The sequence below is a fragment of the Paraburkholderia fynbosensis genome (assembly GCF_902859935.1).
GTDB classification, from domain to species: Bacteria; Pseudomonadota; Gammaproteobacteria; order Burkholderiales; family Burkholderiaceae; genus Paraburkholderia; species Paraburkholderia fynbosensis.
Genome location: NZ_CADIKI010000004.1, coordinates 341,059 through 397,071 on the forward strand (window position 1 = coordinate 341,059; position 56,013 = coordinate 397,071).

Consider the following 56,013-nt stretch of genomic DNA (forward strand, 5'->3'; position numbering starts at 1 on the left):
TTCGGCGTCGCGGCAATTACGGTGCTCGGCTGGGCCATCACCGGACCGCTGTTTCACTTCTCCGATGCTTGGCAACTGGTCATCAATACGGGCACGACCATCATCACGTTTCTGATGGTCTTTCTGATCCAGCAAGGTCAGAACAAGGACAGCGTGGCCGTACATCTGAAGCTGAACGAACTGCTCGCCTCGCATCGCGCCGCGAACAATCAGCTAATCGGCATCGAGGCCGCATCCGAGGACGAGCTTCGACGCCTTGCCGCAGCGTATTTGCAACTGGCGAGCAAGGCCGCTGGCACGCGCACGGAAAGCGTCGATGTGGATGCCTGTGTGGAAAAGAAGCCGGTGCAGGCGAGTGAATGAAAAAAAGTCGATGCGATTATTTGCCTGCTGCGGTTCGCTTCGGCATTCAGGACGCCGATCTTCCGCCTGGTCGGTCGCGAACTGTGACGTGTGCGCACGCGGTGGATAGCTCACGCTGAAGCGCGCTCCGATCGGCATGGGTGAGCGCGCCGCCGCCGTTCCTCTGGCGCGAGGCGTCCGACCGATCGGCCGCCCGGCGGCGCATGTTCAACCTTCGCGCGAAGTCGTGGCGCAATACCACGCATGCGAACTCATTCCCTGCGCATCTGATGTGCGCCAGCGGGATGAGCCAGCCATATCCGCACGTCTGCCAACCCAATGCATCTGCAATGCGCCATGGATCGACCACGGCGCCGATCCGTGCCGCCACGCCAGAACGCCACTCCGCCGCGCAGAAACAGCAACGGCTGATCATGGCGGCGGAGCGGGCTCGCGTGTACGATCATTCTGCGCGGCCTGTCGGAGACAGCGCAGGGACGGTCAATGGAATGGCTTGTGTGACTGACTTGTACCAACGACACACTCAAAAAGGATTAATCCATGGCTTGCAAGACACCGAAGTCGAAGTTGGGTCGCGTGAAGGCTATTCCGGTCGTGCTGGCGTTACTGCTCGCAACGGCTTACCCGGCCATGGCACAGGAGCCGGCTTCAGTGCCACAGGCGGTCGGCGCGGCGGCGCTGGTTCACGTGCAGGCGCGTGTCGTCGCAATCGATGCGGAGTCGAACAGCGTCGCGTTGCGTGGTCCGCGTGGCAACGTCGAGATCGTCGACGTGAATCCGGAACTGGCAGACGTGAAAAAGCTGCACGTGGGCGACATCGTCGACATTGCCTACAAGAAGGCCGTTCTGATCGGCGTTGACAAGGTCGCGACGAGCGGCATCCGTCAGCGTATCGATACCCAGCTTGCACAGCCCGCGTCGGGTGGCGTCGTGACGTCGGCGCGTCGTGTCGAGGTGGTCGCGACCGTGCAGAAAATCGACCGCAAGCGTCACTCGGTCACGCTGCGCGGGCCGACGCGCACCGAAACGCTCGACGTGGCGCCGGACGTTTCATTGGCCGGCGTCAAGGTGGGCGATTCGGTGCGGGCGGTATTCGTCGCCGCTATCGCGGCCTCAGTGTCGCGCGACGGCGCCGAACTCAAATGACGAGCGCATGGCGCGAGTGACGCGTCACATCGCGTACGACGTCCGCGGCAGTGCGATTGCGATTCGAATCGCGCTGCGCCCGAAGTTCGACGCCGTGCCCAGCAACGATCGTCGACGCGCTCCGGCCGTCGCGTGCGAAGGAGCATGGAATGGAACAGAAACCAGTGAAGTCCACCGACGCATCGGCTCGCAGAAAACTCATCCGCAGCAAGGTGCATCTCGGGCTCGCCGCGTTCGGCACGTTGGCGGCGGTCGTGGGAATCGGCGTGGTGATCAAGGGCGGTCTTTACTTCGACCGGACGAAGGTGCTGGTCGGCGTGGGCATCATCATCGTGTCGACCGTCCTGTATGTTTCGATGCTTTTCATCGAATCGGACGAGTAGGCGAGACTTGCCCTTCGTGTGGATGCGGCCGGTGCTCCGTTGACGCGCAAGACGTGAAAGCTCGCGCGGAAGCCCCTTCATAGGAGCACGCGGAGTTCGTTCGTATGTGTCCGTGCAACTGTCGGTGCAACTCCACGCGGGCAGTGCTCATTCATTGGCAAAACACAAATGGACCTGTGGATTCAACCTTGCAGACCGTGCTCCGATCTCTACGGGGAGCCGGCCGCGAGTCCCCCGCACGAAGATCTCAGGTTCGATAGCGTAGGCGCGGTATCGGATACACGAAAGGAGGAGCACTACACCTGCATGCGATGCCGCGCGGTGTTTGCGCGAATACTTGCCGGGCCGCCGACGCAGCAGATCTGGATGCTGTTGAACGCCGGCCAGCATTAAGGCCGCGCCTGCTCGTAGTACCAATATTGACTTATTGTTTTCGTTCCATATTCAGGAGAACGGAAGGCAGAGTGCTTCAGTTGCCTCCAGGCATCGACTCCTCGGGTCAGACCGCAGACCGACGCGGGGCCCCGCTCTTGCGCGAGCCGTTTCAGTCCCTCGATGCATCGCGCAGTACGCACGTGCGGAACACGATTGAGCCGGGCACGCGCGTCCACATCCAGGAAGCGCCTGCTTGCGCCGTGCTACGCCTTGTTCGCGGCCGCCTGCTCCTCACGCGCGTACCGCGTCGGTGGCCGGCCAACGTGTCGGGTGAAGGCGACGCTGAAGGTGCTGGCAGAGCTATAGCCGACGCGCTCCGCGATCTCCGCGATCCGGCCTTCGCTACGGCGCAGCAGATCCTTCGCGAGCGCCATGCGCCAGGTGAGCAGATATTCCATCGGCGCGACGCCGACCGCACGGCTGAAGCGCTCGAAGAAGGTCGAGCGCGACAGCGCGGCTTCCTTAGCGAGCTCGGCGACCGTCCACGCGTGCGCCGGGCGCGCGTGCATCTCGCGAATCGCGGCCGCGAGGCGGCCGTCGGCGAGCCCGCTGACGAGACCCGGTAACGCGTTCGTTCCTCCTGCCGTGGAACGCAGCGCCTCGATGAGCAGCACTTCCAGCAACCGCGAGAGCACGACTTCGCGCGCGGGCCGCTGCTCGTGTGACTCCTCTCGCACGAGTTGCACGAGCGTGGCCAGCCGCTGTTCGCCGCGGACATGCACGAGTTGCGGCAGCAGCGAGACCAGCAGGGGCGCATCCGGCGAACCGAAGCTGCAATGGCCCGCCATCATGCGCGCGTCGATCGGATTGCCCAGGGGGCCGATTCTGAATTCACCGTTGCACAACGCGACGGGCGCCGGCGTGTCCAGTCCCGGCGGCGGCTCGAGGCTGGACATCGAGACGCCATATGCCGCGGGAATCAGGACGAAGTCACCCGACTGGAGTTCGATGGGATCGTGTCCGTCGATGGCGATGAGGCACCCGCCTTCGAGGAGCACGCAATAGAACGGCTGGCCGGCATTCGAGCGACCGGTGCGCCAGGGGCTCGCGCCGTGGACGAGTTTCGAGAACCGGGCACCCGGCTGAAGCAGCGTCACCACTTCGGCCAACGGATCGATCATCGCCGGACTCCTGCAAATGAAATTCGGATCATTGATTGTAGCAAGTACGGTCTCAGAGACCTATCGTAGGGGCTCCCACAAACACCTCACAGGAATGCCCATGCAAACCGTCCTGATCAGCGGCTGCTCTTCCGGTTTCGGCCTCGAGATCGCCCGCTACTTTCTAGCCCGCGACTGGCAGGTCGTCGCCACGATGCGCACGCCGCGCGCCGACATACTGCCGCCGTCGGAACGCCTGCGCGTGCTGGCGCTCGACGTCACGAATCCGCAGAGCATTCGCGAGGCGGTCGAGCTTGCCGGCCCGATCGACGTCCTCGTGAACAACGCGGGCTTCGGCGCGGCATCCCCGGCCGAACTCGTCCCGCTTGCGACGGTGCGCGAGCTCTTCGAGACCAACTGCTTCGGCACGATCGCCTTGACGCAAGCGGTGCTGCCGCAGTTCCGGCAGCGCAAGGCTGGCGTCGTCGTGAACGTGACGTCGAGCGTGACGTTGAAGGCACTGCCGCTGCTCGCCGCGTACCGAGCGAGCAAGATGGCGGTGAATGCCTTCACCGAGTCGATGGCGCTGGAACTCGAGCCGTTCGGCGTGCGGTCGCACCTGGTGCTGCCGGGCCGCGCGCCTGACACCCGCTTCGGCGATAACGCGCGCGCTCACATACACGGCTTTGACCACGAGGCCTACGCCGATCTCGCCAAGACGATCCTCGAACAGCTGGGAGATACGTCTTCTCCGATCACCCATGCAGAGGACGTCGCCGAAGCCGTGTGGCGCGCGGCGACCGACCCGTCATCGCCGATGCGTATCCCGGCCGGCGCCGACGCCGAAGCATGGGCGGCCGAGGTGCGCTGATCGTCATTACCTTGGCAAGTTACGTGCGGCGGAGATAGTGACCTTCGAGTTTCAGCCTGAAAAGGCACTGCTTTCGCACGGCGTCTAGGTCTTTTCTGGTTTAAGGTATGCGGCGGCCGGACGTTCCCAGTACGGTGCGTCGCCGAACTTCTCGGCAAAGAAGTCAATGAACGACCGGACTTTCGAGGAAACAGTCTTCTTTCTTGGGTAGACCGCCCATATAGATGCTTCTTGCGTTGTGGGCTGAATATCCCAGGCGGGGCAGACATGGATCAGGCGGCCGTCGCCAAGCGCCTCATCTGCGAGCCATGTGGGTAAAGCAGCGACGCCAAGACCGCTTTCGGCTGCTGACATCAACGCGTCGATATCGCTCAGCGTAAGCCGTCCTGTTACCGCAGTTTTTTCCCATTTCGCGGATGGCTCACCGAGCGGCCTGCTATACCAGGAATTACCCAAGGACCGCGAGAACAACAGGCACGCGTGAGCATTCAATGCGGCCGGCGTAGTCGGCATCCCGCGGGCATTAATGTATGCGGGCGCGGCACACGCTACATGGCTGTGCGCAGCGAGGCGTCGAGCCATTAATGACGAGTCTCGCAGTTCGCCTATCCGAATCCCCAGATCGATCTGGGACTCGATAAGATTGACGACATCGTCAGTGAATGTCGCATCCACGTCGATATTGCGAAACCGGTCCATAAATTCGCCGAGGTAAGGCATGATATGTTTGCGGCCGAATGACACGGGCATCGTCACTCGCAACACGCCTGACGGGCTCAGGTTAAGTGAAGAAGTCGCCTCTCTCGCGTCGTTCAATTGCGCCAATACGTCTGAAACTCTGGCGTAGAAAACTTTGCCGCCCTCGGTTAGCGACAAACCTCTCGTTGACCTGTTGAACAACGCAATTCGAAGATCTGCCTCGAGTTCGCTAAGGTGTCGCGACACGGTCGAGGTCTTGATGGATAGTTCCTGGGCGGCTCGGGTGAGACTGCCCAACTCTGCTGCACGAACGAATGTCCGAACCGCTGCGAAATAATCCATTGTATAAATCCGAGGTAAGGGGGCGCGTGCAAGCGTCACCTGGACTGCATCCAGACGATATTACGATGAGGGCATAGCGCCCAGTGATAGTTGGTGTCCCGTCCGATGACCAAGGTTCGCCTGAATTCTCCTCTTAATTCCTCCCATGCGACAAGGCCTGCCGCAGCTTAAGAGCTCGGGCAGGCCTCGATGACCAGCTACAACAAGTTGCAGAAAGAGTGAGCCGTCTTACTTCGCGAAGCGGATATCCAGCGCACGAAGGTAGGTTTGCAGGCCCGCATCCTGGATCGGAATCAGTCTTGCGTCTTCGGCCGATTCGTTAAAGTGAGCGTGCCAATAACCGGGTGGCGTGACGAACGCCAGGCCCGGCGTCCAGTCAACGCGCGTTGCATCGGCGATATTGCCTTCCTCATCCAGCTCTGTGCCGACGAGCGTGTAGCACCCCTTCGGACAGTCGACGATGAAATCGAGCGCGATTGACTGATGGCGATGCGGCTTCTGAATCGAATGCCGGGGCAGCAGACCGAACATGGCCCACAGGACGTGCGTCACGGTTCGGGTCTGGGGAAAATTAACGTTGCCGAGCAATACGGAGATACGGCTGCGAAGACCCGCATTCGTTTCGTTGGCAATTTTCTGAAGCTCCGCTTCGGCTCGGTCTGCCGGATACAAAGTCGGCTTGAATCGGGGAGAAACGGAGTCCACGCCCAGATAGGTCAATAGGGGTGCGTCATTCACGTAGTACATTGCCACATCCTCGTCGGCGGTGATGACGGAGTGAAGACCACCGGGCAAGGAGAAAAAGGCAGCTTTTGTAAACGGAATTTCGTGATCGCCCTGTACAGCCGTTCCCGACCCGCGGATGACATAGAAGATCTGCGAGCTTGCCAAGGGAGCGAGACGGAGGGACTCACCCGCGACGATGCGCACAAAGTTTGCAACAAGGCCGGGGCCCGTCGCAGGGGCAGGGCAGTCCAACTCGCCTGAGAGGTCCAGCGGGATAACGCGCGTCGGACCGTCGGCGTAGAGTTCGGCCGGGAATGTCTTGAACGGGACGCGCGAAATGAGTTTTGCGCCAATCGGATTCGCGGCTTTTGTGTATTCAAAGTATTGCGCGTCGGCTGTGACATCTGCGTCGTTCGTCAGGGTGGCCGCATCAGTACGATCTAGCATGTGGTGTGCTCCTTGGAAAGGGTATTGCTTCGTTTCACCGTTTTGCCTATGTCACGAAACGGTGGCTGAAATTTACTTTTCGAGCCGCGACCGCGGTAGCCCCGTTGGCGCAAATCAGTTTTCGTGTTTCGGGGCTTTCGCCTCAGCCAATGGCAGTCCGCCCGGCAGTCGCCGCAATCCGGAAGCTGAGCCGCAGCGAATCTGACTGCCCACGTTCCTGGGTCGGTAACTGGCTGAGGCCCCCCGCCTGATGCCACAGATGAAAAACCTCGCGACCAACAAACGCGAGCGGTGGTCCCAGGCTGAAAAACGTCGCGGGAATTATTCACAACTGCGGAAAATTGTCCGGCTCTACACTGACGCATAGGCCAAGGAGGGAAACATCATGCGGCGAGTCATCGTCCGGAAATCGCCGGTGCACGGCAAGGGTGTGTTTGCAATGCGCCCGCTCGCAGCAGGCGAGCGCGTGCTCGAGTACAAGGGCGAAATCACAGCCTGGCGGGACGCGCTCCGCCGGCACCGACGCGAAGGCATCGCGGGCCACACCTTTCTGTTTGGTCTGTCGGACGGGCGCGTCATCGATGGCAGCCGAGGCGGCAACAGCGCTCGCTGGCTGAACCACGCCTGTACGCCGAATTGCGAGACCATCGAGGATGACGGTCGCATCTTCATCTACACGCTCCGGCCGGTCGACTCCGGCGAGGAACTGTTCATCGACTATCTGCTGGCTATCGACGATGCCGAGGACGAAGAGGCTCGGGCTCAATATGGATGTGCTTGTGCCTCTCCTCGCTGTCGTCGGTCGATGCTGGCCGTTGCCGCGTAATGGCAACCAGCGAGGCAATGTCGACAGCGACGCCTGTCAGGAAGCAGCTCCGGATCGTTGGATCGCAGGCCGGTATGAGTGACGCTTCACGCACGTACCAAGCACCTGATGGTAGGTGAACCGTTTTGCACGGTCATTGCGGGTATTCCCGTGATGGCGGACGAAACGTCGACCAGATGGAGAAGTTGAATCGCAGGATGTGTGAGTCCAGCTTTGCCGGGACGAATGCTGGCTGGGCAGCGATTTAATTTCACGGGTCGGTCTCTTGCTGCTGCAATTGCACCTTGCCGATTATCACGCCTGCATAATTACTCGCACAACGTTGCATCAAAGCCTCTTTTTTTCACTTTGCCACGAGTTGAGGTATTGTTGCTATCGGACGCATCAGACTTCCTTCAGTGGTTTCGGTTGCTTGCGTCTGCATATCGCTCCACGCAGTGTCGCAATATCGTTCTATCCAGAGTTGGCTTGACAACCTTAACGGTGCAGCGTTCCCTATTTTGGACCGTTGACAATTTCGACAGCAGGAGAAAATGCATGAACGCAATTCGCACAATCAAGACCGCAGGCGCAGCACTTCTCATCGTGAGTTCGGTCCATGCCTACGCGCAGTCGAGCGAGGCCGCCCCTGCGACCCCCGCAAGTACAACGGCCGGCGCACGGCAGCATTACAAATCGATGAAAGCGGCGAACCGGGCGCTACAGCGCCAGGTTCGTTCGGCATTGGTGAAGGATAGAGGAATCGCGATGTCCAACGTCACGATCCGCGCTCGCGACGGTGCCGTCACGTTGCAAGGCAGCGTACCTCTTCAAGCGCAAAGCGACCGGGCAACCGAGGTGGCCAAGGGTGTTCCGGGCGTGGTCTCGGTAAGAAACGCACTGTCAATCCGTCCGGTTGGGACCTGACGCTGCATCAGCAGAGGCGGCGCTTTTGCGACGGTCGATGTTCTGTAGCTGTATTCCGTCGAGGGCATCAGGCCGGCCGGCATTCGGCGCCACTGCACCAATGTAAGGCGGGCGAGCGAGGGCATAGAGCCCCGTTCGCTCAACTTGCCCGTGGCGCTTCTGCATACCGTCCGCAAGCCTTGCTCGATCCGCATCGCCAATTGACTATGCGCGACAAGTGCGTATAGCGACGGAAAGGTATGCGTCGTCTCAGTCATTGCGCATGACGAGACGGCCCGAAGTTGATCGCGCAGCTGTCCTGTGTGGCATATACGCTTCTTGCGCGATGGATCGACGAACGGGTAAATATCAAACTGGTGCGGAGAACCTGCTGGTCGATCCAGAAGGTGCGAGTAGAATTTCTCAGGAAGACTATGCAATTACTTTGTTGGACGAGGTGGAACACCCAAAACATCGCGGAACGCGCATTACGGTTCCGCGCATGTCCCACCTTCCAACGGATGCGACCGGTCGACCGGGAGGCGGAGGTACGACGCCCGCGCCGGGTATCGGTCAGCTTGGCGTGATGGCGGGCGTACGGCATAGTTTTTGAGTCCATTTCGCTCTTCGCAACAACACAAACCGGTGTCAGTTTCGCGTCGGCAAATTGCTCGCACAACAAACTTATCTGCACACCAGAGTTGCCCATTCAGCTTCGCAATGGCTTCAAAATTGCCTTCATGGACCTCATCTTCATCCGCACACGCTCCAGTCCCTGGCTTGGATCGATCCATCCGAAATGCCGAAGCAGGAACAGCGGCATAAACCGTGCCATAGCCGCGCGTGAGAGGAAACCGCGGTCGACTTCGATCATTAGGGCAGGCGTTAGCGAGACACCTTTGCCGCAGAGAGACCAATGATGAAAGGAAAGACGAAACTTACCCGTCATGACGCCGAGCGTCTTTTCGAGGGGCTGCCCGACGCGAAGGCGAGAGTATCGAGCCGGCCCGAGAACCCGTTCGAAGCAGGGGCATTCGACGCGGTCGAGCGCGTCGATGACGAAACCAAACTCTGGAAGGACAACCTCATTACGCTTCCGATGGCGATCGAGTTGCCGCATGGCTACGAGTCGGTATCTCGCATGCGCGAGGCGATCGCGCGGGCATGGCGCGTGAAGTGGGTGAGGGAGGGTAAAAACGAGGTTGTCGCCGAGTTTCCGGAAGGATGGACTGCCGTCCGCCCGGAAAACGGCCCGATAGAGTTGCGGGATCCGTCCGGCATGGTCCGCGCCTTATACGGATGGGCCAAGGATGCTGAACTCAGGATCCTGCCACGGTATCTGGTTGAGTCGCAAGCGAACAGTTCAAGCGGACTGGGCAGCTTGCTTGTCCGTGATCGCGGGAACGGTCAGATTCTTGAGAGGTCGTCGACCTGGTCTGCTCAAACCGGTACCAACCATCCAGATTGGACCAGACTGTCAGCGTGGCTCGACTTGCGCTATCCACAACATCGCGACCCGCTGAGGTACTGGGAAGATTGCGAGGAGAACATCCAGAACTGAGCTGCTTCCGCAGGGCGCAGTCTTTCCGGGTTATCTGGTGGTGTTGCACCGCTGAACGATGTTCCGTATGAAGGTAGAAACTCGTCGTGTTCGGCGACACGTCGCTGAGCCTGCCGGGTATGGCACGCATTTGAACTAGACCCGGAACACGTGGTGCACGGCCACGATCGCTCGCCACATGGATGGGACGTAAATCTTGAACTGGAGCGCCGGCCATGAGCGAACCGTGTGTCATCTCCGTTGCCCTCATTGGCTCAGTTCCGCGCAAGACGGACAACCCGGCTGTGCCGATCACGATCTCCGAGCAGATTGAATGCAAGCACGCACGAAGCGTACGAAGCCGGCGCATCGCTCGTTGATCTGCACGTGCGTGACGGGCACGAGAACTCCAGTTCCGACCGGTCGAGTTTCGCCGCTCTCCACGGGTTGATCAGGGTGGGCTCGCCAGCCGTTCAGCCGACGTCGTCATTTCTCCGGGGCGGCGCAGCATTTTGTCGACTTCGCCCGCGTGCATCTCCTCGACATGAATCATCTGACGGGCGAACTCCTCGAGCGCAACGGAACGGTCCTCGACGAGCGCGAGCAGTTCGCGATAGAGCGCGAGCGCCACGTTCTCGGCTTGCAGCGATTCGCGGAGGATCGACGCGATATCGAATGTATGCGAGTCGAGAAGGGGACCGATCGCAAGCGACGGATAGGCTCCCAGTGTGGTGATCCACTCTCCGACCTGCTGGGCGTGCAATAGCGATTCGTCGGCCTGCTCGCGCAGCCAGGATCTGATCGGGATGCGCCCGAAGCCGAAAACAAGAAACGAGTAGTGCGTATACCGAACGACGCCGGCCAACTCGGATTCGAGAATCCGGTTGAGCACTGCAACGACGTCTTCCTTGTTTATCTCCGCCATTTGCTCTCTCCTTTCATGTCAGCGCGGCAGACACGTTGCGCGATTCGCCGCCGTATCGCGCCATATGAGCTTGACCGATATTGATTAAATGTAGTCCCGCCAGGCGATCTCGCAAGGCGCCAGTTCGAACGTATGCGTTTGCGTCGGGCGGCGGCCGGAGAAAAGTACAGCTGTTGCAGGTGGACGCGGCTTCGTTCCGCGCAGCGCAGCTTGTCGAGAAAGGCATTCTTCCCGAACTGCTGCACGGTGATGCCGACAATGGCGCGCACGAGGTAGCCGGCGTGCACCGGATCGAGTTCGGCGCTCACCGACCGCACCACGCCGGCGTCCTTCAGGCGCTCGAGCCGCTCTACCGTGGCAGGGCACCGACAGCCCGGCGGCAAGAGCCAAGGTCTAGTGGCGCGCGGCCATCTTCCTGCAGCGTCATCAACAGCGCCCAGGCTGTGGCGTCGAGTTGGAGTGTTTCGGTGATGACGCGCCTTTACCTTGAAAAATCGGAGATTAAATCGATTTTCGCTTGGCGTTTCGCCCTGTGCAATCCTTCGACGCCGCCGGATAATTCCCGACACGGATCCGATCTTGCCGACACCCGCCCCGTCCTGTTTGGCCAAACGCGCGGCGTCTGCGTCGCCCTGGGTGATCGTGGCCGGTGTACTGGCGGGCTCGGCGCTCTCATGGTTGATGCTGGCTACCGGTGTGAGCCGGTTGCGCGACCGTTTCGACGAACGTTGGGAACGCACCGTCAACCTGTGCTCAGCCGGCGCTGCTGGTTGGACTCGGGCGGCGGCAGCTTGGCCGCCTCATCACATGACTAACGGAGGATTCACCCATGGCGCACCGATTGCACGCCAGCCACCGGATCATGGTCGACGCCGTGGTCGACCAAGCCTTCATGTTTTTCACGCCGGCCGGCGAGGAGCTGTGGGTTGACGGCTGGAAGCCAACCTATGTCTACCCCCGCGACGGCCGCACGGAGTCCGGCATGGTGTTCACCACCGGTCAGGGCGATGAACTGACCATCTGGACCCTCGTGGACTTCGACCGTCGGGCACACCGATCGCGCTATTGCGTTGCACGCCGGCCTCGCGCACCAGCCTTGTCGAGGTGCGTTGTGTCGCACTCGACGAGGCGCGCACCGAAGCATGCGTGAGCTACGAGCTCACGGCGCTGAACGCTGCGGGCGAACAGGCGCTCCAGGATTTCGAAGGCGAGCGCTTCGCTGCGATGATTGACGACTGGGCACGTAAGATCGCGGCTTGTCGCGAGTTGCTGCTGGCAGCTTCAATCTGCTGAGACGCTCGGCCCGTGGTTGCGGCAGCTTCGCAGCTTCGGCGACGCTGACATCCACCGCCGATTGCGCGAGGTGCCAGTCAAATCTGCGGATTGCGGACATGCTGCAATAGCCGGGCCTTCAGCAGGACTTGATACGATTTAAGCGCCGCTGTATCGCCATTCACCGAACCACCTTTTACCGACGACAATGGCCGATCTTCACACGCGAATTGCAAACAGCTTCAACGCGCAGGGGTTGATGCTGACACTTGGCGCACAGCTTCTCCTCGTTAAAGATGGGGAGGTGCAGATCGGCCTGCCTTTTTCCAGTCATCTATCTCAGCAGCACGGCTATCTCCATGCGGGCGCTACGACGAGCATTCTAGACAGCGCATGCGGATATGCAGCGCTGACGAAGCTAGCGCCTGATTTTGACGTGGTGACAGCCGAGTTCAAAATTAATCTCTTGCGGCCAGCTGTTGGTGAGCGCTTTCTGGCTATCGGACGGGTACAGAATGCAGGCAAGACCCTTACCGTGTGCACAGGTGAAGTCCGGGTGTTCAGCGGAGTGGGGGACGAGCATAAGGTGATTGCGATCATGCAGGCAACGATCGCGAATATCCGTCGATAGCGCGGTTGACACCGCCACTGAACCGCCAAGTTTGATAACGGCGAGTGTGGCCGATCTCCAGCCAACCGATGTAGCCGATTGACCAGCCGCTGTGCTTTGGAAGCTGAGGAACCAACACACCCGCGTGCCCTAGGCGCCAATGTCGCCTCCGATCCACTTTTGTTATCGCCCCCTCCAATACTCGAATTGTTGACGCATCGCACCGCTCGTATATTGCTGAACTATCAGCACGGACAGCAGCGATACAACAACTTACAGGCACGCCCGTCGGGGCGGCCGACAGGAGCACAGCGATGAATAAAATCGATCTGGAGGGGCGCGTTGTCGCCATCACGGGCGGCGCGCGCGGCATCGGCTACGCGGTCGCGCAGCGGGCGCTGAATTCGGGCGCGTCGGTCGCATTGTGGGACGTCGACGCCGAGCGCCTCGCGCGCAGCCAGCGCGAACTGAGCGAGCTGGGCAAAGTCAGCGCGGTCACGGTCGAGCTGACTCAGGAAGCCGCCGTCGCGCAGGCCGTCGAGCAGACCGTCGCCGGGCACGGCGCGATCGACGTGCTGATCAACTGCGCCGGCATCACCGGCGGCAACGGTGCGACGTGGGAACTGGAGCCAGACGTCTGGCGCCGCGTGATCGACGTGAATCTGATCGGCCCTTATCTGACCTGCCGCGCAGTGGTGCCGCAGATGCTCAAGCAAGGCTACGGGCGCATCGTCAATATTGCGTCGGTGGCGGGCAAGGAGGGCAACCCGAACGCTTCGCACTACAGCGCGTCGAAAGCCGGGCTGATCGGTTTGACCAAGTCGCTCGGCAAAGAGCTGGCAACCAGAAACATTCTCGTCAACGCGGTCACGCCGGCCGCGGCCAAAACCGAAATCTTCGACTCGATGTCGCAACAGCACATTGACTACATGCTCTCGAAGATTCCGATGAACCGCTTCCTGTTGCCTGAAGAGGCGGCGTCGCTGATTCTGTGGCTCTCCTCGGAGGATTGCGCGTTCAGCACGGGCTCGGTGTTCGACCTGTCAGGCGGACGCGCCACGTACTGAGCGCTCATAGCGCGCACCCGAACGTCGGCGCCGCAGCCGCATTCAGAACGGGACAGACACGCGGAGCCGCCACGCGCGCTCCGCGAAGGAGACGACATGGACCCCCACGCGCCCGTTTCACGTCAGGCGGGTGATGGCGGCGTAATGCGCCGCCATCACGCTCACCCCAACACGCCTTCCCGCAACTTACCGCATCGCGCCTGCTAGGCGCATTGTCGACAGTACGTTCGACGCATCCATAACGGAGCTCCTTTCATGGCCATGCCTACTATCCGGCACGTGCGTGCCTTCATCGTTCGCGGCGGCGGTGCGGACTATCACGATCAGCCCGGCGGACACTGGATCGACGATCACATCGCCACGCCGATGGCGCGCTATCCCGAGTATCGCGAGAGCCGCCAGTCGTTCGGGATCAACGTCCTCGGCACGCTGGTCGTGGAGATCGAAGCGAGCGACGGCACGGTCGGCTTCGCGGTGACGACGGGCGGCGAGATCGGTGCGTTCATCGTCGAAAAGCATCTCGCGCGTTTTCTCGAAGGGCAGCTCGTTACCGACATCGAGAAAATGTGGGATCAGATGTATTTCTCGACGCTGTACTACGGCCGCAAAGGTGTGGTCCTGAATACGATTTCGGGTGTCGATCTCGCGTTGTGGGATCTGCTCGCAAAAGTGCGCAAGGAGCCGGTGTACCAGTTATTGGGCGGACCGGTGCGCGACGAGCTGGTGTTCTACGCGACCGGCGCGCGACCCGATCTCGCGAAGGAGATGGGTTTCATCGGCGGCAAGCTGCCTTTGCAGCACGGTCCTGCCGAAGGTGAAACCGGTCTCAAACAGAATCTGGAGAAGCTCGCCGACATGCGCAGCCGCGTCGGCGACGATTTCTGGCTGATGTACGACTGCTGGATGAGCCTCGACGTGCGCTACGCGACGCGGCTCGCGCAAGGCGCGCACGAATACGGCCTGAAATGGATCGAGGAATGTCTGCCGCCCGACGACTACTGGGGTTACGCCGAACTGCGCCGCAACGTGCCACGCGGCATGATGGTGTCCACCGGCGAACACGAGGCGACGCGCTGGGGTTTCCGCATGCTGCTGGAGATGGAGTGCTGCGATCTGATCCAGCCGGATGTCGGCTGGTGCGGCGGCATCACCGAGTTGATCAAGATTTCCGCGCTCGCTGATGCGCACAATGTGATGGTGGTGCCGCACGGTTCGTCGGTGTACAGCTATCACTTCGTCGTCACGCGGCACAACTCGCCGTTCGCCGAGTTCCTGATGATGGCGCCGAAGGCCGACGAAGTCGTGCCGATGTTCACGCCGCTTCTGCTCGACGAGCCGGTACCCGTGAATGGCCGGATGAAGGTGCCGGACACGCCGGGCTTCGGCGTGAGATTGAATCCCGAATGCGCGTTGGTGCGGCCTTATCCACGTTGAACCACGTTCAGGCGCGTTGAATGCGCGCGGAGTGAGCGTCGGCCGCACCTCGACGCTTGCAGTTTCGATGACCAGGCAAAGGAGAATGACGTGCTGCTCAAGGATAAGGTCGTGATCGTCACCGGCGGCTCGCGTGGCATCGGTCGCGCAATCGCCGTCGCGTGCGCCGCCGAAGGCGCGGACGTGGCGATCAACTACTGGGGCGATAACGACGCATCCTATGGACGCCGCTCCGCCGTCGCGGAGGTGGTCGAAGAAATAGAGGCGCTGGGGCGGCGCGTGATCGCTCTCGAGGGTAACGTCGCCGCGCGCGACACGGGCCAGCAACTCGTGCGCCAAACCGTCGAAGCATTCGGCAAGGTCGACGTGCTCGCGAGCAATGCGGGCATCTGCCCGTTCCATGCGTTTCTCGACATGCCGCCGGAGGTGCTGGAATCGACGGTGGCGGTCAATCTGAACGGCGCGTTTTACGTCACGCAAGCCGCCGCACAACAGATGAAAAAGCAGGGCACGGGTGGCGCGATTGTCGCGACGAGTTCGATCAGCGCGTTGGTGGGCGGAGGCATGCAGACGCATTACACGCCGACCAAGGCGGGCGTGCATTCGCTGATGCAATCGTGCGCGGTCGCGTTGGGGCCGTACGGTATTCGCTGCAATTCGGTGATGCCGGGCACCATCGCGACCGACCTCAATGCGGAAGACCTCGCCGACGAAGCGAAGAAAGCGTACTTCGAAAAGCGCATTCCGCTTGGCCGCCTGGGACGTCCGGACGATGTCGCCGAGTGCGTCGTGTTTCTTGCGTCGGATCGCGCGCGTTATGTGACGGGTGCCGCGTTGCTGGTCGACGGCGGCTTGTTCGTCAATCTGCAGTAACGCGCGGAACGTGCGAACGTGCCAATACTGCGCGCGATGCCGATTTCAATGCACCGGGTCGGGCGCGATCAGCGAGTCTGGAGCGGACAGCGCGGCGAGATCGTCGCCGTCGCGAGCGAGCGTGCGCGAGAATCCGCGCAACAGATCGATGAAACGCAGCGCCGGTTCGGCGAGCGCTTCCCCCTTGCGCGTGAGAATGCCGAATCCGGCAAGACTTTTGCCGATTTCGAGCGGCAATGCGATCAGCAGCTTGCCGCGCAAATGATCACGCACGACCGACTCCGGCAGCATTGCGACCGCATCGTAGTTCTCGAGCAGTTGCAGCGTGGCGAAGATCGACGCGCATTCAGTCAGGTTGACCGGCGTGGCGAGTCCCGCACGCGCGAGCTCTTCCTCGAACAGCACGCGCGCCGGGCTGGTGACGGGTTGTGCGACCCATGGCCAGTCCACCAGTTCGGACAATGTGATGCGCGTGCGCTGCGCGAGCGGATGCACCGAACGCACGACCAGCAGCAAAGTCTCGCGCGCGAGCGGTTCGAAACCGAAGTCGTTGTGCTGCAGCGGACTGGTCAGGCGGCCAAGCGCGAGATCCACTTCGCGGCGATGCAGCAATTGCACGACCTGGTCGCTGGTTTCGCCGAGAATGCGCACGTTGAGCAATGGGCTTTCGGTTTTCAGCGCGGCCACCGACATCGCCAGCAGATCGGGCGCGGCGCCCATGATCGCGCCGACGGTCAATTGCCCATGACCGCCGCGGCGCTTGACGTCGAGGTCTTCGGCGAAGCGGGTCAATTCGGCGAGCGCGCGCCGCGCGTAAGCAAGCGTGACGACGCCGAGCGGCGTGGGTGTCATGCCGCGCGCGTTGCGCTCGAACAGCAGGAAGCCGAACGCTTCTTCGATGTCGCCGAGCATGCGGCTCGCGCTCGGTTGCGCAACGTTGACGGCCTCGGCGGCCTGGTGGAGATTGCGCGTGTCGTCGAGGGCGACGAGCAACGCGAGATGCTTGAACTTGAGCCGGTTGACGAGTGCGACGGCAGCTGAATATTGGCTCATGGTCGGGGTGCGATTCGGTTTGTGGATCGCCCAATCCCAACTACGGATTGAGTTGCTATCGACGCAGGAATTATAGTCGCATCAGACGCTTCTCCGGAAAGCGCCCCAATACGACGGGAGACAGGCCGCAATGGAAACAATCGCTTTCCGCATGGTGCTCAACCCCGGCATGCGCGAGGAATACGAACGGCGTCACGCGCAAATCTGGCCTGAACTGGTTGATGCATTGCACCACGCCGGGGTGCGAGACTATCGGATTTTTTTCGATCCGGACTCGAACCATCTTTTCGCCATCCTGACGCGGACCTCCAATCACACGATGGACGAACTGCCGCAACTCGACGTGATGCGCAAATGGTGGGATTACATGGCCGACATCATGCAGACCGCGCCGGATCACACGCCGCTTCAGCAGTCGCTCGAACCGGTCTTTCATTTGAATTCGCTGAGCTGACAGTTCACCGCGCGACCACGTTAATTGACTTCGAAGTGACCCTCACCGGACGGAGAGTGCTGCATGCAGGTTGTCGATTCGCATATCCACTTGTGGGATCTGAAGACGCATCGCTATCCGTGGCTGGAAAACCCCGGCGTGTCGTTCGTGGGCGACGCGCGCGAGCTCAAGCATGACTACCTGCTCGACGATCTGCTCGGCGAAGCGGGCGATATCGACGTACTGAAACTGGTGCACGTCGAGGCGAATCACGATCCCGCCGATCCGGTCGAAGAGACGCGCTGGCTGCAGTCCATCGCGGATCGCGCGGACTCGCGCGGCATGCCGAACGCGATCGTCGCGGCGGTCGATCTGTCCGCGTCGAATGCGCCCGCGCTGCTCGAGGCGCACGCGTCGTTCGCCAACACGCGCGGCATCCGGCAGATCCTGAACGTGCACGAGAACAAGCTGTTCGATTACGTCGGCCGTCATTTCATGCGCGAGCCGCAGTGGCGCGAACATTTCGCGCTGCTGCGCCGGTATGACATGTCGTTCGATCTGCAACTGTATCCGTCGCAAATGAAAGAGGCCGCTGCGCTGGCGCGTGCGCACGGTGACACGCTCTTCATCGTCAACCACGCCGGTATGTTCGTGGATCGCAGCAGCGTCGCCGGGTATCGCGCGTGGCGCGACGGCATGCGCCTGCTCGCGGGCTGCCGCAACGTCGCGGTGAAGATCAGCGGGCTCGCGATGTTCGATCACCGCTGGACCGTCGAAAGCCTGCGGCCTTACGTGCTCGAAACGATCGATACCTTCGGCGTGGAGCGCGCGATGTTCGCGTCGAACTTCCCGGTCGACCGGCGGTTCGGCTCATATACGGACTTGTGGCGCGCGTATGCGGCGATCGTCGACGGTGCGAGCGTCGCGGACAAAGAGGCGTTGTTTCGCCGCAATGCCGAGCGGTGTTATCGAATCTGATGCGGCAGCAGGCGCATCACGGACGCACCCCGAACGCGAATAAGGAAAGAAGGAGACAGGCAGTGCAGCAACCCACATCCGCTGTGCCGAGGCTCGAACTGCGGCACGCGAGTAAATCATTCGGCCGCGTGCGTGCGCTATCCGACGGCGACCTCGCGCTCTGGCCGGGCGAAGTGCATGCGCTGCTCGGCGAGAACGGCGCGGGCAAGTCGACGCTCGTGAAGATTCTCGCCGGCGTGCATCAGCCGGACACCGGCGAGCTGCTGGTGGACGGTGCGGCGCGCCGGTTCGCGACGCCCGCCGAAGCGCGCGACGCCGGGCTCGCGGTGATCTACCAGGAACCGACGCTGTTCTTCGATCTGTCGATTGCGGAAAATATCTTCATGGGGCGGCAGCCGGTCGATCGCGTCGGGCGCATTCAATACGACGCGATGCGCCGCGAGGTGGACGGCCTGCTCGCCTCGCTCGGCGTCGATCTGCGCGCGGATCAATTGGTGCGTGGTCTGTCGATTGCCGATCAGCAGGTGATCGAAATTGCCAAGGCGCTGTCGCTGAACGCCAACGTGCTGATCATGGACGAACCCACGGCAGCGCTGTCGCTGCCCGAAGTGGAGCGGCTCTTCGCGATCGTACGCAAGCTGCGCGAGCGCGACGTCGCGATTCTGTTCATCACGCACCGGCTCGACGAAGTATTCGCGCTGACACAACGCGTGACGATCATGCGCGACGGCGCGAAAGTGTTCGACGGACTGACCGCCGATCTCACCACCGAGTCGATCGTGGCAAAGATGGTCGGCCGTGATCTGGAGACGTTCTATCCGAAGGCCGACTGCGCGCCCGGCGAGGTTCGGTTGTCGGTGCGCGGCCTCACGCGCGTGGGCGTCTTCAAGGACATTTCCTTCGACGTACGCGCGGGCGAGATCGTCGCGCTGGCCGGCCTCGTAGGCGCGGGACGCAGCGAAGTCGCGCGGGCGATCTTCGGCATCGATCCGCTCGATTCCGGCGAAGTCTGGCTCGGCGGCGAGCGCCTGGCGACGGGCCGGCCCGCCGCAGCGGTGCGCGCCGGCCTCGCGCTAGTGCCGGAGGACCGTCGTCAACAGGGCCTCGCGCTGGAACTGAGCATCGCGCGCAATGCCTCGATGACGGTGCTCGGGCGGCTCGTCAAACACGGTCTCATCTCGACGCGCAGCGAGACGGACCTCGCCAACCGGTGGGGCACGCGGCTGCGCCTGAAAGCAGGCGATCCGAACGCGCCGGTCGGCACGTTGTCGGGCGGCAATCAGCAGAAGGTCGTGCTCGGCAAGTGGCTCGCCACCGGCCCGAAAGTGCTGATCATCGACGAACCCACGCGCGGCATCGACGTCGGCGCCAAAGCCGAGGTGTATGGCGCGCTGGCCGAGCTGGTGCACGACGGCATGGCCGTGCTGATGATTTCGAGTGAGTTGCCCGAAGTGCTCGGCATGGCCGATCGCGTGCTGGTGATGCACGAGGGACGTATCAGCGCGGATATAGCGCGCGCCGATGCCGACGAGGAGCGCATCATGGGCGCCGCGCTCGGTCAACCGCTTCCTCCGCTGGGAGCCGCCGCATGATGCGCCATTCCTCGACTCATCCCGCGCCGGTTCAGCCGCCGCTGCCCAAACGCTCCGCCGGCACGCCCGGCGGCTTCGTCGCGAGCCTCGCGAAAAGCCGCGAGACCACGCTGTTCGTCGTGCTGGTTCTGCTGATCGTGGGGACGGGGCTCGCGAAGCCGCAGTTCCTGAATCTGCAGAATCTGCGCGACGTGCTGCTGAACGTGTCGATCATCAGCTTGCTGACGGCCGGCATGACCGTGGTGATTTTGATGCGCCATATCGATCTGTCGGTCGGCTCGACGGTCGGCATCAGCGCCTATGCGGTCGGCAGCCTGTACGTCGCGTTTCCGCATATGCCGGTGCTGGTGGCACTGGCGGCGGGGTTGGCGATCGGGCTCGTCGCGGGTGGCATCAACGCGCTGCTGGTCGCGGTGGGGCGCGTGCCTTCGCTGGTCGCCACGCTGTCCACGCTGTACATCTTTCGCGGCGCGGATTACGCATGGGTGCACGGCGGCCAGATCAACGCCACCAGTTTGCCCGACGCGTATTCGCGTCTCGCGACCGGCACGCTGCTCGGCATTCCGAACCTCGCGCTGATCGCGCTCGTCGTGCTGGTCGGCCTCGCCGTGTACCTGAAGCAGTTTCGCGGCGGCCGCGAGCACTACGCGATCGGCTCGAATCCCGAAGCCGCGCGTCTGGCCGGCGTGAACGTCGAGCGGCGCGTGATGTCGGGCTTCCTGTTGTCCGGCGCGATTGCCGGTTTCGCGGGCGCGTTGTGGCTGGCCCGTTTCGGCACCGTCGACGCCAGCACCGCGAAGGGCATCGAATTGCAGGTGGTCGCGGCGGCGGTGGTCGGCAGTGTCGCGATCACGGGCGGCGTCGGCACGATACTCGGCGCCACGCTCGGCGCGCTCGTGCTCGGCGTGATCAGCATCGCGCTGGTGGTGCTGCACGTGTCGCCGTTCTGGGAGCAGGCGATCGAAGGCGCGCTGATCGTCGCCGCCATCACCGTCGATACCTTGCTGGCCCGCTCCGTCGCCAAACGCATGATGAGGAAACGCGATCATGGCTAAACCCGATTCCGCGCTGCTCACGCGCAAACGCGAAACGCCGTTGCAATGGGAAGTGTTGCTGGTGATCGTGCTGATCCTGTCGCTCGGACTCGGGCGCTGGCTGTCGCCCGTGTTCCTCACCGGCGCGAATCTGAGCAACGTGTTGGCCGATCTGACCGAAATCGCGTTGATGGCGCTGCCGATGACGCTCATCATCGTCGCCGCCGAAATCGATCTGTCGGTCGCCTCGGTGCTGGGTGCGTCGAGCGCATTGATGGGCGTGCTGTGGCACATGGGCCTGCCGATGCCGGTCGTGATCGGACTCGTGCTGATCGCCGGCGCGTTGGCCGGCCTGCTGAACGGGCTCGTGATCGTCAAGCTCAATCTCCCTTCGCTCGCAGTGACCATCGGTACGCTCGCGCTGTTTCGCGGCCTCGCGTATGTGCTGCTCGGCGATCAGGCGGTGGCGGATTTTCCGCCGGCTTATACGGCCTTCGGCATGGACACGGTGGGGGTGAGTTTCATTCCGTTGCCGTTCGTCATCGTGATCGTCGGCGCGGTGCTGTTCACCGTGTTGCTGCAGTCCACCGCGTTCGGGCGCAGCCTCTATGCGATCGGCGCGAATCCAACGGCCGCCGCGTTCTCCGGCATCGAAGTGGCGAAGATCCGCTTGCGTCTGTTCGTGCTGTCCGGCGCGGTGAGCGCGCTGGCGGGCGTGGTCTACACGTTGCGCTTCACCAGCGCGCGCGGCGACAACGGCGAAGGCTTCGAGTTGTCGGTGATCGCGGCGGTGCTGTTCGGCGGCGTGAGCATCTTCGGCGGACGCGGTTCGATGATCGGCGTGCTGCTGTCGCTGCTGATCATCGGCGTGCTGAAAAACGCGCTGACGCTCGACGACGTGTCCAGCGAAACGCTGACGGTCGTCACCGGTGTGCTACTGCTCGCTTCGGTGTTGATCCCGAATCTGGTTGCGCGCTGGCGTGCCGCGCGCGACCGGCGTTTCATCGCGAAGTCGGCCGCTTCTTCATAACGTTTCAAAGGCGCAGGCAAAAGCAGGTTCAACAACTGATAACCCGGACACCACCCCGTCCAACAACAAGGCAGGAGACACTTCATGTTCAAACCTCTTCTACGTCACACCGGCACGGCCGCACTCTGCGCCGCGTTGCTCGCGGCCAGTTGCATGGCGTCGGCCGCCGAGCTGAAAAGCGGCCTGAAAATCGCCTTCGTGCCGAAGCAGATCAACAACCCGTACGAAGTGATCGCCGACGACGGCGGCATGGCCGCGATCAAGGAGTTCAAAGGCGTGGGCAAGGTGGTGGGGCCGTCGGATGCGGGCGCGTCGTCGCAGGTACAGTACATCAATACGCTGATCACGCAGCGTCAGGACGCGATCGTGATCGCCGCCAACGACGCGAATGCGGTCGTGCCGTATCTGAAGAAAGCGATGGGGCAAGGCATCAAGGTGGTGACCTTCGACTCGGACACGGCGCCCGAGGGACGGCAACTGTTCGTCAATCAGGCGAACGCCGAAGGCATCGGCCGTGGCCAGGTGCAACTGGTATCGAAGCTGATGGGCGGCGAGGGCGAGTTCGCGGTGCTGTCGGCCACGCCGAACGCGACCAACCAGAACACGTGGATCAAGTGGATGCAGGAGGAACTGAAGAAGCCCGAGTATTCGAAGATCAAGCTCGTGAAAATCGCCTACGGTAACGACGACGATCAGAAGTCGTTCGTCGAAACGCAGGGCCTGTTGCAGGCGTATCCGAACCTGAAGGCGATCGTCGCGCCAACCACAGTCGGCATTGCCGCGGCCGCGCGCTATATCTCGACGTCGTCGAGCAAGGGCAAGGTGGCGGTTACCGGTCTCGGTACGCCGAACCAGATGCGCGCGTTCGTGAAGAACGGCACCGTGAAAGCGTTCCAGCTGTGGGACCCGAACCAGCTCGGCTACCTGGCGGCTTACGCTGCGGCGGCGCTGTCCTCGGGTGCGATCAGCGGCAAGGAGGGCGAGTCGTTCGACGCGGGCAAGCTCGGCAAGCGCACGATCGGGCCGCAAGGCGAAATCATTCTCGGACCGCCGACCACGTTCGACGCGAGCAATATCGACAACTTCAATTTCTAGTTCGGACTGCGTGAGATCCGTGCGATTTGCGGGGGCATCACGCATGTAACGAATCGATGCGCGAGGCGCGTTGGGCGGCGGGAGCCGCTCACGCGCCTTATCCGCTAGCGGCGAATCGCAAAGCGCTGCGCGTACGCGGCCGACGTCGCGCCGCTGCCCCACACCTCACCGTCGATCAACACCCGCGTCATCTGCTCATCAGGCACCGCCACGTTCACGCGTGAGGCCGCCTCGCGATACAACTGCGTCTGATTGATCCGCGCCGCGATCTGCGCGTAATCGGTGCGCGCGTCGATCATCCCCCAGCGTTCGAACTGCGTGAGAAACCATGCGCCTTCGAAGGGATGCGGATAGTTGACCGTGCCGTCGTCGAAGAATCGCACCGGCGGATTGCGCGGCGAGACGCAAGCGCTGTGGTGACCGGCGCCGATGCCCGCCTGTGCGCCGAGCCGCGCCGCGATCTGTGTCTCATCGATGCCGATGTAGTCGGGCCGCGCCAGCCAACGCGCGATGTCCTCGCGATGCCCCGCGCCGTCGAGCCAGCGGCACGCTTCGAGCATCGTCTGCACGAGCGCGCGCGACGCGTTCGGGTGTGTGTCGACGAAATCGCGCCGGCACGCGAGCACCTTCTCGGGATGATCGGGCCACACCTCGCTCGTGTACGCCACCGTTGTGCCGACCCGTTGCGCTTCGGCCAGCGCATTCCACGGTTCGCCGACACACAGGCCATCGAGCTTGTCGTCGGCGAGCGGCGCAACCATTTGCGGCGGCGGAATCACGACGCTCTCGATGTCGCGCAACGGATCGATCCCCTGCGACGCGAGCCAGTAATACAGCCACATCGCATGTGTGCCAGTCGGGAAGGTCTGCGCGAACACCGGTTTGCGGCCGAGCGTCGCCAGCGCGCGAGGCAGCGTGCCGTGTTCGGCGAGCGCATCGGCGAGACGGTTCGACAGCGTGATAGCCTGGCCGTTGCGGTTGAGCACCATCAGCACCGCCATTTCCGTGCGCGGCGCACCGAGCCCGAGTTCCACGCCGTAGACGAGCCCGTACAGCGCGTGCGCCGCGTCGAGATCGCCGGACAGCAGTTTGTCGCGCACGGCCGCCCATGACGGCTGACGCTGGAGTTCGAGCGTCAGGCCGTGCGCATGGCCGAACTCGAGCAGCTTCGCGGCGATGAGCGGCGCGGCGTCGGACAGCGCCACGAAGCCGAGCCGCAAATGGGTCTTTTCGAGCCGCCCCGAAGGAGGCGATGCGTACGGCGCGGCGAGGGGAGCGGGAGTAGTCATGAGCGGCGCTTCATTTGAGCGAGTCGGCCGACGCGACGACAGCGCGCGCGACTTCGGCGAGTTTGACGCCCTGGTTCATCGCGCGTTTGCGCAGGCAGGCGTAGGCGGCAGGTTCGGTGATCTTCTGCTGATCCATCAGCAGGCGTTTGGCGCGGTCAATCAGCTTGCGTTCGGCCAGTTCGTTCTCGACTTGCGCGAGCCGCTCGCGCAACTGCGATTCCTGCGCGAAACGCGCAAGCGCGACTTCGAGGATCGGCGCGAGCCGCTCCGTCGCGAGGCCTTCGACGAGATAGGCCGTGACGCCCGCATTGACCGCGTCGCGGATCAACTGCTGATTGTCGTCGTGGCTGAACATCAGCACCGGGCGCGGCGCGGTGGCGTTCATCACCGCGAGCTGTTCGAGCGTGTCGCGCGACGGCGACTCCGTGTCGATGATGATGACGTCGGGCCGCTCGTTCTGCACCGCGCGGTGCAGCGCCTGGGGTGTCGCCGTGCCGGCCAGCATCTCGCAGCCGAGGCGGGCGAGGGCATCGCGCAGATCGCCGATCGGTTTGTCAGTATCGGTGACGAGGAGAACACGCAGCATGGGGTAGGTTTATCGACGGTCGACCACCGTTAAAGCAACAGATATGCCAAGCGGCGCCGTCGGGCGTGACTGCCGAGCAGTCATTGGGGATGGCGGCGGTCTCCGCGTGAACCGGCCCGGCCCGCTGCACCTCCACGGGGCACGTGCAGCCGATGCACCGAAGCGGCGCATCGGCGCGCCGCTCATGTCGTCAACGCCAGCGTCCGTGGCTGCGCGGCGCAAACAGCACCGTCAGCGCCATCATTGCGGCGACGCAGACGGCCGGCATGACCCAAGCGGCACCGAAACCGCCGCTCCAGCCGCGCGCGAGTCCGGCCACGACCGGCGCAATGGCCGCCACGATAAAGCCGACGCCTTGCGTGAACGCGACCAGCGTGCCGGCCACGCGATGGTCGGTCGAGTGATCCATCGCGGTGACGAGTGTCAGTGAAAAGGTCCCGTCGAGCCCCGCGCCAGCCGCAAGGTGCTGGCCGCGGTTCTGGCGGTGATGCGGGAGCATCTCTCGGAACTGGAGGAGCGGGTGGTGGAGCAGGTGCGCAAAAGCGCCGCCGCAGAGGATCTCGGGGCGGTGTTCGGACTGTAGAGAAAAAGCGGCGCGGCGCGCGGAGATGCGCAACATCCGCTGAGGATGGGAAAGGGCGCGGTGCTGAAGCAACTTGCGCAGCGGCGCAGACGGCAGCATCTGCGCGAAGCGCTTTCCACGCTTGCCCAGCAACACAGCTTGCGCTGCAGAGCGAACGACCCGTACGCGAGCAAGCCACCTGAACGGCCCTCGGTGGGCCGCCTGCACAGCACGTACAAATTCATACGACGCCAAGGCGCGCCGCTCAGGCTCGAATCAACCAGTCAGCGACTCAAGCCGGAGAAGGCGCGCGAAAGGCTTCGCGTACAACTCAATCGCAACGATCACACGACGACCGAGCCCAGCGCGGTCAGCGTGCCGTCAAGCCTTTAGCGGCGACGGAATTGCGTATTGCGGGCGCCGCCGCCACCGGTGGCGCGCTCGTCTTTGTGACGGAAATTGATCCGGCCTTTGGTCAGATCGTAGACCGACAGTTCCAGCGTCACACGGTCGCCCGCAAGAATACGGATGTGGTTCTTGCGCATGCGTCCGGACGCGTAAGCGCCAACCACGACGCCGTTGTCGAGCGTCACGCGGTAACGGCTGTCCGGAAGTACTTCGTCGACGATACCGTCAAGTTCAAGCAGTTCTTCTTTCGCCATGCATAACTCCTGGTCGATGGGATAACGGGTTGCCGGGTCGCCTAAAGCCGGGCGGCACAGCATTGGATTCGGTTGACAGCGGCTTTTCAGGCCCGCTCTCGCTTACGGCATCAGCCTATGCGCTGATAGTACCGCTCAAAGATCGGCGACGGACTGGCCATCCACACGGCCGTCGATCAGTTGTTCGGCGTGAGCCATGCACGCGATGCGCGCCTTGCCCGTGCCGTCGAACGGAAACAGATACTGCAAACGGAACACCCGGCCGTCGGCCGCGGCGTTCGCGCCCACGCGGCAGATGCGCACCGACGCGTCGTAGCCCGCGTCGGGATCGCGGCTCGTCTGCCCTTGAGCCGGGCGGCGCGGATAGACGAGCGGGTGAATTTCGTAACCCTTGTACGTCTTGACAGCTGAATTCATGAAGCATGTGTCCTGTATTACGTGGCCGACATGTCACGCGTGCGTTACGCGCGGCACGACAGGCCGGCGGCGCTGCACCCAAGGGCGCGCCGCCATTGAAAAAGTTGGCACAGGCCCGATGGCAAGGGCTTGAGCACGGCCGCGCAAAATCGCGGATTCGACGGAGAAGAAACACGCTGAAGTCGCGCAGACATCGGGCGCGTAAAGCTGAACCGCTCAGCTGTACAACTCGCGACGGCGAATGCATGCGGCGCATTGCCGGAGTGACGGGATCGCCGACGGGCGGCGGTCGAACAGTCGGGGGTGGTGCGGAGATGCCGGGTTGAGACTGCCTGCAGCTGTTGCCTGATGTTGCCGGTGCTACGAATGCGGATACAGCTATTCCAATATGATGCCCTAAATGGGGCTAATTAGATAGCAGAAAGTTCCGCGCAAGGGCAAATCGCCCGTCTGGCGGGGCTTTGCGCAATATCCGGCGGGGCGCCGACGGTGCGCGGCGCATGAGCGGAGCGCCGTGTGTGCAGGGCGCCGCTCCGAAACGCAGGCGGATCGGTAGACCGGACCTTTTAGCGCGATGTCTCCGCGACGCGCTTCTGCAATTCCCGGGCGGCGGCGAGCGGGATGCGGGCGTCGTCCCAGCTGGCCAGCCATTCGACCTCTTTCGACGTGAAGATTTGCCCGTGATTGCGCAGCGCGTATTGGAGCGAATCGATGATGTGATTGCGGATGATTTCGGGCGTGCCTTCGTCATCGAGCACGGTGCGAAACGCTTCGAGCGTGGCCATCTGTAGCTCCGTGAGGTGGATGGTTCTGTTATCGCATGAAAAAAATCGCCCCGCCACGTGGACAAAAATCACCGGGTCGCGGTGGGACGCTCGAGCGGGCGCGCGGCGGATTTTGATCCGTGCGGCCCGTGCGGCGGTCGCGAGGGCGGAGCGGGGTGGCTACAATGGCGAGTCGCCGCGGGCGAGGACCAACGTCTTGCTGGACGGTTACCCGCACCGGCTCCGTTTTCGGCATCGGCGCATTCTCACCACTTCGCGCGGGCGCAAACCGCGCCGCATCCTTCGAACACTGCGATTTCCCATGCGCAACACAAACGTGTCTCCTGTGAAAGACCTGCTGCTGCAGCGTTACGCTCCGATCGCCGACGGCATCGCGGCGCTTCTCTATCCCTGCGCCGAAGTGGTGATTCACGACCTGCGCGATCAGACCATCGCGTACCTCGTGAACAATCTGTCGAAGCTCGAAGTCGGCGGGCCGTCGGTGCTCGACGAAGTCCATTACGCGGCGCGCGGGCAGACGATCGGACCGTACGAGAAACTCAACTGGGACGGCCGGCGCATGCGTTGCGTGAGCAACATCCTGTTCGATGACGACGGCAAGCCCGCCGGCATGTTGTGCGTCAACTTCAATATCGCGGTGTTCGAGGACGTGCGCTCGACGCTCGATCTGTTCATCAAGGGCGGCAGCCTGTCGGACGCGCCCGCGGAAGACCTGTTTCGCGACGACTGGCAGGACCGCATCAACACGTATCTGCACACATGGCTGCGCGAACGGCAGATTGGCATCAATGCGCTCACGCGCGAACACAAGCGGGAAATCGTCGAGGCGCTGCACGCGCAGGGCGCGTTTCGCGGGCGCAGTTCGGCAAACTACGTGGCCGCCGTGCTGACGATGGGGCGCGCGACGGTCTACAAGATTCTGAAGCAGATGAAAGAGGGCGGGTGACGCCCGGAAGAAGGAAGTTTCCTTCGCGGGCGGCTAGCCCGTCGCCGCGCCGAGGCGTGGCGGTTTTCAATCACGAGGAGGGATGGCAATGGTGCGTTACCGGCACTACAAAGGCGGAATTTACGAACTGGTGTGCGAGGCGACGCTGGAGTCCGATCCGACGGTCACGATGATCGTCTACAAGGCCGCCAATGGTACGATCTGGACGCGTCCCGCTTCGGTGTTTTTCGAACTGATCGAGCAGGGCGGCGTCAAGGTGCCGCGCTTCGCACCGATCTGACCTGGCGCGGGCGTTCGGTTCATCTCGTCTCGGCTCATCGGGGCTCAGACGAACGCGCACCGTCATGTACTCCCAACAGGAAATCTGAATGCGTTTATTGCTTGCCATCATTCTGCCGTGGTTGCAGTTCTTCACAATCGGCCGCCCTTTTGCCGGCATCATCTGCCTGATTTTGCAGATCACGCTGATCGGCTGGATTCCGGCCGCGATCTGGTCGGTGTACGCGTTGAGCCAGTACAACACCGACCGGAAAATCGCCCGCGCGATGGGCAACGGTGGTTAACACCTGCTTGCGATGAGCCCGCGCCAGCGGATCGAGCCCGAGATCGAGGGCGCACGCGCCGCGCAGTGATGCGCGAGCTTGCGGCCGCGCAGTGGCTTATCGCGACGACGGCATGTCGACGGCGTCCGGCGCTTCGATCACCACATCGGTTTCCGCGATCGCCACGCACGGCAGGATATAGCCTTCGGCTTTTTCTTCGCGGCTCAGACCCGGCCATTCGATCGTGTAGCGCACGCGGCCGGCGATCATCCTGCAGAGGCAGGTCCGGCATGTGCCGTTACGGCATGAGCGTGGCAGACGCAGATTCGCAAAGCCGGCGGCTTCGAGGATGGTCAGCGAATCGGGCGCTTCGAAGCTCTGGCCGAGCGGTTCGATGCGAACGCGAGGCGGGCGGGTTGGATCGGACATCGTGTGACGTGGTGGCTGCGTGCGCGACACTTTACACGGGATGGACCACACGGGATTGGTCGCTTCGTGGTTGTGGCAGATCGAGCTGGGTGTTTGCCGCTCGCTCGCAGCACGCGCATTAAAGCGTGCGGTTCACGTCAAAGACAGCACGCACCGCCCGCGCGCCTCAACAATCACCACTCGATCATCAACCCCGCGCCACCTCAATGCGTCGTGCCGCCGCGCCGCAAATACCGGTACACCGTATTGCGCGCGAGCCCCAACTCCCGCGCCGCGGCAGACACATTGCCGTCGAGCCGCGCGAGCGTCTGTGCGATCAGCGTGGCCTGCCAATCCTCCATCCGCGCTGGCGCGCCACGCACCGCTCCGCTGCCGTCTCCATCTAGATCGTTACCTGATCCTGCCACCGCTGGGCGCGCACTCGCCCCATCCGCCGCCTCGACACAATCCTGCAGAAAGTCATCCGGCAAATCGTCCACCTCGATCTGCTCCGCGCCCTCGGCCATGATGCTCGCGGTGCGCAGCACGTTGGCCAGCTGCCGCAGATTGCCCGGCCAGCGGCATTGCTCGAAGCACGCGAGCACCGCAGCCGAGACGCGCCGCGGCAAATGCTCGCCCTCCGGCTGCAAGGCCAGCATGCGCGTGACGAGCGCGGCCAGATCGGTGCGCTCGCGCAGCGCCGGCAACGTCACGACGAGGCCGTTGATCCGGTAATACAGGTCTTCGCGGAAAGTGCCCGCGTCGATCATCTCGCGCAGATTGCGGTGGGTCGCGCAGACAATGCGCAGATCGACCGGAATCGGCCGCGTCCCGCCGAGCGGCACGACGGTGCGTTCCTGCAGCACGCGCATCAGACGCACCTGTTGCGCGAGCGGCATATCGCCAATTTCGTCGAGAAACAGTGTGCCGCCATCGGCCTGCACGATCTTGCCGACGCTGCCGCGTTTCTTCGCGCCGGTGAACGCGCCGTCCTCGTAACCGAACAGTTCCGCTTCGATCAGCGTATCGGGCAGCGACGCGCAATTCAGCGCGACGAACGGCGCGGAGCGCCGCGGCGAGTCGTGATGGATCGCCCGAGCGAGCCATTCCTTGCCGGTGCCGGTTTTGCCGAGCACGAGGATCGGAATATCGCGGCCACGCAGCTTGGCGACACGCCGCAGAATCGCCGCGACCTGTGCGTCGCCAGTGTCGAGCGTCTCCAGCGTGGCGGGCGGCGCGGGCTCGGCGCAGCGCGGCGGCGTGTGACGGGCGCCGCCCGGCATCGGCGTTCGCATCGCGCCGCCCATGTCCTGCGCCGGTGCGACAACATGCGCAACACGGCGCGGCGCCGCATATTCGCCGCGCGCGACCACCCGCACGCCGCTTGGCAGCGTCAACAGAATGCTTTCGCCGGGCGAGCGGGCGATCTGCTGCAACAGCGCCGCGAAGGCGACGCCGAACAACGCCTCGAACGGTTGCCGTTGCAGCTCGGCGAGCGGCTGCCCGAACTGGAACAGCGCGCTACGGTTTGCCGACAGAAACGCACCGTCCGGCGCGAATGCCGCCAGACCTTCGAACAACGTGCCGATGAATTCCGCGCGCGCGTGAAAGTGCACGCGAATCGCGTCGACGAATTGATTGGAGAACAGATGATTTTCGATCATCTGTGCCGACATCCTGACAAGCGCCAAGGTGTGCTTATGAAAACCGCGCGTGTCGCCGCTCACATCGAGCGCGCCGATGGTGCGCCCGAACGGGTCCGCAATCGGCGCACACGAGCAGGTGAGAATGCGGTTCGCGTGCAGGAAATGCTCGTCGGCATGCACGACGGTCGGCTGCCGGTCGACCAGCGCGGTGCCGATCGCATTGGTGCCGCGATCCGCTTCGGCCCACGACACGCCCGGACACAACGCGACGCGATTGGCTTTTTCGACGAAGTCGCTATCGCCGAGACTGTGCAGGATCACGCCGTGGTTGTCGGTGAGCAGCACCATGCTTTGCGTGTCGACGATCTGCGCGTGCAGCGTTTCCATCACGGGGAGCGCATGCGTATAAAGCGACTGATTGCGCTCGACGAGTTCGCGCAGCGCGGGCCGGCGCAGCGGCTGGAAGTCCGGCGTTTCCGACGCGCGCAGGCCGATCTCGAGCGAGCGCGCGTGAGCCTGCGCGATGACGTCGGGCCGGCCGATGCCGGCCGCTGGATCAAAGCGATGAGTCAAAGCATGTCTCCGGTGATCGGACGCGCGGCGGGTACTTGGCCCGCCGTTCGATGCCGCAGCGCAGCATGCGCGCGTGCGGCGGAATCCCGATCTTACAGGACGAAACGCGCGGCGCGCGGCAGCGAAAACACTGAAATCGTGCAGGCCACGTGTCGCAAAAATACGTGTGGGGCACCAAAATCAGGCAAACGAAAAGGAAAACTTGCGCGCCGCCCGAACTCGTCTACAGTGAATCAATTCACCTCCGCGCGGTGCGAACTGCAGCGCCGTCGCAGCGGGTGACAAGCCCGCGTCGTCGGCATTGGACAAGGAGGAGGAAGCTGCTGGCGCGATCAGATGCAACCGGCGCGCGCACTACCTGGCCATACCATGCGCGGCCCAACCTTCCAGGTGAACCCATGCAGATCCTATTCCCCAATGAAACTCCTGAATATTCAGGTCGCGAACTCACCTTGGCGTTCCCGGCGATGGTCGATGGGCAGAGGGTGGAATGCATGATCACCGCGGAGGCGCTCGAAGATCACTTCGGCGCCGCCTCTCCGCGTCTGGAAGACATGGTCGGCGCATTCGATGCGCACCGCGCCCGGATCGAAGCTGCCACGCGTCGTTTGCTGTCGGAAACGCGGGCGCAGTGTCTGGTGCTCCGCAGCGGCTACGTGCGCTTCTACGAGGCGAACTGGCGCAATTGACGTAATTGACGCAAGGCCGCCGAGGTTGCGGCCGAGGGCTGTGGGCGCTTACGGTGTCGGACGGCGCTCGAAACATTCTCACGCCATCAAGCTTGAACGGGCAGGAAAGCCGCGCGTCAATCACGGACCGTCGAAACCCGCGCGCGGCGGGCGCCGTTTGAACTGGCGGTGGCCAGACGTGCTGCCGTTCTTCCTGAGCGCGCCTGACGGTGCCTCGGGCACACCACGACACAATCGATGCAGGCGCTTCATGTGCCGCGTGAACGCATGCGAGCACGCCTACGATGCCGACGAGCGCGCCACTCACTCAGACTATCCGCCGCAGCGTCTGGTCCCTGAAAATGACGTGATGCACAATCGCCGCTAGCGCGTGCAGGCCGATCACCCAGTAGAACAGATTGCCGAGCCATTCGTGCGCATCCTTGAGCAGGGGCCGCGCGATCGAATCGGCGCCAATCAATGTAAAGCTGATGTTGACCCACGCGAGGTTCACCGGCCGTCCGCCAGCATTGACCATCAGGATGCCGAGCAGCGGCTGCGCAAAGATAAACACGTAGAGCGCGAGATGCGCCGCGCGCGCGACGAACGCAAGCAGCCGGTTGCCGCTGAGTTCCTCCGGCGCGCCGGCCCACAGTCGCCAGAGCAGGCGCAGCACTGCGAGAGCTAGCACGAGCGTGCCGGCCCAGAAATGCACGCTGGTCCAGAACGTGCGGCTGTCCGAGCCGCGCGACCCGCGCACTTCGATGGCCAGGTAGGCCAGCGCGACCAGCAGAAAAATAGCCCAGTGAAAGAAGATCGCGGGCGACGTGTAACGGTCTGCGGGGCGGCTGTAGGCCATGGGGACTCCTGCGACCTGGTCGATCGGTGCTGAAATCCTGCGATCATAAACGGTGCTGGAGCAGGAGTGCGCTCTCAATAAAGTACCGGTGATCCGGGATCAGATGCGGCGCGCCACACCTGACCTCACGCTCGCCGCTCGCCGCTTACTCGCTGCCGAGATAGAAATAACGGAACAGGAAAATCGCCGCGATGATCCACACCACCAGCTTCACCTGACGCGCCTGGCCGGTCAGCAGCTTCAAGCCGGCATACGAGATGAAGCCGAACGCGACACCGTTGGCGATCGAGTAGGTGAACGGCATCAACAGCGCGGTCAGCGCGGCCGGCACGACTTCGGTGGCGTCGTCCCACGGCAGGTCGAGCATTTCGCGCAGCATCAGGCACGACACATACAGCAGCGCCGGCGCGGTCGCGTAGGCGGGCACCACGCCCGCCAGCGGAGCGAAAAAGAGCGCCAGCAGGAACAGCACGGCGACCGTGATCGCGGTGACGCCGGTGCGCCCGCCCGCCTGCACACCCGACGCGCTTTCGATGTACGCGGTGGTCGACGAGGTGCCGAGCATCGAGCCGGCCAGAATCGCGGTGCTGTCGGCGAGCAGCGCGCGGTTCAGGCGGTGCATCTTGCCTTCGACCAGCAGCCCCGCGCGATTGGCCACCCCCATCAGCGTGCCGGTCGCATCGAACAGTTCGACGAGGAAGAACACCAGCACCACGTTCAGCACGCCGGTGGACAGCGCGCCGCGAATGTCGAGCTGGAACAGCGTCGGCGTGATAGACGGCGGCGCGGAGACGATGCCGTGGAACTGGTTGCCGCCGAAGAAAAAGCTCAGTACCGTCACGCCGACGATGCCCATCAGGATCGCGCCGCGCACCCGCAGGTAGTCGAGCGTGACGATCGCAAAGAAGCCGATCATCGCCAGAATCACGTGCGGTTCGTGCAGATTGCCGAGCGTCACGAGCGTGGCCGGGCTGCCGACCACCACGCCGGCTTCCTTCAGCGAAATGATCGCGAGGAAGAGGCCGATACCGCCGGTGATCGCGATGCGTATCGAATGCGGGATACCTTTGACGATCACTTCACGCACGCGAAACAGCGTGACGATCAGAAACAGGCAGCCGGAGATGAACACCGCGCCGAGCGCGGCCTGCCACGTGAAGCCCATGCCCTTGACGACCGTGTACGCGAAGTACGCGTTCAGCCCCATGCCGGGCGCGAGCGCGATCGGGTAGTTCGCGTACAGACCCATGATCAGCGAGGCCAGCGCGGCCACGAGGCAGGTCGCGACGAACACCGCGTCCTTCGGCATGCCGGCGTCGCCGAGAATCGCCGGATTGACGAAGATGATGTAAGCCATCGTCAGGAAGGTGGTGACCCCGGCGAGCACTTCGGTGCGCAGGTCGGTGCCGGCGGCGTCGAAGCCGAAGTAGCGATTAATCGAGTCCATGAGGCGGGTCTCTCGTCGTTCAGAAAGCGTTTCTTGTGGGTGGTGGAGGCAGATGAGGCGTAGCGGTCCTGCGGGCGGCCTGCCGGCCGACGCGGCGCGGCTACGGGCGGATTGTAATCATGAATGGCGGGCGCACGCGGTGCCGCATGGCTGAATCGGTATGTAAAGGCGGCTCAGGCGGGTGGTTCGACGCGAGAGTGTGGCGTCGGCGCATCAGAGCGCATCGGCGCGCGGCGGCTGGCGCGCGAGCCAGCGATCCAGTTCGCCCGCGAAGCTCTTGCTGTCGCGCGCACTGAAAGCGGCCGGCCCGCCCGTGTCGACGCCGCTCGCGCGCAGCTGGTCGAGCATCGAGCGCATGCGCAGCTTCTCTTCGATGGTTCCGGGCGTGTACCAGTTGCCGCGTGGGTCGAGCGCCTCGGCGCTTTGGGCGAGCACGGCGGCGGCGAGCGGGATGTCGGCGGTGATCACGAGGTCGCCCGCGACGACGCGCCCGGCGATCAGATCGTCGGCGGCGTCGAAGCCGGCGGGCACCTGGATCGCGCGGATGAGCGGCGACGGCGGTACGCGCAGAAACGCGTTGGCGACCAGCGTCAGCGGCATGCCGGTGCGGCGCGCGGCGCGAAACAGCATGTCCTTGATCACGACCGGGCAGGCGTCGGCATCGACCCAGATTGGCATGGTTCGGATTCCGGCAGCGGGGTTTATCGAAGGGGCGAGATGATACCTTGCCTGCGCGGGGCGCGCGAAGCAAGGGGGCGTGAGCGCAGCGACGGGGTGACGGCGAAGGAGTCGCCGCCTGGCTGCGCAGGCGTACGGCCCGGCGGCATTCTGAAGGTTTGGACTACGACAGGAGAGTCGGCAATTGGATCCGCAGCCAGTTCATCCGGCCACGCGAGCACACTACAAGCAAACGTCACCCCTTGGCCTGCCGGCAAAACGCAGGCCACCAGCCGTCGAGGGAGGGCGCAAGGGCCGTATTCGTCGACGACCATGACAGTCGTCGCGTCAAGCCCGTCAGCCCGCCGCGAGTTATTGCGTCACCGTCCCGCCCGCCTGCTGCGCGCGCCGTGCCGCGACGATGCGGCCCGCGTGCTGCGCATTTTCCGGGTAGTCGATCCAGTCGAGCGGGTCATAGCCGGCGGCGCGCCATTCGATCAGATCGGCCCGGACCTGCGCCCGCGTTTTCGGCGCCGACGGGTCATTGAACTGCGGCTGCATCTGCGCGAACGCGGTGCCGATAGTCATGGCGGCCAACAGCGCGCCGAAGCCAACTTGAGAAACCATTTTCATGATGAGCTCCTTGGGGAGCGGTTAACCAAACAAGCCCCGCATTCTAATTTCCGGTTGCCTGTCGAGTAAGACGATAGAAAGCAATGCATCGTTTCGTGTGGCAGCATGGAACGCGTGAGGCGCGCGGCAACGCGTCGAACCCGCGCCAGTTCGCGGGCATTACCAAAACTCTCCCGCGTCACGGCGCGGTCGGCTTGCCGAAGCGGTCGAGCAGCGCGTTCAGCAGATCGATCGGCAGCGGAAACACGATCGTCGAATTCTTGTCGGCGGCGATCGTCGTGAGGGTTTGCAGGTAGCGCAATTGCATCGCCTGCGGCTGCCGCGCGAGCGTCTGCGCTGCTTCAAGCAGATGCTGCGAAGCCTGCAATTCGCCTTCCGCGTGAATCACCTTGGCGCGCCGTTCGCGCTCGGCTTCGGCCTGGCGGGCAATCGCGCGGATCATTGTTTCGTTGATGTCCACGTGCTTGATCTCGACGATCGACACCTTGATGCCCCACGCGTCGGTCTGCGCGTCGAGCACTTTCTGGATGTCCGCGTTCAGTTGCTCGCGCTCGGCGAGCAGTTCGTCGAGTTCGTGCTTGCCGAGCACCGCGCGCAGCGTCGTCTGCGAAAGCTGGCTGGTCGCCTCGAAGTAGCGCGCCACCTGAATCACCGCTTTCTCCGGATCGACCACGCGGAAATAGACTACCGCGTTGACCTTCACCGAGACGTTGTCGCGTGTGATGACGTCCTGCGGCGGCACGTCGAACACGACGGTGCGCAGATCCATCCGCACCGCCTGCTGTACGACTGGAATGATCAGCACGAGCCCGGGGCCCTTGACCTTCCAGAAGCGCCCGAGCATGAAAACGACGCCTCGTTCGTACTCCCGGAAAATGCGCACCGACGACGCAATCAGCGCGGCCACCAGCAAAATCAGAATGCTGCTGAAACCGAATGTGAAACCGATCATGAGCGTTCTCCTTGTAGGGCTTCGCCCGACGCGACCGGCACCACGGTCAGCGTCAAACCGTGCCGTGCCGTGACGCGCACCGGCTGGCCCGCCTCGACCGGGGCCGCGCTGGACACCCGCCAGCGCTCGCCGTGCACGCGCGCCCAGCCTTCGGGCGCGCCGCTCGCCGTCGCGTGCTCAGTCGAGAGACCGCCGTCGAGCACCACGCCGACGCTGCCGATCAACCCCTCCGAGCCGGTCACCACGGGCCGGCGCCGCGCACGCAGCGCAAGCCGCGACACGCCGAGCACGAACAGCACGCTGAACACGACGACGGCGGCGATCAGCGGCAGCGGGATGCCGTAGCCGGGCACGTCCGTGTCTATCAGCATCAGCGCGCCGATCACGAACGCGACCACCCCGCCGAAGCCGAGCGAGCCGAAGGTCGGCAGAAACGCCTCGCCGATCAAAAACGCGATGCCGAGAAAGATCAGGCCGAGGCCGACGTAGTTGATGGGCAACATCTGCATCGCGAACAGGCCGATCAGCAGGCTGATCGCGCCGACCACGCCGGGCAGAACGAAGCCCGGATTGGCGAATTCGAAGAAGAGGCCGTACATGCCCATCATCAGCAGGACCAGCGCGACGCTCGGGTCGGTGATGACGGCGAGGAAATGACTGCGCCAGTCGGCTTCGAATGTCACGAGCGGCGCGTGGGCGGTGCGCAGCGTGACGTTGCCGCCGCTCGTCGCGATCGTGCGGCCGTCCACCTGGCGCAGCAAGTCGGGCACGTCGCGCGCGACCAGATCGACGACGTGCTGCGCGAGCGCGTCTTCCGCCGACAGGCTCACCGCCTCGCGGACCGCGCGCTCGGCCCAGTCGGTGTTGCGCCCGCGCATCTGCGCGAGGCCACGGATGTAGGCGGCGGCGTCGTGGACCTGCTTGCGCAGTTCGGTTGATTGGGTGTCGAGGGGCAGGGCGGCGCCTTCACTGGCCGACGTGCCTGGAGCGGGCGTCGAGGCTGACGATCCGCTAGCACCAGAGCCGGAACCAGCGCTGGAACCGGCACCAGGCAGCCCGGGCACGCCGCGTCCTGGCAACCCCGGCGCTCCACCGCCCGCAGGCGGCTCGCCGCCGCCTATTCCTATCTGCACCGGCGTTGCCGCGCCGAGATTGGTGCCCGGCGCCATCGCCGCAATGTGGCTCGCGTAGACGATATACGTTCCGGCGCTCGCGGCCCGCGCGCCGCTCGGCGCGATGAACGTGGCGACCGGCACAGGCGAGCCGAGAATCGCCTTGATGATCTGGCGCATCGACGTATCGAGTCCGCCTGGCGTATCGAGTTGCAGCACCGCGAGTTGTGCGTGCTCGTCGGCGGCGCGCTGTAGGCTGCGCACGATGAAGTCCGCGCTGGCCGGACCGATCGCGCCACTCACCGGAATCACCACGACGCTGTTGGGCATGAGCGCGGCATAGAGCGGCGGCGCCATGAATTCGCACGATGCGAACCCAAACGCCAACAGCGCGCCAAGCGCGGTCATGCCGCGCATCAACCGGCCCACGACGCCGCCACGGATAAGCGGCCGGCGCGGACCAGACTGCCGGAACGGGAGACGCGCATACGTGCTCATCGCTGACGGCTGCCGCGCCCGGCCAACAGGTATGGGCCGGCGCGGGCCGATACCCCAGAAGAAGGCTGGCCTGCCGCTTACAGCTTAGTCCGATTCCGCGCGCTGCGTGAAATCGGCGCGCGCCGGCCGGTAGTCGCCCGGCCGCATGCCGGTCCACTTGCGAAACGCGCGATGAAACGCGCTCGGCTCAGCAAAGCCGACTGTGCTGGCGATGTCGGCGATCGTGCGCTCGCCGCTTTGCAATTCGCCGATGGCGATGTCGCGCCGCAAGTCGTCCTTGATCGACTGGTACGTATGGCCTTCCTGTTTCAAACGCCGCCGCATCGTCGCCTCGGCGACGTGCAGGCGCGCGGCCATCTGGTCGGCGCCGGGCCAGCCGGCGATCGGCAGTGCGCGCAGCGTTTTGCGCACGCGCGCCGCGAGCGAACCGGCGTTGCGATACTTGACGATGAAGCTGCCGGGCGCATCGCGCAGGAACGGCTTGACCGACCTGGTCGTCTGGATCACCGGCAGCTCGACGAAGAGCGGCGCGAGATCGACGTACGACTCGGGCTGCTCGAAGCTCATCTGATCGCAGAACATCAGCCGGTATTCGTGCGCGGCGGGGGGCGCGGCGCAGCGAAAGCGCGCTTCGAGCAACGGAATGCGCCGTCCGACCAGCCAGCACAGCAACCCGTACACGAGGATGAACCAGGTCGCGTAGGCGAACATGGCCGGCGCCGGCGCGCCTTCGCGTTCGACGAATCTGAGGCGCACGCGCTCCGCGCTGGTGTCGATCTGCGCGCCGAGGTCGTCGAGCACGAGGCGCATGAAGCCGACTGCGCGCGCCAACGCCTGCGCGCCGTTGCGCGCGGTGAGCGCGGCCTGCGTCATCGCGATGAAGCTGCCGCTTTTCATGCGGTGCGAATCCTGGCCGAAGAACTCGTCGTCGAGCGCGCGCGCAATCGCGGCCCACAGCGCGCCGTATTGCGCCGACGACACCCGGCTTTTCGGCGAAGCCAGCATCGGCGCGGCGATGCCGGCGGCTTCGGCGAGCGGCAGCGCATCGAGGCCGCGGGCCCGGGCGAGTGCGAGGGTCTCCTCGACCAGGCTGACAGAAATCGTGCCCTTGTCGTTTTTCATGGGGAAGCAGGCTGGCTGGCAAAAGCGCTCAGTGTTTTCCTTGTGATGGCTCGCTAAGTCCTTGAAATAGCGGGCCGAAGAAGGTTTGTATAGTAGCAGTATGGCAAATGCGCTCACTCAGAATGATCGGGCTGAGCATCGAAGCCATCCGGCGGCTTGCCTACACTCTGCGTCAACCGGGCCGCGTTCGTGCTGGTCATCGAGCGCCGCGACCGGCCGCACAGCAAGATGGAGGACCGGACTCATGGACAGCTTCTACACCGACGAACAACGGATGATCCGAGACGCCGCGCGCGACTTCGCCACCGAACGGCTTGCGCCGCACGCGGCGCAATGGGACCGCGAGGCGCAACTGCCCGCCGACGTCGTCACGCAGATGGGCGAACTCGGCTTCCTCGGCATGATCGTGCCGCCGGAGTGGGGCGGGTCGTACACCGACTACGTCGCCTACGCGCTCGCGCTTGAAGAGATCGCCGCCGGCTGCGCCGCCTGTGCCACGGTGATGAGCGTGCATAACTCGGTCGGCTGCGGGCCGATTCTCAACTTTGGCAGCGCCGCGCAAAAAGATCGCTATCTGCACGATCTCGCGACCGGCCGACGGATCGGCGCGTTCTGCCTGACCGAGCCGCAGGCCGGTTCCGAGGCGAACAATCTGCGCTCGCGCGCGGTACTGCGCGACGGCCAGTGGATTCTCAACGGCAGCAAGCAGTTCGTGACCAACGGCGCGCGCGCGGACCTCGCGATCGTGTTCGCCGTCACCGATCCGGAGCGCGGCAAGCGCGGCCTGTCCGCGTTCATCGTGCCGACCGGCACGCCGGGTTTCAAGGTCGGCAAGCCGGAGCACAAGCTCGGCATTCGCGCGTCGGACACCTGCCCGATTTCGCTCGACGACTGCGCGGTGCCCGACGCCAATCTGCTCGGCGAACCGGGCGAGGGCTTGCGCATCGCGCTGTCGAATCTCGAAGGCGGGCGGATCGGCATCGCCGCGCAGGCGGTCGGCATCGCGCGGGCCGCGTTCGACGCCGCGCGCCGCTATGCGAGCGAACGCGTGCAGTTCGGCAAGGCGCTCAAGGATCATCAGACCATCGCCAACATGCTCGCCGACATGGCCACGCGCCTGAACGCCGCGCGGCTGCTCGTGCATCACGCGGCGCGGCTGCGTTCGGCGGGTAAGCCGTGTTTGTCGGAAGCATCGCAGGCGAAGCTGTTCGCGTCGGAACTGGCCGAGGAGATCTGCTCGAACGCGATCCAGATTCACGGCGGTTATGGCTATCTGCAGGATTACGCGGTGGAGCGCCATTACCGCGATGCCCGCATCACGCAGATTTACGAAGGAACCAGCGAGGTACAGCGGATGGTGATTGCGCGTCATGTTTAGACGGCAGCGGCACGGCGTTTGAGCGCAAAATAGCTTGGCCGGTGGGCGCAGGTGAACCATGGGCGCCGGCAAGGCAGCAGGGCAAGACGAAGTATCAGCGGGATAAAAGCAGAGCGCATACCGCGCCATCCACTAGCAACCATGTTGCATGGGACCAGAATAAGTGCTGTGCATGGAGACGGAGTAAGTGCTAAAGCACCAACTCCGACTGACAGCTAAAGCGCCCACTCTGGTCGACAGGAGACGACGATGACTGCAGCGAAGGCCTTTTTCGACGCGCGCGATCTGTTATTGCGCCACCGAACCGACTACGACCGTGCCTACCGCGAATTCACCTGGCCGGCATTGGGCGAATTCAACTGGGCGCTCGATTACTTCGACGTAATCGCCCGCGACAATCACAACCCCGCGCTATGGATCGTCGACGACCCCGCCACTGACGGCCTGTGCCTGTCCTTCGCGCAGATGTCCGAGCGCTCGGCGCGTATGGCGAACTTCCTGCGCGCTTCGGGCGTCGGCCGTGGTCACCGCGTGCTGCTGATGCTGCCCAACCGCGTCGAACTGTGGGACGTGATGCTCGCGGCAATGAAGCTCGGCGCGATCGTGCTGCCCGCCACCACCCAGCTTTCCGCCGACGATGTGCGCGAGCGCGTGCAGATCGGCGGCGCGAAGTTCGTGGTGGTCGACAGCGCCGAGCTGGCCAAGTTCGCCACGCTCGACGTGCCGCTCACCCGCTTCTCGGTCGGCGCACCACGCGACGGCTGGATCGATCTGGCGGCAGCGTGCGACGCGTCGCCGCAATTCACGCCCGACGGCGTCACACAAGCCACCGACACGCTGCTGCTGTACTTCACGTCGGGCACGACGTCGAAACCGAAGCTCGTCGAGCACACGCATCAGAGCTATCCGGTCGGTCATCTGTCGACGATGTACTGGATCGGGCTGCAACCGAACGACGTCCATTGGAACATCAGCTCGCCGGGCTGGGCCAAGCACGCGTGGAGCTGCTTCTTCGCGCCATGGAACGCGCAGGCCTGCGTGTTCGTGTACAACTTCGCGCGCTTCGTGCCGAAAGACACGCTGCACGCGCTGGTGCGCTTCAACGTCACCACCCTGTGCGCGCCGCCGACCGTGTGGCGCATGCTGGTGCAGGAGCGGCTCACCGACTATCGGGTCAAGCTGCGCGAGATCGTCGGCGCGGGGGAGCCGTTGAATCCGGAGATCATCGAGCGCGTGAAGCACGCGTGGGGCATCACCATTCGCGACGGTTTCGGCCAGACCGAGACCACCTGCCAGATCGGCAACCCGCCGGGACAGCCGGTGGTCGCGGGTTCGATGGGACGGCCGCTGCCGGGCTACCGGATCGAACTGCTCGACGCGGACGATCAGCCTGTAACCGAAGGCGAAATCGCGCTGCCTTTGAACGAGCGTCCGCTCGGGTTGATGACCGGCTACGCGAACAACGCGAACGCCACCGCGCAGGCAATGCGCAACGGCTTCTACCGCACCTCCGATGTCGCGCTGCGCCGCGACGACGGCTACTACGTCTACGTCGGCCGTTCCGATGACGTGTTCAAATCGTCCGACTATCGCCTGAGTCCGTTCGAACTGGAAAGCGTGCTGATCGAGCACGAGGCCATTGGCGAAGCCGCCGTGGTGCCGAGCGCCGATGCGCTGCGCCTGGCGGTCCCCAAAGCGTTCGTCACCGTGCGCCACGGCTACGAAGCGGGGCCCGAGCTCGCGCGCGCCGTGTTCGCGTTCTCGCGCGAAAAGCTCGCACCGTACAAGCGGATTCGTCGTCTGCAATTCAGCGAACTGCCGAAGACCATCTCCGGCAAGATCCGCCGCGTCGAATTGCGGCGCCGCGAAATGGAGCGCGCTGCCGAACCCGCGCGTTTGCCCGGCGAGTACTGGGAAGAGGATTTCCCGGAGCTGCGTTGATCATTTTCATTCCGCCATTTCCCCGTCATTCCCGTTATCACCGTCAGTCTGAGGCCGCCGCGCGGCCCACGCACAGGAGTTTCAGCATGAGCGCAATTGCTTCGCACCAGGCCGTCGCCGACGTCAAGCTGCTGATCAACGGCGAGTTCGTCGATTCGACAACCCGCGAATGGCGTGACATCGTCAATCCCGCCACGCAGGAAGTGCTGGCGCGCGTGCCGTTCGCCACCGTCGACGAAGTCAACGAAGCGGTGCGCAGCGCGCACGCCGCGTTCAAGACCTGGAAGGACACGCCGATCGGCGCGCGCATGCGCATCATGCTGAAGTACCAGGCGCTGATTCGCGAGCACATGCCGCGCATCGCGAAGACGCTGAGCGCCGAGCAGGGCAAGACGATTCCGGACGCCGAAGGCGACATCTTCCGCGGACTCGAAGTGGTCGAGCACGCGTGCTCGATCGGTACGCTGCAGCAGGGCGAATTCGCGGAGAACGTGGCGGGCGGCGTGGATACCTACACGCTGCGCCAGCCGCTCGGTGTGTGCGCCGGCATCACGCCGTTCAACTTCCCCGCGATGATCCCGCTGTGGATGTTCCCGATGGCAATCGTCTGCGGCAATACCTTCGTGCTTAAACCGTCGGAGCAGGACCCGCTGTCGACGATGCAACTGGTCGAACTCGCGCTCGAAGCCGGCGTGCCGAAAGGCGTGCTGAACGTCGTGCACGGCGGCAGGGAAGTGGTCGATGCGCTCTGCACGCACGAGCTGATCAAGGCGATTTCATTCGTCGGTTCGACGGCAGTCGGCACGCACGTGTACCGCCTCGGCAGCGAGCACGGCAAGCGCGTGCAGTCGATGATGGGCGCGAAAAATCACGCGGTGGTGTTGCCCGACGCGAACCGCGAGCAGACCTTGAACGCGCTCGCCGGCGCGGGCTTCGGCGCGGCCGGACAGCGCTGCATGGCGACCTCGGTAGTGGCGCTGGTGGGCGCCGCGCAGCAGTGGTTGCCGGAGCTCGTCGCGAAGGCGAAGACGCTCAAGGTCAACGCGGGCAACGAGCCGAACACCGACATCGGCCCGGTGGTCTCGCGCGCGGCGAAGCAACGCATTCTCGGCCTGATCGATGCGGGGGTGAAAGAAGGCGCGACGCTCGCGCTCGATGGCCGCGACGTGAAGGTGCCCGGCTACGAGCAAGGCAACTTCATCGGCCCGACGATTTTCACCGACGTCACCACGGAAATGGAAATCTACCGCACCGAGATTTTCGGCCCGGTGCTGCAGGTGCTGAACGTCGCCACGCTCGACGACGCGATCGCGCTCGTCAATCGCAATCCGTTCGGCAACGGCGTCGGCCTCTTCACGCAGAGCGGCGCAGCGGCGCGCAAATTCCAGAGCGAGATCGACATCGGCCAGGTCGGCATCAACATTCCGATTCCAGTGCCGGTGCCGTTCTTCAGCTTCACCGGCTCGCGCGGCTCGAAGCTCGGCGACCTCGGCCCGTACGGCAAGCAGGTCGTGCAGTTCTATACGCAGACCAAGACCGTAACGGCCCGCTGGTTCGACGACGACACGGTCAACGACGGCGTCAACACGACCATCAGCCTGCGCTGAGCGGCGCGCGAACACGGAGAGGACATCATGAAAATAGGCTTTATTGGACTCGGCAATATGGGCGCGCCGATGGCGCACAACCTGCTGAAGGCGGGCCACGCGCTCAACGTATTCGACCTGAACGCGCAAGCCGTGCGGGCGCTAGTCGATGCGGGCGCGAAGGCGGCCGGCTCACCGAAAGCGGCCGTGACCGACGTTGAGTGCGTGATCACGATGCTGCCCGCCGCGGCGCACGTGCGCAGCGTACTGAGCGCGGACGACGGCGTGTTCGCGGGCATCGCGAAGGGCGTGACGATCATCGATTCGAGTACGATCGATCCGGCCAGCGTGAAGGCCTTCGCCGAACTCGCAGCGCAGCGTGGCAACACCTTTGTCGATGCGCCGGTGTCGGGCGGCACGGGCGGCGCGGCGGCGGGCACGCTGACCTTCATGGTCGGGGGCAGCGCGAGCGCGTACGAACAGGTCAAGCCGGTGCTCTGCGCGATGGGCAGGAACATCGTCCATTGCGGCGACACCGGAACCGGGCAGGTCGCGAAGATCTGCAATAACCTCGTGCTCGGCATCACGATGGCGGGCGTGGCCGAGGCGATGTCGCTGGGCGAGGCGCTCGGCATCGACGCGAAGGTGCTGGGCGGCATCATCAATACGTCGACGGGGCGCTGCTGGAGTTCGGACACGTATAACCCGATGCCCGGCGTGATCGATACCGCACCGTCGACGCGGGGCTACACCGGCGGCTTCGGCACCGATCTGATGCTCAAGGACCTGGGGCTCGCCACCGACGCCGCCCGCAGCGCGCGTCAACCGGTCTATCTCGGCGCGCTCGCGCAGCAGCTTTATCAAACGATGAGCACGAAAGGCGCGGGACGTCTCGATTTTTCGGCGGTCATCAAGCTTTATCGGCACGCTGCCGACGACGGCACGCAAGGAGGCGCGTGATGATCGAACTCGACTACGCGCACGACGGCGCCGTCGCGCAACTGACGCTCAAGCGCCCGCCCGCGAACGCGTTCACCGCCGATGGCTTGCTGCAATTGCAGCACACCGTCGAAAGGCTGAACGGCGAGGCACGCGTGCGTGCGATCGTGATCACCGGCGACGGCCCGAAGTTTTTCAGCGCGGGCGCCGATCTGAACACGTTTGCCGACGGCAACCGCGAAGTCGCGCGTACGGCGGCGGCGCGCTTCGGCGCGGCCTTCGAGACCTTGCAGAACGCGCGGGCCGTCGTGATCGCGGCGATCAACGGCTACGCGATGGGCGGCGGCCTCGAATGCGCGCTTGCGTGCGATATCCGCATCGCCGAACAGCATGCGCTGCTGGCGCTGCCGGAGACCGCGGTCGGCCTGCTGCCGTGCGGTTGTGGCACGCAGACGCTGCCCTGGCTGGTCGGCGAAGGCTGGGCCAAACGGATGATACTGACCGGCGAGCGTGTCGATGCGGCAACCGCATTGCGCATCGGTCTCGTCGAGGAAGTCGTGGAAAGAGGCGCCGCGCTCGGCGCCGCGCTGACGATGGCCGCGCGCGTCGCCGGTCTGAGCCCGCAGGCGGTCGGTTTCAGCAAGACGCTGATCCATCAGGCACGCAACGGCGTGCCACGTGCGGCGGCGCTTGCGCTGGAACGCGAGCGCTTCGTCGATCTGTTCGATGGCGCCGATCAGCGTGAAGGGGTCAACGCGTTCCTCGAAAAACGCACGCCGCGCTGGCAGGCGCACTCGCGCACGCAAGCAGGGCAGAGTTCCCACGCGCAGACGGAGATTCACGGATGAGCGCCTTGCAAAGCGTCGCGCCCGCTGTGAGCGCGCAGGCGCAGCGCGAGATTCTGTTTCGCGTTGTCAACCGCGTGGCGATCATTACGCTGAACCGGCCGGCCGCGCTCAATGCGCTCTCGCATGCAATGGTGCGTGAGCTTGCCGTGCTGGTCGAACGTTGCCGCCATGACAGCGGCATTGTCGCGCTCGTGCTCAAGGGTGCGGGCACGAAAGGCTTTTGCGCCGGCGGCGATGTGCGCGAAGTGCATCAGCTGGCGAAGAATGGCGATCATCGCTGGCTTGCATTTTTCGTCGACGAGTACCGGCTCGACTACGCGCTGCACACCTTGGCGAAACCGGTGGTCGCGCTGCTCGACGGCATTGCAATGGGCGGCGGGATGGGGCTCGGTCAGGCGGCGCGGCTGCGCATCGTCACCGAGCGCAGCAAGATCGCGATGCCTGAGACGCGTATCGGCTTTTTGCCGGACGTCGGCGCGACGCGTTTTCTGAACGTGCTGCCGGTGGAACACGCGCTTTATGTCGGGCTGACCGGCGTGACCTTGTCGGGCGCCGATGCGTTGCGTCTGCGACTGGCCGACCTGTGCGTGCCGGCGGAATGGCTCGCGAGCTTCGAGGAACGTTTGCAGCGCATGTCGCACGACGGTGATTTGATGACCGCGTTGCGCGGTGTGTTCGAGCCGCCGTGTAACGTCGTCCCGCATGCGGCGTTGGAGCCGTTGACGCAATCGATCGTGCGGCACTTCGACCGGCGCTCGAGCGTCGAGCGGATCATCGCGACGTTGCGCCATGATCTGGAACGCGAGCCGCCGCGCGAGGTGAAGCAGTGGCTGCAGTCGACTGACGACGCACTGACCGGCCACTCGCCGACGATGCTCTGCGTCACACGCGAAGCACTGTTGCGCGGCCGGCAGATGACGCTCGCCGAGTGTTTCCGCATGGAGCTGGGCATCGTCAAACGGGTGATCGAGGAGGGCGATTTCTGCGAAGGGGTGCGGGCTCAGTTGATCGACAAGGACCGCAACGCGCGCTGGGCACCCGCGACGCTGGCGCAAGTGCGGCCCGAACGGGTCCGGCATTTTCTGGCGTCGCCGTGGAAGAGCGAGACGCATCCGCTCGCGGGGTTGGGGGGCGAGCCGTCATCTGACAATCGCTAGCACGTCTGCGACCACAGCCTTGCGCTGACTGACTCGCGCGTACGATCACGAAGGCCGCATCTGCGGCTTTTTCTACTGGCACGCCTTTCCTCCGATCCCTCGGGCACAAAGCGTGCTCAAATCCCAAAGTTGTTGCTCCGAAGCGGATCGCGCAAAGCGAAGCGGTCCGCGAAACGATGCCGGGCGATGTGTCGGTCGAATACGTGTGCAATGCAATCCATGCACGGCATCGGGCGACGTGCACCGAAGCGGTACAACGAACCGCAAGCCGTGCTCACGATCAACGCGCTGACACATAGCACGCGCAACATTGCAATCCAACCTGGCAATTCATACATCCCCGCAGCATCACTCGTCTGCAACCTAATCGTTTGAGGAAAACGTCATGGACAAGAATCGTGTCGAAGGTGAAGCGATGCAACTCAAGGGCTCGGTGAGGGAAGCGATCGGCAAGGTCACAGGCAATCGCATGACACAAGCCGAGGGCGCGGCTGAAAAGCTGGCCGGCCGGATGCAGACAAAGCTCGGCGAAGCGGTCGACGCACTGCGCGATCGCGCGAAAAGGTAGAGCGATCAACGCCACGCGCCGCAGCGCCGCCGCTCAGCCAGTTCAAGCATGTGAAGCGGCGACGAGAGCGGGCACGGCACGCGTTCACAATCCCGCTGCAGCCTGATATTGTCCGATGTTCCCGGCGCGCTCGCGGCGCCGGATCTCATCGTCTACTCGAGGAAGGTTCATGCTGGGATTCGATGTCTGCACGGCCAGAAAAGTCTGGACCGCGTCCTTGATCGCACTGCTGTTTTTCGTCGTCTATATCGCGTCGACCACGGTGCTGGTGGTGGTGTTTGCGGTGTTTTTCAGCTATCTGATCTACCCGATGGTCGAGTTCGTCGAGCGCGTCAGGCCGCGCCGCATGCCGCGGGTCGCATCGATTGCATTGGTGTTCGTGGTCGTCGTCGCCGTCATCGCGGTGGTCGGTTCGATCTTCGGCGTGCAATTGCAGGATCAGGCGACGCATCTGTTCGCGCAACTGCCCACCTTGCTGAAGCCGGACGTGCCCAGTCGTTTTCCGTTGCCGCACTTTCTCGAACCGTTGCGCGAACGGATCATCGATTTCGTGCGCAGCCAGATCGAGATCGGTTCCGACAAGGCCGTGCCGGTGGCGCGCAGCGTCGGGCTCGGCGTCGTGCACGCGGCCGGCAATCTGATCCACCTCGTGCTGATTCCGATCTTGAGCTTTCTGCTGATCAAGGAAGGTCCGCAGATGCGCGACGCCTGTCTCGAACTGCTGACGGCGCGGCATCGCACGTTGTGGGCGGAAATCGTCACGGACCTGAACGTGCTGTTGTCGAAGTACGTGCGCGCGCTGCTGTTTTTATCGCTGGCCACGTTGATCTGCTATGGCGTCGCGTTCTCGCTGCTCGGCGTGCCTTACGCGTTTCTGCTCGCGGTGAGCGCGGGCTTGCTGGAGTTCGTGCCATTTGCCGGACCGCTTGCCGCGGTCGCGATCACGCTGGTGGTCGCGGTTTTTAGCGGCTATCCACATCTGCTGTGGCTGGTGGTTTTTATCGGCCTGTATCGGCTGTTTCAGGACTACGTGCTCAATCCTTATCTGATGAGCGAAGGCGTGGAGGTCAGTCCGTTTCTCGTCATCGTGGGGCTGCTGGCGGGAGATCAGCTCGGCGGCGTCGCGGGCATCTTTCTGGCCGTGCCCGTCATCGCGACGTTGAAGATCATCATCGGCAGAGCGAGGGTTTTTTACGCGACGTCGCACGCGCAGGGCGACGTTGCGCACGTCGGCTGGCGAAATACTGAGGATCCTAGTGGCCCACCCAACCTCGGCTGATTCGGAGCAGAGCCCGACTCAAGCCGCTTTTCGGCCTGAGCGGACGACCGGACAAAGTAGCCGGTAGCCGCGAGTGTCCACTATCAAAAGCGAACAACGTACAGTTGTCCGCCCAACTGCGCTTGACGTCTGAGTCGCTCCCCTTGTATCGGCGACTTTCCGTCATGCCGGCGAGATTCGGGCTCCCTTAAGTTAAAGTATCTGCGTCTGTTGCCGATATGCCGTGTGAGCGCCGACCCGTCGAGAGTTCTCCGCAGCCCTGTTTTATAAACATTCAGGTGCCGATCGATAGGCGTCGCCGATGACAAAAGATCGGCCGACAGCGAGAGAGACCTGTGACGAAAATGCCCAGCGGCGGACCGGGCTTTCGTCACGATTTATCGCTGCTGAGACGCAGCCATGGTTACGCAATCGACTCGACCGCGACGAAAGCTCTACCGGTCCACCATCGAATGCGTCACTGGCGTCTGCCGAGGGGCGCCCAATGCATGCCGAACCTGAAAGTGAACCGAAGTGCGACAAACTGAGTCTGCATCGTGGCTGTTGGTCCTGGCTTGTTTCATTCTTTTCTCGTTGTGTGGTTGCCATCAGCGGGACCACGGTTCTTCGGGCATGAGCGCGCCGACCGGTACCGCCATCACCGCCTTGGTCTGGGCTCCCGACTGGCCCGAGGAAATGCTCCGGATTGCCGCTGAATTCAGCAAGCTGAACCCGGACATACACGTAAACGTGCAGTTCATGATCGGCAATTCGGTCGAAGAAAATATCAAGCCGCGGATCGCGACCGGCAATTTGCCCGACCTGGTCAGCATCAACCCGAATGCCTATGGGGCCGACTTGGCCGATCAAGGGCTGCTGGCCGACGTCAGCAAGACGTCCGCCTGGAAGAACATGCTGGATCCTCTCAAGAAGGACTGGACCAGCCGCCAGTCCAGGCACTTTGGAATAGCGGGAGGGATGGCCACGACTGCGATCTATTACAACCAGGAGATGTTCGCGAAAGCAGGCATCAAGACCCTGCCCACCAATTTCAACGAATTCCTGGCAGTCTGCGAACAGCTCAAACGTGCTGGCTATACGCCGATAATGTGGAATGGCGGATTCCCGAATATGCTCGGCAACGGTCCCTTCAGTTCGGGCTTTGCTAACAACGTGGTTGCGCGCGAGCCGGACTGGAAGAACAAGATCAGCGATGGCACGCTGGATTTGAATACCCCTCAGGTAGCGGAAATTTTCGCCAGGATCAGGCTCGTGCCGGAACGTGGTTTCGTACAGAAATCGTTCATGGCGACAGGCTACGACGACGGCGTCCGGCTATTCAAGGAAGGCAAGGTAGCGATGGCTTTTCACGGTAGTTGGGCAGCCGGTCTGTTGCTGCACGGCAATCCCTTCGAAGTTGGCGTGTTCATGCCGCCCTGGAACTCGCCAGGCGAGCAGGTAGTACCCGTAGTCGGCAGCGAAACTGGTTTTGCGGTGTCTGAAACGCCTAACAAGGCTGCGGCCATGCGCTTTCTCGAGTTCATCGCGGGGCCGGGATTTTCTATTCTCCAGACGAAACGCCAAAACATTCCCCCTTTCAAGCAGTTCCCCGGGACGGTCGTGAGCGATCAGAAGATGGTTGACTACACGAACGCGGTCAGTCGCTATGCGGTAACCGGCAGCCCGTACTATTCGGTTCTACCGTCTAATTCCATCGAGCGCTTGCATCGATTGATTCAGGATGTGCTGTTCGGAAAGATCACGCCAAGACAGGCCGCAAAACTGCTGGACGAGTCCGTTAAGAATGAAGCGAAGATGCACTACAAATGACTCCACTGATCGCCTGGCTGCGAAGCGCATTCGCCTACTTCTCGTTGGATCTGCTGCGGCGTGTCGAAATTCACTACCGACTGATAGCCGCGTTCATCCTGCTTTCGCTGATACCGATACTTGTCTCCAGCTACATTTCATATGTGGAGTCAACAGCAGCGCTCAAGCAGAAAGCGGAGATATTTTCCAAAGAGGTCGTCAAACAGGTATCCAAAAACATCTCCTTGCGGATGGAGCAGATCGAGATGGAGAGCAGCCTTCTGGTGCTCTCCGACCAGGTTCAGAATGCGCTGACTCGCGTCGCACGCGGCAACGAAAAGGAGCAGAGCGAAGCTCGCCAGGACCTGACCCGGCTTCTTCTGGCGCACTACGGCGCGGTTGATTTCATCAACCAGAAATACCTGCTCGACAAGGACAACCGGATCACCGACTCCCAGGCGTTCGCGCAATTGACGCGGGGTGTGGTGCGTCTGGTCGAGCAGGCTCCCGATCGAAATGGCCGGCCTTACTGGGGTAGCTATGACAACGGGGCCGGTCAGCAGGATCTGGGGATGGTGCGTGCAATCATCGGCAAAAGCGACAATCGGCAGATCGGTAATCTCGTTCTAGTGATCCGCCCAGAGTACTTCTCGGCGATTTTCAATGACGTCGCCGTGGGCAGTGGAACGCAGATCTATGTGCTTGACGCCAGCAGCGACAAGCTGATCGTCGGTGCCGACGGCTCTTCAATGAACACCGACGGAAAGGCTGAAGCGGGTCTGCTCGAAAGAATCACCAACGCCAATCCACACGGCGAGCCAAATGGTTTCGTCGACTTCCATGGCAGGAATGGCGGCCGATATCTCGCTGCATACACAGGTATTGCCGGCACGAAATGGTATGTGGTCAGTACGATCCCGGAGAAGCAACTGACGGCGGAGGCACAGTCCGTACGCAACCAGATCATACTGGTGGGCATTTCGGGGTTTCTGCTTTCGATCTTCCTCGCCAACTTCATTTCCCACAGCATCTCGGCACCGCTCAAAGATCTGGTGCAAAGGATGGATGACGCTGGTAGCGATGCAGGCGCAGAGGTGGCAGCGTCGGCGGAGCCGAGCAGTGAGATTGCCGTAAAGGATGAATTGGGCAGATTGGCGCACAGGTTCGAACGAATGAGTGCGGCGATCGGGCAGAAGATCCAGAAGATCAACGAGATCAACGCTTCGCTGGAGCAGACGGTCATCGAGCGAACGGCGGAGCTCGTCGCCAAAGAGCAGGAGTCGCGCACGTTGATCGAGAATTCGCCCGACACGATCACACGCTACGACCGGGAACTGCGCCGCACCTACGCCAATCCGGCTTTCTGCGTCTCGGCGGGCCGCAGCCTTCGCGAATCGCTCGGCAAACGGCCCTCGGAGATTCCCGGCGGCGCTAACGCGCTCGTGTATGAGAAAAAGATTAGCGAAACCATTACAACCGGGAAAAGCCGCCAGTTCGAACTTAGATGGCTCAGCAAGGACGGACAGGAACAGTGCAGCCATATTCGGCTCACTCCAGAGATCGACGTGTCGGGTCAGGTGAATTCCGTGCTGGCGGTCGGTCGCGATTTGTCCGACCGGATGGCATTCGAGGCCACCATATGGAAGCAGGCCAATTACGATGCGCTGACCCATCTGCCGAACCGCCAGATGTTTCATGCCCGTCTGGAGCACGAAGCTGGCGTTGCACATCGCTCTGGGCGGCCGATGGCCTTGATGCTGATCGATCTCGATCGGTTCAAGGAGGTCAACGACTCGCTCGGACACGATATGGGCGATATCCTGCTGATCGAGGCTGCGAGGCGCATTACCTCGTGTGTGCGTGAATTCGACACGGTCGCTCGACTTGGCGGTGACGAGTTCACGGTGATTCTGCCCGAACTGGACGACACCGGAAGCATCGAACAGATCGCGAAGGCGATCATCGCCACGCTGGCCGAACCCTTTCAGCTTGGTCCGGACGAGGCTTTTATTTCTGCCAGTGTCGGTGTCACGCTTTACCCTGGCGACGGGACAGAACTGGATGTTCTCTTCAAGAATGCCGACCAGGCCATGTACGCGGCCAAAGCCGCGGGGCGCAACCGTTTCAACTACTTTACGCCCGAGTTGCAAGTGGCGGCAGAAACGCGCCGGCGTCTCACCAGCGATCTACGTACCGCTCTGCAAGCCGAACAGTTCCGTGTTTATTACCAGCCTATCGTCAATCTGGCGACTGGCGAAATTTACAAAGCTGAAGCGCTAATTCGCTGGCTGCACCCTGAACGCGGCACGATCAGCCCATTGGACTTCATCGCATTGGCCGAAGAGACGGGGCTCATCGTTCCTATCGGCGATTGGGTGTTCAAACAGGCCGTGCGCCAGGCGCATCAATGGCGCCGACGATTCCATCCATCGTTTCAGATCAGTGTCAACATTTCGCCGGTGCAGATTCGCCAGGACAATCTGGTGTGTATCCAATGGTCGGAATACCTCATTCGGCAAGGCATGCCTAGACAGAGCGTGGCAATTGAAATAACCGAAGGGCTGTTACTGGACGCCGAATTGAACGGGAAGTTGCTGAGTTTCCGCGAGGCAGGAATCGGGATTTCGATCGACGACTTTGGGACCGGTTACTCATCCTTAGCCTATCTGAAGCGCTTCGACATCGATTATCTCAAGATCGACCGTTCATTCGTGCAGAACCTCGGCTTCGACGGCGGCAATCAGGCGCTCTGCGAAGCAATGGTCATGCTCGCTCATAAGTTGGGATTGCAGGTTATTGCGGAAGGGGTCGAGACGACGGATCAACGTGATTTTCTCGCCGCCGTGGGTTGTGACTTTGCGCAAGGCTTCTTGTATTCCGAGCCCGTTCCGTCTGATCAATTCGAGGAGCGGGTGTGGCCGACAGTCGGGGACGCGGCTCGCCAGGAGGCGCGCGACGAATCGTGAGCAATCGCCGAACGAGTGTATGGCCGGTATCGAGAAACGAGCCCCGGCCACGGGAGCCTCGAACGGTTGAAGCAGTTCGACTTCAGTCCTCCGAATTGTCGAGAGCAGCCATTCGCGCATTCACCGACCGAACGGCGGTTTCCGGAGTACATCGGTCGTCGCAATTAATCAGCGTCAGGTACCGCGGCAAGGCGGATCTTGCAGAAACGACGCCAGCGCGCCGCGCAACGCGGGAGACGCCTATAACAGCGTCGGCTCGGAGACCATGGTTCAGTGCGGGGCGACCTGCCAGGCGAGAACGGGATGGGTCGCACCGGGTAGCATCACCCACACGCCGTTAGGACCGAAGTCCCACCCGGCAAAATTTTTCGGGTCGCTCATCTGGGCGGTAGTGAGCCCGTTCGACGCAGGCAGATTGCCGCCGCTCGACGGTTGACCCGTCGTCTGGACGTTCCAGTAAACGTCGTTCCCAAGAACGCCGCAGCTGCTGGCGCAGATACCGCCGGCCTGACGCGATACCGCCGCCGTCACGGCGCCCGACGCGAAGGACTGTGTGATCGTTCCGCCGCTGAACCCCCCGACTAGTCCTCCCGCCGGACCGTGCGAGGTAAGTCCCAAGACTGGGCCAGTGGCGTATGACTGGGTGATCGTACCTTCGTTACCGATAACCAGCCCACCGACATTACCATCCGCCGTGACGGTAGCGCTGCTGCCCGATCGCGCGATTAACCCGAAGTTGGTAGCGACAAGCCCGGCGTACTCGTTGCCAAGGTTCCTTGAGGCAATGACCCCGGACGTAAACACGTTGGCAATGGTGCCGTGATTCTGAATGGCCAGTATCGCGGTCCCGTTATCAAAGAAAAAATCCACCTGGCCGACGTTCGCGTTGACGTTCACGTCGCGCACGACGCCGTTAGGACCGATATCGCCAAACACCGCATCGAAGCTCGGCAAGAGGTTGGAGATCGTATGCCACATACCGTCGAACTGCCCCGTGAACGACGTGCCGGCAGCGAAACCAAGCGTCTGGAACGCGGAATTGCCAGCGTCGAGGTCTTTGCCTAGCGCGTAATTGCCGGCAAGATTGTTTCCGATGTTCTGAAGGTCCGTGACCGAATTGACGAGTTGATAGCCGGTTATCTGCGTGACGAGTCCGCTGTAGAGCGGCGCTTGCCAGGTCACATTGCTGACGAGCGTGCCGGGGCTGAAACTGCCGTTCATATCGTAGAGCGCGCTGACGATGCCCGTGCCTTTCGACCAGTCTATGGTGCCGTTGTTGAGGACACTGGCGCCGTTGTCAATGCCGGATGCGTCGGCGCGCAAGGTCAGATTGCCCGCGCCGCTGTTCGCGATCGTCGTGCCGTTCGCGACGGAGACATCGCGGTACGCGGCGAGCGTGAGCGAAGCCGGGCCGCTCCAGCGCAGACTCGACGCGACGCCGAGGTCGCCCGTTGCGCCGTTGGCGCCTGTGGTCGTGACATCGATCGAGGTGCCCGCGTTCAGACTGCGTTGCAACGCATGTGCGGCCGAGTCATCGATCGTGAAGTCGGGCGTCGACAGATTCCATTTCGCCGCGTGAACCGCTGCGTGCCTGCCGAAAGTGAGTTGTGCCGCTTGCGTATCGACGGTTCCGCCGCTGCCGTCCGCGTTGCTTGCGGTGATCTTGCCGAACTGCTCGACACGGCCGCTGTCGGCGACCAGCCACACATGGCCGCCACGGCTGGCCGTGCCCGTCGCGCGGATGCGCGTGCCGCCGCCCGCGAGCGCATACACGTTGCCGTCGGCGGCCTGCAGACTAACCTGCGCGGCGGTTATCCGCCCCTTGTTGACGACCGTGCCCTGACTGCCTGTCTGCACAAACACCTGCCTGCTGCCGGCCGAGTCCTGCAGCAGCACCTGCGCGCCCGCGGCCAGTTCCGCCGTGCCGTTGGGCGCCGCGACGGTGCCGGCGTTGACGACGTCGTGTCGCGCAATCAGGAATATATCGCCGCCACCCGAGCTGATCTTGCCGAGATTGATCACGGCAGCGTTCGAGTTGCC

56 protein-coding genes and 1 pseudogene (2 of these 57 cut by a window edge) are annotated in these 56,013 nt (G+C 63.2%); 34 read left to right on the forward strand and 23 right to left on the reverse strand.

Features of this window, described 5'->3' with window-relative positions:
* The 3 genes from HV770_RS09280 to HV770_RS09290 form a co-directional block, all read left to right on the forward strand.
* A protein-coding gene (locus HV770_RS09280) for a low affinity iron permease family protein (RefSeq protein WP_175159111.1) crosses the window boundary here: on the forward strand, nucleotides 1-363 show its 3' portion. 150 nt of this gene lie to the left of the window's left edge; the window shows 363 of its 513 coding nt (coding positions 151-513); the start codon falls outside the window, past its left edge; it ends in the stop codon at nucleotides 361-363.
* 540 nt (nucleotides 364-903) lie between these two features.
* Nucleotides 904-1,509 (forward strand): hypothetical protein, encoded by a 606-nt coding sequence (locus HV770_RS09285; protein ID WP_175159112.1) that lies wholly within the window; start codon nucleotides 904-906, stop codon nucleotides 1,507-1,509.
* A gap of 149 nt (nucleotides 1,510-1,658) precedes the next feature.
* Nucleotides 1,659-1,892, forward strand: coding sequence for a DUF2964 family protein (locus tag HV770_RS09290; RefSeq protein WP_121323080.1), 234 nt, complete (start codon nucleotides 1,659-1,661; stop codon nucleotides 1,890-1,892).
* Nucleotides 1,893-2,530: 638 nt separating this feature from the next.
* Here HV770_RS09290 and HV770_RS09295 read toward each other — a convergent pair.
* Nucleotides 2,531-3,448: an AraC family transcriptional regulator gene (locus tag HV770_RS09295; RefSeq protein WP_175159113.1), complete on the reverse strand. Its 918-nt coding sequence runs from the start codon at nucleotides 3,446-3,448 to the stop codon at nucleotides 2,531-2,533.
* A 100-nt stretch (nucleotides 3,449-3,548) separates the two neighbouring features.
* On the opposite strand from HV770_RS09295, the gene HV770_RS09300 reads away from it, so the two are divergent.
* Nucleotides 3,549-4,298, forward strand: a complete 750-nt coding sequence (locus HV770_RS09300) for an SDR family oxidoreductase (protein WP_175159114.1) — start codon at nucleotides 3,549-3,551, stop codon at nucleotides 4,296-4,298.
* An 84-nt stretch (nucleotides 4,299-4,382) separates the two neighbouring features.
* Here HV770_RS09300 and HV770_RS09305 read toward each other — a convergent pair whose 3' ends face one another.
* Complete coding sequence (locus HV770_RS09305) at nucleotides 4,383-5,339, reverse strand: LysR family transcriptional regulator (protein ID WP_175159115.1); 957 nt, start codon at nucleotides 5,337-5,339, stop codon at nucleotides 4,383-4,385.
* 228 nt (nucleotides 5,340-5,567) lie between these two features.
* A complete protein-coding gene (locus HV770_RS09310; protein WP_175159116.1) occupies nucleotides 5,568-6,512 on the reverse strand; it encodes a cupin domain-containing protein in 945 nt (314 codons plus the stop codon).
* Between the two features lie 385 nt (nucleotides 6,513-6,897).
* Here HV770_RS09310 and HV770_RS09315 point away from each other — a divergent pair, with 385 nt between their 5' ends.
* Complete coding sequence (locus HV770_RS09315; protein ID WP_175159117.1) at nucleotides 6,898-7,338, forward strand: SET domain-containing protein; 441 nt, start codon at nucleotides 6,898-6,900, stop codon at nucleotides 7,336-7,338.
* Between the two features lie 537 nt (nucleotides 7,339-7,875).
* Entirely contained in the window at nucleotides 7,876-8,244 is a 369-nt protein-coding gene (locus HV770_RS09320) for a BON domain-containing protein (protein ID WP_175159118.1), read from the forward strand.
* Nucleotides 8,245-8,497: 253 nt separating this feature from the next.
* On the opposite strand, the gene HV770_RS39655 is transcribed toward HV770_RS09320, so the two are convergent.
* On the reverse strand, nucleotides 8,498-8,932 hold the full coding sequence (locus HV770_RS39655; RefSeq protein WP_175159119.1) for a hypothetical protein: 435 nt from the start codon (nucleotides 8,930-8,932) through the stop codon (nucleotides 8,498-8,500).
* A gap of 207 nt (nucleotides 8,933-9,139) precedes the next feature.
* On the opposite strand from HV770_RS39655, the gene HV770_RS09330 reads away from it, so the two are divergent.
* Nucleotides 9,140-9,784 carry a hypothetical protein gene (locus tag HV770_RS09330; protein ID WP_175159120.1) on the forward strand — a complete coding sequence of 215 codons (645 nt, stop codon included), beginning with the start codon at nucleotides 9,140-9,142 and terminating at the stop codon, nucleotides 9,782-9,784.
* A gap of 215 nt (nucleotides 9,785-9,999) precedes the next feature.
* Nucleotides 10,000-10,237 (forward strand): annotated as a pseudogene (locus tag HV770_RS09335) (3-keto-5-aminohexanoate cleavage protein); the annotation flags it as partial.
* Here HV770_RS09335 and HV770_RS09340 read toward each other — a convergent pair.
* Nucleotides 10,215-10,688 (reverse strand): ferritin-like domain-containing protein, encoded by a 474-nt coding sequence (locus tag HV770_RS09340; RefSeq protein WP_175159121.1) that lies wholly within the window; start codon nucleotides 10,686-10,688, stop codon nucleotides 10,215-10,217. The pseudogene HV770_RS09335 and the gene HV770_RS09340 sit on opposite strands and share 23 nt — an antisense overlap.
* Entirely contained in the window at nucleotides 10,676-11,434 is a 759-nt protein-coding gene (locus tag HV770_RS09345) for an Lrp/AsnC family transcriptional regulator (protein WP_175159122.1), read from the reverse strand. The genes HV770_RS09340 and HV770_RS09345 overlap by 13 nt, the downstream gene beginning before the upstream one ends.
* An 83-nt stretch (nucleotides 11,435-11,517) precedes the next feature.
* On the opposite strand from HV770_RS09345, the gene HV770_RS09350 reads away from it, so the two are divergent.
* The 6 genes from HV770_RS09350 (at nucleotide 11,518) to lra1 (ending at nucleotide 15,944) form a co-directional block, all read left to right on the forward strand.
* Entirely contained in the window at nucleotides 11,518-11,838 is a 321-nt protein-coding gene (locus HV770_RS09350) for a hypothetical protein (protein ID WP_217468579.1), read from the forward strand.
* A complete protein-coding gene (locus HV770_RS38165) occupies nucleotides 11,835-11,981 on the forward strand; it encodes a hypothetical protein (RefSeq protein ID WP_217468580.1) in 147 nt (48 codons plus the stop codon). Before HV770_RS09350 ends, HV770_RS38165 begins: the two co-directional genes overlap by 4 nt.
* Before the next feature lie 187 nt (nucleotides 11,982-12,168).
* Nucleotides 12,169-12,591, forward strand: a complete 423-nt coding sequence (locus tag HV770_RS09355) for a PaaI family thioesterase (RefSeq protein WP_121323058.1) — start codon at nucleotides 12,169-12,171, stop codon at nucleotides 12,589-12,591.
* Between the two features lie 293 nt (nucleotides 12,592-12,884).
* Nucleotides 12,885-13,637 carry an SDR family NAD(P)-dependent oxidoreductase gene (locus tag HV770_RS09360; RefSeq protein WP_175159123.1) on the forward strand — a complete coding sequence of 251 codons (753 nt, stop codon included), beginning with the start codon at nucleotides 12,885-12,887 and terminating at the stop codon, nucleotides 13,635-13,637.
* Between the two features lie 255 nt (nucleotides 13,638-13,892).
* Entirely contained in the window at nucleotides 13,893-15,071 is a 1,179-nt protein-coding gene (gene rhmD, locus HV770_RS09365) for an L-rhamnonate dehydratase (protein WP_175159124.1), read from the forward strand.
* Between the two features lie 90 nt (nucleotides 15,072-15,161).
* Complete coding sequence (gene lra1, locus HV770_RS09370) at nucleotides 15,162-15,944, forward strand: L-rhamnose 1-dehydrogenase Lra1 (RefSeq protein ID WP_175159125.1); 783 nt, start codon at nucleotides 15,162-15,164, stop codon at nucleotides 15,942-15,944.
* Between the two features lie 45 nt (nucleotides 15,945-15,989).
* On the opposite strand, the gene HV770_RS09375 is transcribed toward lra1, so the two are convergent.
* Entirely contained in the window at nucleotides 15,990-16,997 is a 1,008-nt protein-coding gene (locus tag HV770_RS09375) for a LysR family transcriptional regulator (RefSeq protein ID WP_175159126.1), read from the reverse strand.
* Between the two features lie 130 nt (nucleotides 16,998-17,127).
* Here HV770_RS09375 and rhaM point away from each other — a divergent pair, with 130 nt between their 5' ends.
* From rhaM to rhaS, 6 genes are all read left to right on the forward strand, one after another.
* Nucleotides 17,128-17,451, forward strand: a complete 324-nt coding sequence (gene rhaM, locus HV770_RS09380) for an L-rhamnose mutarotase (protein WP_121323048.1) — start codon at nucleotides 17,128-17,130, stop codon at nucleotides 17,449-17,451.
* A gap of 63 nt (nucleotides 17,452-17,514) precedes the next feature.
* Entirely contained in the window at nucleotides 17,515-18,408 is an 894-nt protein-coding gene (locus HV770_RS09385; protein ID WP_175159127.1) for an amidohydrolase family protein, read from the forward strand.
* 62 nt (nucleotides 18,409-18,470) lie between these two features.
* Entirely contained in the window at nucleotides 18,471-20,000 is a 1,530-nt protein-coding gene (locus HV770_RS09390; protein WP_175159128.1) for a sugar ABC transporter ATP-binding protein, read from the forward strand.
* On the forward strand, nucleotides 19,997-21,055 hold the full coding sequence (locus tag HV770_RS09395) for an ABC transporter permease (RefSeq protein ID WP_121323042.1): 1,059 nt from the start codon (nucleotides 19,997-19,999) through the stop codon (nucleotides 21,053-21,055). Before HV770_RS09390 ends, HV770_RS09395 begins: the two co-directional genes overlap by 4 nt.
* Nucleotides 21,048-22,064, forward strand: coding sequence for an ABC transporter permease (locus HV770_RS09400; protein WP_175159129.1), 1,017 nt, complete (start codon nucleotides 21,048-21,050; stop codon nucleotides 22,062-22,064). The genes HV770_RS09395 and HV770_RS09400 overlap by 8 nt, the downstream gene beginning before the upstream one ends.
* An 84-nt stretch (nucleotides 22,065-22,148) precedes the next feature.
* A complete protein-coding gene (rhaS, locus tag HV770_RS09405) occupies nucleotides 22,149-23,159 on the forward strand; it encodes a rhamnose ABC transporter substrate-binding protein (protein ID WP_121323037.1) in 1,011 nt (336 codons plus the stop codon).
* 104 nt (nucleotides 23,160-23,263) lie between these two features.
* On the opposite strand, the gene HV770_RS09410 is transcribed toward rhaS, so the two are convergent.
* The 6 genes from HV770_RS09410 to HV770_RS09435 all read right to left on the reverse strand — a co-directional run bounded on the left by HV770_RS09410 (nucleotide 23,264) and on the right by HV770_RS09435 (nucleotide 27,460).
* Nucleotides 23,264-24,448, reverse strand: a complete 1,185-nt coding sequence (locus tag HV770_RS09410) for a CmpA/NrtA family ABC transporter substrate-binding protein (protein ID WP_175159130.1) — start codon at nucleotides 24,446-24,448, stop codon at nucleotides 23,264-23,266.
* A 10-nt stretch (nucleotides 24,449-24,458) separates the two neighbouring features.
* The gene (locus HV770_RS09415; protein WP_175159131.1) at nucleotides 24,459-25,034 is read right to left on the reverse strand and encodes an ANTAR domain-containing response regulator; all 576 of its coding nucleotides are present in this window, start codon (nucleotides 25,032-25,034) and stop codon (nucleotides 24,459-24,461) included.
* A gap of 190 nt (nucleotides 25,035-25,224) precedes the next feature.
* Entirely contained in the window at nucleotides 25,225-25,752 is a 528-nt protein-coding gene (locus HV770_RS38505) for an MFS transporter (protein ID WP_246290770.1), read from the reverse strand.
* 233 nt (nucleotides 25,753-25,985) lie between these two features.
* A complete protein-coding gene (infA, locus tag HV770_RS09425) occupies nucleotides 25,986-26,258 on the reverse strand; it encodes a translation initiation factor IF-1 (RefSeq protein WP_012427521.1) in 273 nt (90 codons plus the stop codon).
* 135 nt (nucleotides 26,259-26,393) lie between these two features.
* A complete protein-coding gene (locus tag HV770_RS09430; RefSeq protein WP_175159132.1) occupies nucleotides 26,394-26,675 on the reverse strand; it encodes a hypothetical protein in 282 nt (93 codons plus the stop codon).
* A 566-nt stretch (nucleotides 26,676-27,241) separates the two neighbouring features.
* Nucleotides 27,242-27,460 carry a hypothetical protein gene (locus HV770_RS09435; RefSeq protein ID WP_121323027.1) on the reverse strand — a complete coding sequence of 73 codons (219 nt, stop codon included), beginning with the start codon at nucleotides 27,458-27,460 and terminating at the stop codon, nucleotides 27,242-27,244.
* Nucleotides 27,461-27,761: 301 nt separating this feature from the next.
* On the opposite strand from HV770_RS09435, the gene HV770_RS09440 reads away from it, so the two are divergent.
* From HV770_RS09440 to HV770_RS09450, 3 genes are all read left to right on the forward strand, one after another.
* Complete coding sequence (locus HV770_RS09440) at nucleotides 27,762-28,406, forward strand: helix-turn-helix transcriptional regulator (RefSeq protein WP_175159133.1); 645 nt, start codon at nucleotides 27,762-27,764, stop codon at nucleotides 28,404-28,406.
* 88 nt (nucleotides 28,407-28,494) lie between these two features.
* On the forward strand, nucleotides 28,495-28,686 hold the full coding sequence (locus HV770_RS09445) for a DUF1653 domain-containing protein (RefSeq protein WP_175159134.1): 192 nt from the start codon (nucleotides 28,495-28,497) through the stop codon (nucleotides 28,684-28,686).
* Nucleotides 28,687-28,774: 88 nt separating this feature from the next.
* Nucleotides 28,775-28,969, forward strand: coding sequence for a YqaE/Pmp3 family membrane protein (locus HV770_RS09450; RefSeq protein ID WP_121323021.1), 195 nt, complete (start codon nucleotides 28,775-28,777; stop codon nucleotides 28,967-28,969).
* A gap of 96 nt (nucleotides 28,970-29,065) precedes the next feature.
* Here the strand turns inward: HV770_RS09450 and HV770_RS09455 are convergent, their stop codons facing one another.
* Together HV770_RS09455 and HV770_RS09460 are read right to left on the reverse strand one after the other, a co-directional pair.
* On the reverse strand, nucleotides 29,066-29,377 hold the full coding sequence (locus HV770_RS09455) for a 2Fe-2S iron-sulfur cluster-binding protein (RefSeq protein ID WP_175159135.1): 312 nt from the start codon (nucleotides 29,375-29,377) through the stop codon (nucleotides 29,066-29,068).
* Nucleotides 29,378-29,580: 203 nt separating this feature from the next.
* Nucleotides 29,581-31,575, reverse strand: coding sequence for a sigma-54-dependent Fis family transcriptional regulator (locus HV770_RS09460; protein WP_175159136.1), 1,995 nt, complete (start codon nucleotides 31,573-31,575; stop codon nucleotides 29,581-29,583).
* A 398-nt stretch (nucleotides 31,576-31,973) separates the two neighbouring features.
* On the opposite strand from HV770_RS09460, the gene HV770_RS09465 reads away from it, so the two are divergent.
* The gene (locus tag HV770_RS09465) at nucleotides 31,974-32,264 is read left to right on the forward strand and encodes a DUF1488 family protein (protein ID WP_028194698.1); all 291 of its coding nucleotides are present in this window, start codon (nucleotides 31,974-31,976) and stop codon (nucleotides 32,262-32,264) included.
* 307 nt (nucleotides 32,265-32,571) lie between these two features.
* On the opposite strand, the gene HV770_RS09470 is transcribed toward HV770_RS09465, so the two are convergent.
* The 7 genes from HV770_RS09470 to HV770_RS09500 all read right to left on the reverse strand — a co-directional run bounded on the left by HV770_RS09470 (nucleotide 32,572) and on the right by HV770_RS09500 (nucleotide 39,523).
* Entirely contained in the window at nucleotides 32,572-33,102 is a 531-nt protein-coding gene (locus HV770_RS09470) for a cytochrome b (protein ID WP_175159137.1), read from the reverse strand.
* Between the two features lie 145 nt (nucleotides 33,103-33,247).
* On the reverse strand, nucleotides 33,248-34,549 hold the full coding sequence (locus HV770_RS09475; protein ID WP_175159138.1) for an NCS2 family permease: 1,302 nt from the start codon (nucleotides 34,547-34,549) through the stop codon (nucleotides 33,248-33,250).
* A gap of 213 nt (nucleotides 34,550-34,762) precedes the next feature.
* Nucleotides 34,763-35,227, reverse strand: a complete 465-nt coding sequence (locus HV770_RS09480) for a YaiI/YqxD family protein (protein WP_175159139.1) — start codon at nucleotides 35,225-35,227, stop codon at nucleotides 34,763-34,765.
* Nucleotides 35,228-35,578: 351 nt separating this feature from the next.
* Nucleotides 35,579-35,839, reverse strand: a complete 261-nt coding sequence (locus HV770_RS09485) for a DUF4148 domain-containing protein (RefSeq protein ID WP_175159140.1) — start codon at nucleotides 35,837-35,839, stop codon at nucleotides 35,579-35,581.
* A gap of 178 nt (nucleotides 35,840-36,017) precedes the next feature.
* Nucleotides 36,018-36,791, reverse strand: a complete 774-nt coding sequence (locus HV770_RS09490) for a slipin family protein (RefSeq protein ID WP_175159141.1) — start codon at nucleotides 36,789-36,791, stop codon at nucleotides 36,018-36,020.
* The gene (locus tag HV770_RS09495) at nucleotides 36,788-38,401 is read right to left on the reverse strand and encodes an NfeD family protein (RefSeq protein ID WP_175159142.1); all 1,614 of its coding nucleotides are present in this window, start codon (nucleotides 38,399-38,401) and stop codon (nucleotides 36,788-36,790) included. The genes HV770_RS09490 and HV770_RS09495 overlap by 4 nt, the downstream gene beginning before the upstream one ends.
* Nucleotides 38,402-38,485: 84 nt before the next feature.
* Nucleotides 38,486-39,523: an AraC family transcriptional regulator gene (locus HV770_RS09500; protein WP_175159143.1), complete on the reverse strand. Its 1,038-nt coding sequence runs from the start codon at nucleotides 39,521-39,523 to the stop codon at nucleotides 38,486-38,488.
* A 244-nt stretch (nucleotides 39,524-39,767) separates the two neighbouring features.
* Between HV770_RS09500 and HV770_RS09505 the strand changes: the two genes are divergently transcribed.
* From HV770_RS09505 to HV770_RS09550, 10 genes are all read left to right on the forward strand, one after another.
* Nucleotides 39,768-40,901 (forward strand): acyl-CoA dehydrogenase family protein, encoded by a 1,134-nt coding sequence (locus HV770_RS09505; protein ID WP_175159144.1) that lies wholly within the window; start codon nucleotides 39,768-39,770, stop codon nucleotides 40,899-40,901.
* Nucleotides 40,902-41,150: 249 nt separating this feature from the next.
* Nucleotides 41,151-42,842, forward strand: a complete 1,692-nt coding sequence (locus HV770_RS09510; protein ID WP_175159145.1) for an AMP-binding protein — start codon at nucleotides 41,151-41,153, stop codon at nucleotides 42,840-42,842.
* 86 nt (nucleotides 42,843-42,928) lie between these two features.
* Nucleotides 42,929-44,449, forward strand: a complete 1,521-nt coding sequence (locus HV770_RS09515; protein ID WP_175159146.1) for a CoA-acylating methylmalonate-semialdehyde dehydrogenase — start codon at nucleotides 42,929-42,931, stop codon at nucleotides 44,447-44,449.
* A gap of 27 nt (nucleotides 44,450-44,476) precedes the next feature.
* Nucleotides 44,477-45,388, forward strand: coding sequence for a 3-hydroxyisobutyrate dehydrogenase (gene mmsB / locus HV770_RS09520; RefSeq protein ID WP_175159147.1), 912 nt, complete (start codon nucleotides 44,477-44,479; stop codon nucleotides 45,386-45,388).
* The gene (locus tag HV770_RS09525; protein ID WP_175159148.1) at nucleotides 45,388-46,215 is read left to right on the forward strand and encodes an enoyl-CoA hydratase; all 828 of its coding nucleotides are present in this window, start codon (nucleotides 45,388-45,390) and stop codon (nucleotides 46,213-46,215) included. The genes mmsB and HV770_RS09525 overlap by 1 nt, the downstream gene beginning before the upstream one ends.
* Complete coding sequence (locus HV770_RS09530) at nucleotides 46,212-47,372, forward strand: enoyl-CoA hydratase/isomerase family protein (RefSeq protein WP_175159149.1); 1,161 nt, start codon at nucleotides 46,212-46,214, stop codon at nucleotides 47,370-47,372. The genes HV770_RS09525 and HV770_RS09530 overlap by 4 nt, the downstream gene beginning before the upstream one ends.
* A 385-nt stretch (nucleotides 47,373-47,757) precedes the next feature.
* Nucleotides 47,758-47,940, forward strand: a complete 183-nt coding sequence (locus tag HV770_RS09535; RefSeq protein ID WP_175159150.1) for a CsbD family protein — start codon at nucleotides 47,758-47,760, stop codon at nucleotides 47,938-47,940.
* Between the two features lie 169 nt (nucleotides 47,941-48,109).
* Nucleotides 48,110-49,219: an AI-2E family transporter gene (locus HV770_RS09540; RefSeq protein WP_175159151.1), complete on the forward strand. Its 1,110-nt coding sequence runs from the start codon at nucleotides 48,110-48,112 to the stop codon at nucleotides 49,217-49,219.
* Between the two features lie 612 nt (nucleotides 49,220-49,831).
* Entirely contained in the window at nucleotides 49,832-51,028 is a 1,197-nt protein-coding gene (locus HV770_RS09545; RefSeq protein WP_175159152.1) for an ABC transporter substrate-binding protein, read from the forward strand.
* Nucleotides 51,025-53,973, forward strand: a complete 2,949-nt coding sequence (locus HV770_RS09550) for a bifunctional diguanylate cyclase/phosphodiesterase (protein WP_175159153.1) — start codon at nucleotides 51,025-51,027, stop codon at nucleotides 53,971-53,973. Before HV770_RS09545 ends, HV770_RS09550 begins: the two co-directional genes overlap by 4 nt.
* 270 nt (nucleotides 53,974-54,243) lie before the next feature.
* Here HV770_RS09550 and HV770_RS09555 read toward each other — a convergent pair whose 3' ends face one another.
* Nucleotides 54,244-56,013 carry the 3' portion of a two-partner secretion domain-containing protein gene (locus HV770_RS09555; protein ID WP_175159154.1) on the reverse strand. The gene runs 498 nt beyond the window's last position, so only the last 1,770 of its 2,268 coding nucleotides appear in the window; its start codon lies off the right edge, out of view; its stop codon occupies nucleotides 54,244-54,246.

Excerpts from the sequence above, each read along its gene's own strand:
- HV770_RS09285 (WP_175159112.1), top strand. The coding sequence starts at position 904 with ATGGCTTGCAAGACACCGAAGTCGAAGTTGGGTCGCGTGAAGGCTATT.
- HV770_RS09290 (WP_121323080.1), top strand. The coding sequence starts at position 1,659 with ATGGAACAGAAACCAGTGAAGTCCACCGACGCATCGGCTCGCAGAAAA.
- HV770_RS09295 (WP_175159113.1), bottom strand. The coding sequence starts at position 3,448 with ATGATCGATCCGTTGGCCGAAGTGGTGACGCTGCTTCAGCCGGGTGCC.
- HV770_RS09300 (WP_175159114.1), top strand. The coding sequence starts at position 3,549 with ATGCAAACCGTCCTGATCAGCGGCTGCTCTTCCGGTTTCGGCCTCGAG.
- HV770_RS09305 (WP_175159115.1), bottom strand. The coding sequence starts at position 5,339 with ATGGATTATTTCGCAGCGGTTCGGACATTCGTTCGTGCAGCAGAGTTG.
- HV770_RS09310 (WP_175159116.1), bottom strand. The coding sequence starts at position 6,512 with ATGCTAGATCGTACTGATGCGGCCACCCTGACGAACGACGCAGATGTC.
- HV770_RS09315 (WP_175159117.1), top strand. The coding sequence starts at position 6,898 with ATGCGGCGAGTCATCGTCCGGAAATCGCCGGTGCACGGCAAGGGTGTG.
- HV770_RS09320 (WP_175159118.1), top strand. The coding sequence starts at position 7,876 with ATGAACGCAATTCGCACAATCAAGACCGCAGGCGCAGCACTTCTCATC.
- HV770_RS39655 (WP_175159119.1), bottom strand. The coding sequence starts at position 8,932 with ATGGGCAACTCTGGTGTGCAGATAAGTTTGTTGTGCGAGCAATTTGCC.
- HV770_RS09330 (WP_175159120.1), top strand. The coding sequence starts at position 9,140 with ATGATGAAAGGAAAGACGAAACTTACCCGTCATGACGCCGAGCGTCTT.
- HV770_RS09340 (WP_175159121.1), bottom strand. The coding sequence starts at position 10,688 with ATGGCGGAGATAAACAAGGAAGACGTCGTTGCAGTGCTCAACCGGATT.
- HV770_RS09350 (WP_217468579.1), top strand. The coding sequence starts at position 11,518 with ATGGCGCACCGATTGCACGCCAGCCACCGGATCATGGTCGACGCCGTG.
- HV770_RS09355 (WP_121323058.1), top strand. The coding sequence starts at position 12,169 with ATGGCCGATCTTCACACGCGAATTGCAAACAGCTTCAACGCGCAGGGG.
- HV770_RS09360 (WP_175159123.1), top strand. The coding sequence starts at position 12,885 with ATGAATAAAATCGATCTGGAGGGGCGCGTTGTCGCCATCACGGGCGGC.
- rhmD (WP_175159124.1), top strand. The coding sequence starts at position 13,893 with ATGGCCATGCCTACTATCCGGCACGTGCGTGCCTTCATCGTTCGCGGC.
- HV770_RS09375 (WP_175159126.1), bottom strand. The coding sequence starts at position 16,997 with ATGAGCCAATATTCAGCTGCCGTCGCACTCGTCAACCGGCTCAAGTTC.
- rhaM (WP_121323048.1), top strand. The coding sequence starts at position 17,128 with ATGGAAACAATCGCTTTCCGCATGGTGCTCAACCCCGGCATGCGCGAG.
- HV770_RS09385 (WP_175159127.1), top strand. The coding sequence starts at position 17,515 with ATGCAGGTTGTCGATTCGCATATCCACTTGTGGGATCTGAAGACGCAT.
- HV770_RS09395 (WP_121323042.1), top strand. The coding sequence starts at position 19,997 with ATGATGCGCCATTCCTCGACTCATCCCGCGCCGGTTCAGCCGCCGCTG.
- HV770_RS09400 (WP_175159129.1), top strand. The coding sequence starts at position 21,048 with ATGGCTAAACCCGATTCCGCGCTGCTCACGCGCAAACGCGAAACGCCG.
- rhaS (WP_121323037.1), top strand. The coding sequence starts at position 22,149 with ATGTTCAAACCTCTTCTACGTCACACCGGCACGGCCGCACTCTGCGCC.
- HV770_RS09410 (WP_175159130.1), bottom strand. The coding sequence starts at position 24,448 with ATGACTACTCCCGCTCCCCTCGCCGCGCCGTACGCATCGCCTCCTTCG.
- HV770_RS09415 (WP_175159131.1), bottom strand. The coding sequence starts at position 25,034 with ATGCTGCGTGTTCTCCTCGTCACCGATACTGACAAACCGATCGGCGAT.
- infA (WP_012427521.1), bottom strand. The coding sequence starts at position 26,258 with ATGGCGAAAGAAGAACTGCTTGAACTTGACGGTATCGTCGACGAAGTA.
- HV770_RS09430 (WP_175159132.1), bottom strand. The coding sequence starts at position 26,675 with ATGAATTCAGCTGTCAAGACGTACAAGGGTTACGAAATTCACCCGCTC.
- HV770_RS09435 (WP_121323027.1), bottom strand. The coding sequence starts at position 27,460 with ATGGCCACGCTCGAAGCGTTTCGCACCGTGCTCGATGACGAAGGCACG.
- HV770_RS09440 (WP_175159133.1), top strand. The coding sequence starts at position 27,762 with ATGCGCAACACAAACGTGTCTCCTGTGAAAGACCTGCTGCTGCAGCGT.
- HV770_RS09445 (WP_175159134.1), top strand. The coding sequence starts at position 28,495 with ATGGTGCGTTACCGGCACTACAAAGGCGGAATTTACGAACTGGTGTGC.
- HV770_RS09450 (WP_121323021.1), top strand. The coding sequence starts at position 28,775 with ATGCGTTTATTGCTTGCCATCATTCTGCCGTGGTTGCAGTTCTTCACA.
- HV770_RS09455 (WP_175159135.1), bottom strand. The coding sequence starts at position 29,377 with ATGTCCGATCCAACCCGCCCGCCTCGCGTTCGCATCGAACCGCTCGGC.
- HV770_RS09465 (WP_028194698.1), top strand. The coding sequence starts at position 31,974 with ATGCAGATCCTATTCCCCAATGAAACTCCTGAATATTCAGGTCGCGAA.
- HV770_RS09470 (WP_175159137.1), bottom strand. The coding sequence starts at position 33,102 with ATGGCCTACAGCCGCCCCGCAGACCGTTACACGTCGCCCGCGATCTTC.
- HV770_RS09475 (WP_175159138.1), bottom strand. The coding sequence starts at position 34,549 with ATGGACTCGATTAATCGCTACTTCGGCTTCGACGCCGCCGGCACCGAC.
- HV770_RS09480 (WP_175159139.1), bottom strand. The coding sequence starts at position 35,227 with ATGCCAATCTGGGTCGATGCCGACGCCTGCCCGGTCGTGATCAAGGAC.
- HV770_RS09485 (WP_175159140.1), bottom strand. The coding sequence starts at position 35,839 with ATGAAAATGGTTTCTCAAGTTGGCTTCGGCGCGCTGTTGGCCGCCATG.
- HV770_RS09490 (WP_175159141.1), bottom strand. The coding sequence starts at position 36,791 with ATGATCGGTTTCACATTCGGTTTCAGCAGCATTCTGATTTTGCTGGTG.
- HV770_RS09495 (WP_175159142.1), bottom strand. The coding sequence starts at position 38,401 with ATGAGCACGTATGCGCGTCTCCCGTTCCGGCAGTCTGGTCCGCGCCGG.
- HV770_RS09500 (WP_175159143.1), bottom strand. The coding sequence starts at position 39,523 with ATGAAAAACGACAAGGGCACGATTTCTGTCAGCCTGGTCGAGGAGACC.
- HV770_RS09505 (WP_175159144.1), top strand. The coding sequence starts at position 39,768 with ATGGACAGCTTCTACACCGACGAACAACGGATGATCCGAGACGCCGCG.
- HV770_RS09510 (WP_175159145.1), top strand. The coding sequence starts at position 41,151 with ATGACTGCAGCGAAGGCCTTTTTCGACGCGCGCGATCTGTTATTGCGC.
- HV770_RS09515 (WP_175159146.1), top strand. The coding sequence starts at position 42,929 with ATGAGCGCAATTGCTTCGCACCAGGCCGTCGCCGACGTCAAGCTGCTG.
- mmsB (WP_175159147.1), top strand. The coding sequence starts at position 44,477 with ATGAAAATAGGCTTTATTGGACTCGGCAATATGGGCGCGCCGATGGCG.
- HV770_RS09525 (WP_175159148.1), top strand. The coding sequence starts at position 45,388 with ATGATCGAACTCGACTACGCGCACGACGGCGCCGTCGCGCAACTGACG.
- HV770_RS09530 (WP_175159149.1), top strand. The coding sequence starts at position 46,212 with ATGAGCGCCTTGCAAAGCGTCGCGCCCGCTGTGAGCGCGCAGGCGCAG.
- HV770_RS09535 (WP_175159150.1), top strand. The coding sequence starts at position 47,758 with ATGGACAAGAATCGTGTCGAAGGTGAAGCGATGCAACTCAAGGGCTCG.
- HV770_RS09540 (WP_175159151.1), top strand. The coding sequence starts at position 48,110 with ATGCTGGGATTCGATGTCTGCACGGCCAGAAAAGTCTGGACCGCGTCC.
- HV770_RS09545 (WP_175159152.1), top strand. The coding sequence starts at position 49,832 with ATGAGCGCGCCGACCGGTACCGCCATCACCGCCTTGGTCTGGGCTCCC.
- HV770_RS09550 (WP_175159153.1), top strand. The coding sequence starts at position 51,025 with ATGACTCCACTGATCGCCTGGCTGCGAAGCGCATTCGCCTACTTCTCG.